Source organism: Isoptericola haloaureus (genome assembly GCF_036689775.1).
Lineage (GTDB): Bacteria > Actinomycetota > Actinomycetes > Actinomycetales > Cellulomonadaceae > Isoptericola > Isoptericola haloaureus.
This window is the reverse complement of the sequence record NZ_JBAGLP010000117.1, coordinates 224,874-280,401: the sequence shown is the minus strand read 5'-3', so window position 1 is coordinate 280,401 and position 55,528 is coordinate 224,874. Positions and strand designations below refer to the sequence as shown.

Genomic DNA, 55,528 nt, shown 5'->3' with positions numbered 1-55,528 from the left:
GCGGGCACGGGCGGGGAGGACACGTCGTGGTCGGCCACGTCGAGCAGCCAGTCGCCGTCGGTGCCGTGCATCAGCCGGACCACCGTCGGAGGCAGACCGTGCCGCACGGCATTGGTCGCCAGCTCCGAGACGATCAGCACGAGCTTCTCCGTCGTGGCAGCCAGGTCGCCCGAGCCGTCAGCACCCAGCCGCGCCTGGAGGTCGGCCCGCAGACCGGCGACCTCCTCGACCTCGCTCAGCGTCCAGCGGGCCACCTCGTCGAACTGGGCGGGCGGGGGCGTGTTCGGCAGCTCGTCGTCCTGTCGTACGGTCACGGCAGTCCCTTCTCGCGTGCTCCAGCATGGTGGGCCGTCCGCCGCGACGGCGGCGGGTCTAGCCGGCGATCGGAGGGATCGGCGCGGGTCCTGGCGCCGGTCCGCCCGACGGGTCGGGCGGCGGCAGCTCGTCGACGAGGTCGACCAGCTCCATCGCACCGCTCAGCTCGAGCAGGTCGCGGACGCCGTCCGGGGTCCCGACGAGCACGGGTCGCCTCTCGGGGGTGACCTCCATGAGGATCAGGTGCAGCCCCGAGGAGTCCATGAACGTCACGCGGGTCAGGTCCACCGTCTTGGGCCGGCCGTCGAGCGTGGCCGCGAGCTGATCCCGCACGGCATGCGTGACACTGAAGTCGATGTCGCCCCACATCACCCAGAGAGCGCCCTGGCGTGCGACGCGAACCCCTCCGGTCGTTCCTTCCGGCGCCATGCTGACCACTCCCCCCGTCTCCCGGCGGACGACCGCACCACCCCCGCATGCGCGAGGTACCGATGCGTACGGCACGCCCGACCCGGTGTCCGGAAGTCTCCCACGGAACGCGTCGGATCTCCGGACGAACGGAGAACCGGCCGGACGGCAGGGCGCCGCGTCGGCTCACCCGGCGGGCGTCAGCAGCAGGACCTCCGTCGCGCCGAACACCGCGGCCAGCCGACGCTCCCCCGCCGGGAGCAGCGCGGACGCCTCGGCGACGGGTACGACGCGAGGGTCTGTCACCTCCAGGGTCCGGCCCTGGACCGTGACCTGGGCGCCGCCGGCCGCGAGGACGTTGCGCACCCAGTCCGTCGTCGGGCCGTAGGGCAGCAGGGTGACCAGGACGCCGTCGCCGACCTCCACACCGATCGGCGTCGCGTAGGACCGCCCGGAGCGGCGGCCGACGTGCCGGATCACCGCCGCGGACCCCCCGGGACGACCGGCCGTGGCCAGCACGCGCGGGTTGGTGAACCGCTTGTTGACGCGCCGGACGAGGCGCAGACCCGGCTGCCACTTGGCGCGCATCGAGACGACGAGGCCGACGACGGCGGCCAGCGCCAGGGCCAGCAGGCCCCCGACGAGGCCGGCGATCCAGTGCCACATGGAGGTCCTCACCTTCCGGGGCACGCGCCCCTTACTGTGTAAGGTAGCGCCGTCGGACCCCGCGCACAACACCTCGGCAGCACTAGCCCGCAGCGTCGCGACCGCCGGCGGCACGGCGCTCGCGGGCGGCCTGACGGTCGGCGGGCAGGAACACCGCCAGCACCGCGATCAGGACGCCGGAGACCGCGACCACGACGAACACCAGGCGGATCGCGTCCATGAGGTCGGGCCCGGACGGGGTGCCGTCGGGACCCACCGTCGCGACGGAGTTGACGATCGCGCCGCAGACGGCGACGCCGAGCGCCGAGCCCAGGGACCGGGCGAAGATGTTCACCCCGGTGACCGCCCCGCGGATGCCGTGGTCCACCGACGACTGCGCGGCGATGAGCGTCGGCACCGCCGTCAGCCCCATGCCGGTACCGACGAGGAACGTCGTGCCCATCACCGCCACCAACGGCGAGTCGGCACCCAGCAGCAGCGTCGACGCCGTGCCGAGGACCACCAGCGCCGAGCCGATCATCGCGGTGAGCCGGAAGCCGAGACGCAGGTAGAGCCGCCCGGCGTTCGTCGCCGACAGCGGCCAGCCCACCATCATCGCCGCGAGCGCGAAGCCCGCCAGCAGCGGCCCGAACCCGAGCACCCCCTGGGCGTAGATCGGCACGTAGGTGACCAGCCCCAGGACCACCATGCCCACCACCAGCGAGATCGCCGTGGCCACACCGATCACCCGGCGCCGCAGCAGCCGCAGGTCCAGGATCGGGTGGGCGACGCGCCGCACGTGCCGGGCGAAGACCGCCAGCAGGACGACGGCGACCGTGAGCACCGCGATCGAGGGCGCCGACAGCCACGCCCAGGAGGTTCCCCCCTCGAGCAGCCCGAGGAGCAGCAGGGCGCTGCCCGCCGTCAGCAGCGCGGCGCCCACGTAGTCCACGGGCTCGCGCCGACCGCCGAGCGGGGACTCGTGGTAGCGGCGGATCAGCATCCAGGCCGCCAGGAGGCACAGCGGGACGTTGATCCAGAAGATCCACCGCCAGGAGAGGAACTCGGAGAACACCCCGCCGAGGGTCGGTCCGACGACGGAGGAGATCGCCCACACCGAGGCCAGGTAGCCCTGCGTCCTGGCGCGCTCCTCGAGCGTGTAGATGTCGGCGGCGATCGTCTGGGAGACCGGCATCACGGCGCCCGCCCCGAGGCCCTGCAGCACCCGCCCCGCCACGAGGGCCCCCATGGACCACGCGGCACCGCAGAGCACCGAGCCCAGGAAGAACAGCCCGACCCCCGCGAGGATCGCCCGCTTGCGTCCGACGATGTCCGACAGCCGGCCCGCCAACGGGGTGCTGACCGCCTGGGCCAGCAGGTAGGACGAGAAGAGCCACGGCACCTGCTCGAACGCCCCGAGCTCCCGGGCGATCGTGGCCGACGCCGTGGCGATGATCGTCGCGTCCAGGGCCACCAGGGCCGTGGACAGCATGAGGGACAGCAGGATGGGCCCGCGCTCGGAACGCAGGCCCACGGACGTCGACGTCGGAGGCACGTCAGGCACAAGCCCCGAGCGAGCGGCCGGTATTCCGGGGGCTCGTGACCGGCTCGTCGCCGCCGAGATACCGCAAGGTCGCCGAGGTACCGGCTGGTCGACGCATCAGACGTCGACCGGCCGGTACCTCGGCGACCGACCGGTACCCCGCGCGGTGCGCGGGGTACCGGGATGCTGCGAACGGGTCAGGCGATGGCAGCACGCAGCGCGGCGGCCGCGGCGGCGACGTCGTCCGCGCTGTAGATCGAGCTGCCCGCGACGGCGACCTGGGCACCGGAGTCCTGCACGGCCGCGATCGAGCTCTCCTTGACGCCACCGGCGACGGAGAACGGCACCCCGGCCTCGGCACCGGCGCGCAGCAGGGTCTCCAGGGAGTAGCCCTCCTCGGCCTGCTCGTCCAGACCGGCGTGCATCTCGACGAAGGTCGCACCGAGGGCGACGACCTCGCGGGCGCGGGCCGGCTTGTCGGCGACGCCGATGAGGTCGACGACAACGCCCTTGCCGTGGGTCTCGGCGGCCTGCACGGCACCGGCGATCGTGCTGTCACCGGCGGTGCCCAGCACGGTGACCAGGTCGGCGCCCGCCTTGAAGGCGATCTCGGCCTCGAGCGCACCGGCGTCCATCGTCTTGAGGTCGGCGAACACGGTCTTGTCCGGGTGCGCGTCCTTGACGGCGGTGATGGCGGCGAGACCCTCGCTCTTGATGAGCGGGGTGCCCAGCTCGAGGATGTCGACGTGCGGCGCGGCGGCGGCCGCCCACTCCAGGGCCTGGGAGGTGGTCAGGGTGTCCATGGCGAACTGCAGCTTCATGAGTCGTACCTTTCGACGGTTCGATGGGTGAGGTGTCGTCCCGAGGGCGCGATCAGCCCGCCGCTCACTCGAGGTTGGCGTGCCGCGGCCAGATGTCGGCCGCGCCGAGGCCGGAGCGCTGCCACAGGTCGTGGAACAGCGCGTCCCCGACCAGGGCCACGCCCTGCTCGAACAGGCTCCCGGCGTACTGGGCCGAGGCCGTCCCGGAGTGGTCGGTCTTGGACGCGGCGCCGACGGTCAGGGTGACCGTGGCGAGGCGGCCGAGCGGGGACGAGGCGTTGTTGGTGACGGCGGCCACCCGGGCGCCGGCCCCGCAGGCCGACTCCGCGGCCCGCAGGACACCGGGTGTGCTGCCCGAGCCGCTCACGGCCAGCAGCAGGTCGCCACGACCGATCGCCGGCGTCGTCGTCTCGCCCACGACGAAGGTGGGCTTGCCGAGGTGCATGAGGCGCATGGCCAGGCCGCGCACGGCGATGCCGGAGCGGCCGGCACCGTGCACGAAGACGCGATCCGCCGCGGAGACCGCCTCGGCCAGCTCCTGGAGCCGGTCGGACTGCTCCTGCCGGATGCGGGTGAGGAGCGACTCCACCTCGCCGAGGACGAGGTCGACGGCGGCGGCCGCCGTCGAACGGGTGTCGAGCATGGTTGCGGTGTCGGGCATGCCGCCATCCTGCGTCCGGGCGACGGGCCCTGACATCGCCCCGGGTGGGTGGCCGACCTACCCGTCCGGGCAGGTTCAGGGGTAGCGTGCCGGGGTGGACACCGCCCCGGCACCGACCGACTCCCTGGTGCACGAGTACCGCCGCGCCCTGGCCGAGCAGTCCGACCGGCACGCCGTGCAGCTCGAGTCGATCCTCGCCGTGCTGCGTTCCCGTCGGCTCGACGACGCCACGGCCCGGGCGACCGCCGTCGACGTCGCCTCCGGAGCCCTGGTCACGTTGCGCTCCACCGCCGAGGCCCGGGTCGGCAACCTGCTGGAACCCGTGGTCGGCGCGTTCGCGCTGCTGCGCGACGACCTGCGGCCGCTGATCCGGTTCGGTCAGCTCGACGTCGAGTTCGTCGAACCGCCGCCGACCGGGCGTGCGCTGCCGGAGGTCGTCGCGCACGAGGCCCGTGCCATCGTGCGCAACGCCGTCCTCGGCCTGCTGGACCGCGGGGACGCCCGGCGGGTGCGCATCCACTGGGACTGCGACGGGCGCAACCTGCTCATGGGGATCCGGGACGACGGCTCCGGCGACCGGGACGTCCACGACGACGGCCTGCGGCCCATCGCCGAGCGGGTGAGCGCCCTGCACGGCACGTTCCTCGTCGACGCGACCCGCGGGTGGGGGTCGAACCTGGCGATCACGCTGCCGCTGGACCCACCGACGCCGGAGCTCGGCCTGGACACCGACGTCGCCCTGACCCGCCGCGAGCGCGACGTGCTCGCGCTCGTCGCCGCCGGCCGCCGCAACGGCGAGATCGCCGAGCAGCTGTCGATCAGCGCGAACACCGTGAAGTTCCACGTCGCGAACCTGCTGCGCAAGGTGGGCGCGGCCAACCGGGCGGAGCTGGCGGCGCTGGCGGGCGGTGCGGCCGGGCGGTCCTGACGCACGCGGGGACGACGCCGGTGCCGGGCACCCCGGGGGCTGCGTCGTCGCCGGTGGGTCCCGGGGGGCCCTGGGAGGGCCTCCCGGATCCCGGCGACCGGTTCGTAGCCTCGTGACGAACCCACCACCGACGAGAGGAACGATCATGCGTGGCGTCGTCATGCACACCGCCGGGGACGTCCGGGTCGAGGACCGCGAGGACCCGCAGATCCTCGAGCCCACCGACGCGATCGTCCGGCTGACCGCGACCTGCATCTGCGGGTCGGACCTGTGGCCGTACCGCGGCGTCGAGCCGGCCGACCACCAGGTCATGGGCCACGAGTACGTGGGCGTCGTCGAGGAGACCGGTGCCGCCGTGAAGAACGTCCAGGTCGGCGACTTCGTCGTCGGCTCGTTCGTCATCTCCGACAACACCTGCGAGATCTGCCGGGCCGGCTTCCAGTCCAAGTGCGTGCACGCCGAGTTCGTCGCCCAGACGATCGGCACCCAGGCCGAGAAGGCGCGGATCCCGCACGCCGACGGCACGCTCGTGGCCACGCCCGGCCGGCCGGACGCCGACCTGGTCCCGTCCCTGCTCGCGGCCTCCGACGTGCTCGGCACGGGCTGGTTCGCCGCCGACGGCGCGCAGGCGGGCCCCGGCAAGACCGTCGCCGTGGTCGGCGACGGCGCGGTCGGGCTCATGGCCGTGCTCGCCGCGAAGGAGCTCGGCGCGGAGCGCATCATCGCCATGTCCCGGCACCCCGAGCGTCAGCGGCTCGCCCGCTCGTTCGGGGCCACCGACATCGTCGCCGAGCGCGGCGACGAGGGCGTGGCGCGGATCAAGGAGCTCACCGGTGGCCTCGGTGCCCACTCCGTGGTCGAGGCCGTCGGCACCCAGGAGTCGTTCATGCAGGCCGTCGGGGCCACCCGTGGCGGTGGTCACCTGGGGTACGTCGGCGTGAACTACGACGTGACGATCCCCGGTATCGAGCTCTTCTTCGCCGGCATCCACACGCTCGGCGGCCCGGCTCCCGTCCGCCGCTACCTGCCGGACCTGATCCGGCGCGTCTGGGACCGCGAGATCGACCCGGGCACGGTCTTCGACCTCACGCTCCCGCTGGAGGAGGCCGCCGAGGGCTACCGCGCGATGGACGAGCGGCGCGCCACGAAGGTGCTGCTGACCCTCTGACGGCACGGGGACGGGCGGACGACCCACCCCCCGTCCCCGCCGTCGTCGGCCTACCGTGGGAGGACCATGAGCATCAAGGACGACGTGCGGGAGTTCCTCGTCTCCCGCCGCGGCAACGTCACCCCGCGCCAGGCGGGCCTGCCCGACGGCGGCGGCGAACGTCGCGTCCCCGGGCTGCGGCGGGAGGAGGTGGCCGCCCTCGCCGGGGTGAGCCTGGAGTACTACACGCGGCTGGAGCGCGGGAACATCGGGGGCGCCTCGGAGAGCGTCCTGCGGGCGATCTCCGAGGCGCTGCGGCTCGACGACGTGGAGCGGGCGCACCTGCTCGACCTCGCACGCCGGGCCGGAGCGCCGCGGGCCCGCCGGCCGGAGCCACGGACCGAGCCCGAGGTCAGCACCTCCGTCCAGCGGGTGCTGGACTCCATGGCGGTGCCGGCCGTCGTCGTCGACCCGCGGCAGAACATCGTGGCGGCCAACCTCCTCGGGCGGGCGATGCACGCACCGCACCTCGAGGCCGACCGGCCGAACTTCGCGCGGTTCATCTTCCTGGACCCGCGTGCCCAGGACTTCTACGTCGACTGGGCGCTGGCCCGGAGCGTCAACGCGGCCATGCTGCGCCGCGCCGCCGGACGCGACCCGCTGGACGCCGAGCTGACGGCGCTCGTCGGCGAGCTGTCCACACGCAGCCCGCGGTTCCGGGAGGACTGGGCTCGGCAGGACGTGCACGAGCACCGCACCGGACGGAAGGTCTACCGCCACCCCGAGGTCGGCGAGCTCGACGTCACCTACGACGTCTTCGAGCTGCCCGGCAGCCCCGGGCTCTCCGTGACGAGCTACACGGCGGAGCCCGGGTCGCCGACGGCGGAGCGCTTCGCCCTGCTCGCGTCCCTGGCCGCGTCCCGGACGGACCGGCACCGCCCGGGACAGCCCCGGCCCGGCGTCACCGCGACGGAGTGACGGACGCCGGACCAGCCACGGCCGCGACGGCCGCCGTCCGGCTCGACACGTCCAGGCGGGCGTAGATCTGGTCCAGGTGGGTGCGTACCGTGCCCACCGAGATGCCGAGCGCACCGGCGATGTCCCGGTTGGACAGGCCGGCCGCCACGAGCTGGACGATCTCGGCCTGCCGCTCGGTGAGCACCGGGGTCTCCCGCCCGGAGCTCGCCCCGACGGTGAGCAGCACGTCGCGCAGCGAGGCGAGCAGCAGGCGGCAGATGGTCAGCTCGCGGTCGCCGAAGATCGGGCCGTCGAACCGGGGGCCCACGACCCGTGCGGACCGGCCGTTCCCCAGCGGATAGCCGAAGGAGAGGATGTCGGCGGCCTGGAAGAACTCGCGCTGCGCGGGGTGCTCGGCCCACCGGCGCTGCCCGTAGAAGGACCGGACGCTCTGCACCCCCGGCTGGTTGCGGCGCTCGACGAGGCTGCACGGAAGCCGCCACCACCACTCGTGCACGATCTCCTCGCCGTCCCAGTGGACGTTCTCCGGGCTCGGGGACACGGTGGCCCGGCCCGAGTCGACCTCCTGGACGTACCGGTAGGTGAAGTCGCGGGCGTCCATGACGTGGAACTCGAGGCCGTCGCAGCCCAACGTCCGCTCCAGCCGGCGCAGGATCTCGGACACGACCGTCGACGACGGGGCGTGCCGGTGCACGTCGGCCAGGTCGAGGACGTCGCGGAGCACCGCGAGATCGGTGCCGGAGGGACCGGAACGTGACATGAAGCCTCCCGGAGCGCTCCTTCGAGCGTACGCCGACTCGTCGCCCGAAGATACGGACAATGCCGTATGGCCAGGTCAGGCCGTCGGCGCGGATGCTGGAGGCAGCGGCCGGCGGGTGGGTCCGCCGGCCCCGAGACCTCAGGAGGAGCCGTGCGCACCTCGACATCACACCGCTGGACGGCCACCGCCGTGCCGACCGTCGCCCTCGCGGTCGTCGCGTCGTCCGTGGGGGTCCCGGGCGCCTGGGCCACGCCGGACGACGGCGGACCGACCGTGATCGACGTCGACGTCATCACCCCGCGACCGGGGTTCGGCGGCACGGGCCCGGGCGACGTCGTCGTGCGTCTCGAGGCCGACGACCCGTGGCACCCGGGCACCGAGGAGATCACTCTGACCCTCGTCGAGGGCCGGGACACGACGGCGCCCGTGATCTGGACCGACGGGGCGCCGGGGACCTGTGCAGCCGCCAGGCCCACCGGCTACCGCCCGCCGTGGGAGCACACGCTGGGCAACCCGTGGGGCCGGTTCCCGCAGGACTGACGGCGGAAGGCCCGTGGCCCCCTCCCGTGCGACGGGAGGGGGCCACGGGCTCCACGGCGGCCCGGCCGCCGCCGCTCGGGATCAGCGCAGGCCGTAGGCCCGGGTGATCTCCTGCTCCAGCACGTTGCCGGCCGTGTCGGTGACCTCCACCCGCACGGAGACGAACTCCGCGTCGTCGGACAGCTGGTTCACGACCGCACGCAGACCGTCCTTGCCGTGCCGGCGGACCGGGACCTCGCGCCACGTCCCTCCGTCGTCGGTCGAGACCCAGAAGCGGGTCTCGGCGATCGGGGCCGCCTCGGCGCCCGGCTGGTGGTCGACGGTCACGTCGACGTGGTGGGCGGAGGCGTTCGCCCGGTTGAGCAGGTCCACGTCGGGGTGCAGGCGCGCCCGCAGCAGCGGCAGGACCTCGGTCTCGCCGTCCTCCGGCGTGCTCTGCACGGTCCAGGCCGTCGACGTCGCGGTGGACATCGTCCACCAGTCGGCGTCACGGGCGACGTCGAGCTCGATCCGGTACTCGGCGGGCTCGGAGCCCACGGCGAAGGCGCCCTGGGCGCGCATGCCCTGGGCCACCGGCTCGCCGTCCTCGAAGAGACGGAACGACGACGAGTCGCTGCGGTAGTAGAACCCGCCCCAGTGGGCGTCGGAGTCGGTCCACTCCTGGACGTTCAGCATCATCCGGTCGCCCGAGCGCGTGGCGGTGTCCTGCCCGTACAGGCTGAACCCAGGAGCCATGACCTGGGTGAGGAAGTTCTCCTCGACCTTCGCGCCCGCCTCGTAGAGGTGCCGGGTGTCGGCCATGTACGCGCCGTAGGGGTTCGTCGGCGAGGAGTTGATGTAGTAGTTGTGGCCCCACATCGTGTCGTCGGCCGTGACCATCTCGGTGCGCACCATCGGCGCCTCGAGGATCCGGAGCAGGCCGAAGGCCGACGCCTCCCACGGACGCCAGCGGTGCCGGGTGTCGGCGATCCCGACACCCTCGACCTGGGCCCGGTAGCTCGCCGTGACCGTCGCCGAGTTCTCCGCCGTGACCGCGTAGTCGAGCTCGGCGGGGACCCCGCCCTGCTCGGGGAACATCGTCTCGTACAGGTAGGGGCTCGCCGCGATCGCGGTGACGCTCAGGTCGACGCTGCCGCCGTCCATCAGCGTGCGGACCGCGTCGCCCTCGGCCTGCGTCATGGTCAGGTGCGGGATCGCGCCGGGAACGCCGTTGATCATCACCAGCCCGGGCTCGTGGTTGTGGAAGAGCACGGCCTGCGCCCCGGCGTCCTCGGCGGCGGCGATCTGCGCGCCGAACGAGTTGCCGGTGCGCTCCACGAGCGCGATCTTGCCATCGACGTCGAGCGAGGCGTAGTCCTCGACGGCACCGAGGCCGGCGTCGACGAGCTCGGTGTCGATGTCGCCGTCGAGACGCTCGCTGAAGCGGGCGTACCGGGCGGTCAGGTCGAGGGTCCCGCCGGCCGTCACCTCGATCTCGGGGGCGCGCAGCGTCTGCGAGTTGTAGAACTCGAACGCGCCGACCTCGACGTCCGGCGTCGGGGTGACGGAGAGCGCCCCGATCGGGGCCGACATGCTCCAGGTGTGGGAGTACGGCGTGCCCTTCGCGTCCACCCGCTGGTAGGCGACCTGCGTGCCGTAGACCTCGGTCTCCCGCGGGGTGTCGACGTCCACGGACACCGCGTCCCGCGCGTCCAGCTCGACCGCGGTGTCCTCGGTGACGAGGACCTCGGGGGCGAGCACGGCCGTGGCCTCGAGCGCGTAGCGTCCCGACTCGTCGTAGGTGTAGGTGAGCCCACCGACGCTGTAGTGCCCCGCGGGGACGCGGAAGGTGGCCGTGCCGTCCGCCTCGTAGCGCACGTTCGGCTCGTCGTAGGTGGCCCGGTCGTCGACGTTGATGACGTCGATGCTGCTGAGCCCGCCGGCCGGCAGACCCTTGCGGTCGGTCGACTCGACGACGAGGTCGTAGCGCTCGGCCTCCTTCGTGAACGCCACGCCGGACCGGAGCACCTGGCCGGCGGCGTCGGTCGCCGTGAGGTAGCCGGAGTACAGGCCCGGCTCCCCGAGGGTCGGGTCGACCGTGACGGAGACCTCGACGGACCCGGCGACCGGGACGGTCAGGGTGCCCTCGTCCGCGACGACCATGCCCGTCGCGGGTGCGGTGCCGTCCGCGTCGGCGATCTCGAGGTCCACGTCGAGGGTCACCTCGGCCTCACCGACGTTGCGGTAGGTGACCGTCCGCGTGACGGGAGCCGTGTCGTCCTGCGGGTAGTCGAAGAAGCCCATGCTCAGCGAACCGGTGTCCGCGAGGACCGGCGTCGACATCGCGCGCGGGAGGTCGATCCGACCCGTGCCCTGCTCGAAGACGCTCTCGTCGCCGAGCAGCGCGGTCGTGGCGAGCAGCCCCTTCAGCTCCGGCGCGCTGAGGTCCGGACGCTGCTGGAGCAGCAGCGCCGCGGCACCGGCGACGTGCGGGGTGGCCATGGAGGTGCCGCTGACGGAGGTGTAGTGCTCGCCGACGACCGACCCGCGGTTCGTGCCGGCGGCGCGTCCCGCGACGATCCCCACACCCGGTGCGGTGACCTCCGGCTTGAGGGCGTTGTCGCCGGCGCGCGGTCCCCGGCTGGAGAACCGGGCCACGACGTCCGCGTCGTTCACCGCGCCGACCGTGAGGGCCGCGCTCGCCGCCCCCGGCGACGTCACGGTGCCCGAGCCGGCCCCGTCGTTGCCCGCCGCGACGACGAAGAGCGTGTCGAACTCCTCGCTCAGCTCGTCGACCGCCTGGCTGCCCGGGTCGGTGCCGTCGGTGTAGAGACGGCGGGTGCCGACGCTCATGTTGACGACGTCGGCGCCGCTCTCGGCGGCCCACTCCATGCCGGCGATGATCTCGGAGAGGTTGCCCACCCCGTAGTCGTTGAGGATCTTGCCGTTGATGACGTCGGCCTCGTAGGCGACACCGCGATAGGTGCCGTCGGAGGCCGCGCCCGTGCCGGCGATCGTCGTGGCGACGTGCGTGCCGTGACCGTGCCGGTCCGTCGCGCTGACGGCGTTGCTGAAGTTCGCCTCGGCGACCACCTTGCCGACCAGGTCGGGGTGGGAGGCGTCGATGCCGGAGTCCAGCACGGCGACGGTCATGCCCTCGCCGGTGTACCCGGCGTCCCACAGCTCGGGCGCGCCGATCTGCGGGGTGCTGACGTCGAGCAGGGCCTCGACACGGTGGTCGAGCCAGATCTTCTCGATGCCGCCGGTCCGGGCACGGGAGCGCTCTGCGGCCGCGGCCTGCCGGTCCAGCGCCGCGAGGAACGCCCCGGCGTCGTCCTTGTCGATGTCCGCGCTCACGGCACCGATCGACGCGAGCGTGCGCTCGACCTCGATGCCGGGCAGGGTGCTGCGGCTGCGGGCGGTGGGGACGGTGTCGCCGTAGTCGACGATCACCGGGATGTCCTCGCTGGCGGCGTCGTCGAAGCCGTCCTCCACGAGCTGCTTCACGTCGAACAGCGCCGGGTCGAGCAGGCTGGGCACGTGCTGCGCGACGTCGGACGGGACGACGTACACGTGCCCGTCGACCTCGCGCTTGCTGAACACCGGGACGGCGCCGTCGGGGCGCTCGGCCGCCTCGACGTCGATCGCGATCGCGTCGTCCGGGTAGGACGTGACGTGCACCCGGTCACCGGTGAGCAGCGTGACGACGGCGCTCTCCGTCCCGGGCTCGGGCGGCGCGGCGGTGGTCGACGGGTCGGCGTCGTCCGCCTGGGCGGACAGTGCGACCAGGGGGGCCAGCAGCACCCCGGCGCACGCGCCCGCCAGATATCGCCTGAACTTGTTCACTGAGCAGCTCCTCGTGCCTCGTGGGCCAGAGATGACGTCGACGTGGTGACGTCATGACTTTTTTGCTGGGGATCACGAGGGATACTCCAGGAGCGACGGTGTCGCGGGCAAGGAAATCCATGGCGGGGTCATGCCAGTGACGCAAAGCCGCCACGACGACTCCGGCCGCCACTTCTGATGAATCGGATGCCGAAGAGGGGTATTGCCAAGTCGGCTTCTGCTGTTATCTTTCATAAGTACGGGGCGAGCGCCGAACGGGAACCGCCGGCGCTCGCCCCGGTTCCAGGTGTCCGACGGTGGACACCCCCCTTTCGAGAGGATTCCCGACGATGCGACGCTCTCTCCTGACCCGAGCTGCCACGACCGCAGCGGCCGCAGGACTCGCCCTTCCCCTCGTGGCGGCCGCGCCGGCCGTCGCCGACGCACAGCACGGCACGGCTGCCGGCGCCTCGGACCAGTGCTCCGGCCGCTCCGTGCCGGCCAGCAAGATCTCGTTCCAGCTCTACAGCTACAGCGGCTGGCAGCAGGAGATCGGGATCGACGCCGTCCTCGGCGAGCTCGCCGACATCGGCTACAAGAACGTGGAGCCGTTCGGCGGCAGCTACGAGGGCCGCACCGCCGAGGAGTTCCGCGCGCTGCTCAAGGAGCACGGGCTCAAGGCGCCGAGCTCCCACGGCAGCACCGACCCCGAGGCCTTCGAGGAGACCTTCGACTTCGCGAAGACCATCGGCCAGAAGTACACCGGCTCGGGCGGCTTCGCCGGACCCGGCGTCCCGTTCTTCGGCGGCAGCACGTCGTGGGAGAGCGCCATGGAGACCGCCGAGGCGATGAACGCCGCCGGCGAGGCCTCCGTCAAGGCCGGCACCGGCAAGCACTTCGGCCACAACCACTGGAACGAGTTCGCGCTCGACGTCACCGACCCGGCCACCGGCGAGACGATGAGCTGGTGGGAGGCCGTGGCCCAGAACACCGACCCGCGGTACGTCGCGTTCCAGGTGGACGTCTACTGGGCGACCGACGGCGGCGCCGACGTCGTCGAGCTGCTCGACGAGTACGGCGACCGCATCGACCTGCTGCACATCAAGGACGGCGACCTGTCGGGCCCCACCCCGGCGTTCGGCACCCAGACCGTCGTCGGCGAGGGTGACATCGACTGGCCGTCGGTCCTGGAGGCGGCCCAGGGCAAGGTCAAGTACTACGTCATCGAGATGGACGGCGCACCGACCGACGCGAGCTTCGCGCGGGAGAGCTTCGAGTACCTGACCTGCGCGGACTTCTGACAGATCCGGTCCCGGCACGACGACGGCGCGTGGCCTAACCCGCTCGGGGAGAGGCCACGCGCCGTCGTCGTGCCCGTCGCGTCCGTCGCGCTCAGGGACGCAGCAGGGCCTTGACGGCGCGGCGCTCGTCCATCGCCGCGAAACCCTCGGCCGCCTCCTCCAGCGGCAGGGTGAGGTCGAAGACCTTGCCCGGGTCGATCTCGCGACGCCAGATGAGGTCGATGAGCTCGGGCAGGTACTGACGCACCGGGGCCGGTCCGCCGTGCAGGTGGACCGCGGAGAAGAACAGCAGCTCGCCGGGCAGCGAGACGTCGTGCGTGACGCCGACGAACCCGACGTGCCCGCCGGCCCGGGTCGACTGGATCGCCTGCAGCATCGACTCCTGGGTCCCGACGGCCTCGACCACGCTGTGCGCGCCCAGCCCGTCGGTCATCTCCTTGATCCTCGCCACGCCCTCGTCACCGCGCTCGGTGACGATGTCGGTCGCGCCGAACTCCCGGGCGAGCCGCTGCCGCGACTCGTGCCGGGACATGGCGATGATGCGCTCCGCCCCGAGCTGCTGGGCGGCGAGGACCGCGCTCAGCCCGACCGCGCCGTCACCGACCACCACGACGGTCTTGCCCGGGCCCGCCTCGGCCGCCACGGCCCCGAACCAGCCGGTCCCCAGCACGTCCGAGGCCGCCAGCAGCGACGGGATCAGGTCCTCGTCGGGCTGACCCGGCGTCGCCACCAGGGTTCCGTCGGCCTGCGGGACCCGCAGGTACTCGGCCTGCGCGCCGTTCATGCCCACGTACTCCGCGTGCACGCACCGGCTCTGGTAACCGGCCCGGCAGATCGGGCAGGTGTTGTCCGAGGCCCAGAAGGACCCGACGACGAAGTCGCCGACCTCCACGTTCCTCACGTCGGCGCCGATCTCCTCGACGACACCGACGTACTCGTGCCCCATGGGCATGGGGCCCGGAGCGGTCTCGATGCCGCGGTACGGCCACATGTCCGACCCGCAGACGCAGGCGGCCGTGACCTTGATGATGGCGTCGGTCGGCGCCAGCAGCGTCGGCTTCTCCCGCTCCTCCACCCGGACGTCCCCGGGTCCGTGCAGTACTGCTCCACGCATGATCGAGCTCCTCGTTCGGACGATGGCCGCCGGGCGGCCGGGGGTCGGGTCCTCGGGACCCGGGTCAGGACTCCCCGCGGAAGACCTGCTTCGCGACGGCCATGGCGGCCATGGCCTGCGGCCAGCCGGCGTAGAACGCGAGGTGGGTGAGGGCCTCGACGACCTCCTCCTCGGAGTTGCCGTTCTCCTTGGCCAGCCAGATGTGGAAGGTGAGCTGCTCGGTGTTCCCGTTCGTGGCCAGCACGGAGACGGTCACCAGGCTGCGCTCCTTGGGCGACAGCCCGGGTCGCTTCCACACGTCTCCGAACAGCACGTCGTCGGTGTAGTGCACGAGGCCCGGGGCGAAGTCGCCGAACATGCGCTCGGCGCCGGAGGGTTCGCGGTCCGTCATGAGATCTCCTTCAGGTGCGTGGGTGGGGGTTGCGTGAGGTGCGGTTCAGCGGGGCTCGAGCCGCAGGGTCGCGGCGACGGCCGGGGGCGCGATCATCGGTGCGACGTAGCTGCTGTACCGCCCGTACTTGGTGCGGTAGGCGTCGTCGATCGAGGCGTCGACGTCGTCGGTCGGCTCGATGAGCGAGACCTCGCGCTCGACGCCGCCGGCGTCGATCCGGGCTCGACCGCTGCGCAGCGCCTGGCGGTACCAGCCGCCGTCGGGCCCGCGGTAGGACCGGACGTACAGCTCGTCGCCGACCCGCACCACCCAGATGGGGGTCGGGCGGCGGAAGCTGCCGTCGGTCCGCGCGGGCGCGATGTGCAGCTCGCCGGCGTCGCCGACCGCGCTGAGCTCTTCGGGTGTCCAGGTGGTCATGGTGCTCCTCTCGACTGCCTCCAGGAAACGACGGATCCGTCGTTCCCGCGAGGCACTGACGAGAGGTGTACTGGCAGTACCTCGCGCGTCACCCCGACCGCTCGTACCGTCGAAGCATGGACAACCGCCAGGACGTACGTGAGTTCCTCACTTCGCGTCGCGCCAAGGTGACGCCTCAGGACGCCGGCCTCCCCCCGGGCAGCAACCGCCGCGTGCCCGGGCTGCGGCGCAGCGAGGTCGCGATGCTCGCCGACATGAGCGTCGAGTACTACGCGCGCCTCGAGCGCGGGAACCTCTCCGGCGTCTCGGACCCTGTGCTGGACTCCCTCGCTCGCGCCCTGCAGCTCGACGAGGCCGAACGGTCGCACCTGTTCGACCTCGCCCGCACGGCGAACCGTGCCGTGCAGGTGCGGCCCCGTCGGCGCGGCACCCGGCGCTGGGTCGCCCGTCCCGCGCTGCAGCTCACCCTCGACGCCGTCACCGAGGGCCCGGCGTTCGTCCGCAACGGACGCATGGACATCCTCGCGGCCAACCGGCTCGGCTGGGCCTTCTACGCGGACGTCCTCGCGGCGGGTGACGAGACGCCGAACCTCGCGCGGTTCACGTTCCTGGACCCCGAGCGGTCCGAGAGCTTCTACCCGGACTGGGAGGCCGCGGCGGACGTCGTGGTGGCGATCCTGCGCACCGAGGCCGGCCGCGACCCGCACGACAAGGGGTTGCACGACCTCGTCGGCGAGCTGTCCACCCGGTCCCCCGCGTTCCGCACCCGCTGGGGCGCCCACGACGTGCGGCACCACGGCACCGGCAGCAAGGGGTTCCACCACGACGTCGTCGGCGACCTCGACCTCTACTTCGAGAGCATGGACCTGACCGCGGAGCCCGGGCTGTCGTTCCTCGTCTACACGGCGGAGGTCGGCAGCGCCTCCGAGGAACGCCTGCGGCTGCTGGCGAGCTGGGCCGCGTCGCACGACTGGCCCGGCCACCCCGCTCTCGTCCCGACCACCTCCACCCAGGACGCTCCGACCGACGAGCACGCCTGACCCACGACAGGAAGGACGACCCCATGAAGGTCCTCACCGCTCCCCCGACCACCAAGAACCCGCCGGAGCAGTTCACCGGCGACGTGTGGCTCGACCCCATCGCCTACCCGCAGGACGCCGGCCAGACCATGGTCGTCGCCAAGGTCAAGTTCGCCCCGGGAGCCCGCACGGCGTGGCACTCGCACGCTCGTGGCCAGACGCTCCACGTCACCAACGGGTTCGCGCTCGTCGGCACCCGCGACGGCACGGTCGTCAAGGCCGGGCAGGGCCAGACGATCTACTGCCCGCCGGACGAGGAGCACTGGCACGGCGCGACGCCGGACAGCTTCATGGAGCACCTCGCGATGCTCGAGAACACCGACGACCCCGCCACGTCCACCACCTGGCTGGAGCACGTCACCGACGAGGAGTACGCCCGGCCCGCCACCGCGGCCTGAATCCCGGGCCGGTCCTTCGCACACACGACGTCGAGCGTCTCTGTTCCTCAGGAATCAGCTCGTGATTCCTGAGGAACAGAGACGCTCGACGTCGTGCGGGGTGCGTCAGGCGAGAAGGCCTGCGGTCTGGGTGCGGGCGCGCTCGAGGCGGGCGGCGACGTCCTGCCAGTTGGCGAGGTTCCAGAACGCCTTGACGTACTCGGCCTTGACGTTGAGGTAGTCCAGGTAGAAGGCGTGCTCCCACATGTCGAGCATGAGCAGCGGGGTGATGCCGACCGGGACGTTGGCCTGCTGGTCGAAGAGCTGGAAGATCAGCATCCGCTGGCCGACGGAGTCCCAGCCGAGCACGGCCCAGCCGGAGCCCTGGATGCCGGTGGCGGTGGCGGCGAAGTGCGCCTGGAACGCGGCGAAGGAGCCGAACTGGTCCTTGATGGCCTCGGCCAGCTCGCCGGTGGGCTCGCCGCCGCCCTCGGGGGACAGGTTGTGCCAGAAGATCGTGTGGTTGGTGTGCCCGCCGAGGTTGAACGCGAGGTTCTTCTCGTGCAGGTTGACCGCCGCGAGGTCGCCCGACTCGCGCGCCTCGGCCAGCTTGTCCAGCGCGGTGTTCGCGCCGGCGACGTAGGCGGCGTGGTGCTTGTCGTGGTGCAGCTCCATGATCTTGCCGCTGATGTGCGGCTCAAGGGCGCTGTAGTCGTAGGGCAGGTCAGGCAGCGTGTAGACGGCCATGCTGGTGTACCTCCGGTGTCGGGCCGCACCACGTCGAACGTGTGCGGCGTGTGTCTCGTCGTCCCGGTGGGTCAGCCGTACCGACCCCCGGTGCAGGATAGACAGAGACCCGCGTGCCGTGCCCGCCGGAGCGGGTCATCGGGCACGCGGGCCTCTGTCGGAACCTGGCAGGAGTCTCAGCGCTCCTGCTCGACGTTCGTCGCCCCCGAGGTCACCTCGGGGGAGGTCTGGGCGGCAGCGATCTCGTCGTGCTCGCCGTGCGAGTGTGCGGCGGCGAGCTCGGCGGGCGTCACCGGCTCGACGCGGTCCTCGTAGAAGAACCGCGACAGGCGCTGCCAGCGCTTCTCCGCCTTGTAGCCCGGACGCTTGACGCCGCGGGCGTCCGTGGCGGGCTCGATCTCGAGGGGCTTGTGCGCCGTGTAGTTGACGCGCAGCCACCGCTCCTGCTCGTCCAGCGGACGGTGGACCTCGATGTACTCGCCGTTGGCGAACCGCACGATCCGACCGGTCTCGTGCCCGTGGAGGACGAGCTCGCGGTCCTTGCGCTGCAGGCCGAGGCAGATCCGCTTGGTGATCCAGAACGCGATGACCGGTCCGGCGAAGAACAGGATGCGGAAGGCCCAGGTGATCTGGTTGAGCGACATCCCGAAGTGCGTCGCGATGAGGTCGTTCGACCCGGCGAGCGCCAGGATGATGAACGCCGTCAGGAACCCGACACCCAGGCCCGTGCGGACCGGGACGTTGCGGGGGCGGTCCAGGACGTGGTGCTCGCGCTTGTCACCGGTCACCTTGGCCTCGACGAACGGGTAGGCGAACAGGAACAGGAACAGCAGACCCGGGATCACCACGGCGGGGATCAGCACGTTGAGCGACAACGTGTAGCCGAAGATGACCCACTCCGTGCCCGCACCTGGCATCAGTCGCAACGATCCCTCGAGGAACAGCATGTACCAGTCGGGCTGCGCACCGGCGCCGACGGGCGAGGGGTCGTACGGCCCGTAGTTCCAGACGTTGTTGATGCTCATCGTGGCACCCATCAGGGCGAGGATGCCGAAGACGATGAAGAAGTTGCCGCCCATCTTGGCGATGTAGACGGGGAAGAGCGGGTAGCCGACGACGTTCTTGTCGGTGCGGCCGCCACCCGGGAACTGGGTGTGCTTGTGCAGCACCATGAGGAACAGGTGCACACCGATCAGGGCGAGGATGAGCGCCGGCACCAGCAGGATGTGCACGGTGAACAGGCGCGGGATGATGTGCTCGCCCGGGAACTCGCCGCCGAAGACGAAGTACGACATGTACGAGCCGATCACGGGGATCGACTTGATGACGCCGTCGGTGATGCGCAGGCCGTTGCCGGAGAGCACGTCGTCCGGCAGGGAGTAGCCGGAGAAGCCGGCGGCCAGGCCCAGGATCAGCAGGACGGTGCCGACGAGCCAGTTGATCTCGCGCGGCTTGCGGAACGCGCCGGTGAAGAACACGCGCATCATGTGCACCACGATCGCGGCCATGAAGATCAGGGCCGCCCAGTGGTGGATCTGCCGCATGAGCAGACCGCCGCGCACCTCGAACGAGAGGTCCAGCGTCGAGGCGAAGGCCACGGACATGAGCTGGCCCTGCATCGTCTCCGGGCCGGCGCCGTGGTACTCCTCGAGCGCCATCGACGGGTCGAAGAACATCGTCAGGAACACGCCCGTCAGCAGCAGCACGACGAACGAGAACAGGGCGATCTCGCCCAGCATGAACGACCAGTGGTCCGGGAAGACCTTGCGCGCGAACTCCTTGACGGCGCCACCGACACTGGTGCGCTGGTCGAGGTAGTCGGCGCTCTTGCCTGCCACGGTCTTCGGGGCGTCGTTGGTCGACGCGGTGGTCTCGGTGCTCACTTCAGTCGCTCCCAGAAACTCGGTCCGACGGGCTCGGCGAAGTCGTCCTGCGCGATGAGGTAGCCCTCGTCGTCGACCGTGATCGGCAGCTGGGGCAGCGGCCGGTTCGCCGGTCCGAAGACGACCTTCGCGCCATCGGCCATGTCGAATGTGGACTGGTGGCACGGGCAGAGCAGGTGGTGAGTCTGCTGCTCGTACAGTGCCACCGGGCATCCGACGTGGGTGCAGATCTTCGAGTATGCCACGATTCCGTCGTACGACCAGGTCTCGCCCTCGGGGGACTGGTCGGAACGCAGGTCCTCCGGGTTGAGCCGGACGAGCAGCACGACGGCCTTGGCCTTCTCGGTGATCCAGTCGTGCGACTGCATGTACTCCTCGGACTCCTCCGGGATGACATGCGCCGCGGAGCCGACGGTGAGGTCGGCGGCTCTGATCGGCCGACCCGTGGGGTCGTAGGCGAGGCGCTTGCCCCGCTCCCACAGGGTGTGCCGGAACTTGGAGATGTCCCAGTCACCGCCGACGCTGGAGATCAGCGGCACGGCGAAGGTGAGCGGGAAGAGCGCGAGCGCGGAGACCGCGGCCCCCTTGAGCACGCCGCGGCGGGCGATGCCGGAGTCCTCGACACCGTCGGTGAGGTGCTGGACGGCGACCTCACGGACCTCCGGCGAGCTCGCGAGCTCGTGGCGCTCGTCCACGTGCTCGTGGTCGCTCATGAGCGACTTGGCCCAGTGGATCGCGGCGATGCCGATGCCGAGCAGCGACACGGCCATCGTGGTGCCCAGCATGATCGTGGACAGCCGGGTGCCCTCGGTGGTGCCGTCGGGCCGGAACGCGAAGTAGGCCACGATGCTGGCGATCGCACCGACGCAGGAGATCGCGAACAGGATCACGACGATCCGCTCGTTGCGCTTGCGCGCCGCCGGGTCGGTGTCGGTCAGCCGCGGCTTGTGCTCGGGCACGCCCGGGTCGGTGAACCGCTCGGGGTGCTGGGCCCCCGACGTCGTGCTGACGTCGCGGCCGGGGGTGGGGTTCTGGTTCTCGCTCACGAGGACTTCGCTCCGATCCACACAGCGGCACCGATCATCAGCCCGAGGCCGACGACCCATGCCCACACGCCTTCGCTGACGGGCCCGAGAGAGCCGAGGGACAGCCCACCGGCCGACCCGTCGCGCTGCTCGATCAGGTACGCGATGATGTCGCGCTTCTCGTCGGGCGTGATGTTGGCGTCGTTGAAGACCGGCATCGACTGCGGGCCGGTCAGCATGGCCTGGTAGATGTTCCGCTCCGAGACCTCGTACAGGGGCGGTGCCCACTTGCCCTCGGAGAGCGCGCCGCCGGCGCCGACGGCGTTGTGGCACATCGCGCAGTTGGTGCGGAACAGCAGGGCGCCGTTCGACGGGTCGCCCTCGGCGCCGTCCACCTGCTCGTCGGTCGGGATCGCCGGACCGGCCCCGAGCGAGGCGACGTAGGCAGCCAGCTGCGCCGTCTGCTCCTCGTCCATCTGCCGGGGCTTGGCCGCGGCCTGGGGGCCGTTCATCTGCATCGGCATCCGACCGGTCGAGACCTGGAAGTCGACCGACGCCGCACCCACGCCCACCAGCGAGGGCGCCTCGGAGGTGCCCTCGGCGTTCGGGCCGTGGCACGTGGCGCAGTTGGCCTGGAAGAGGCGTTCGCCCTCTTCCACGTCGTTCGCTGTGCTGGCGGTGTCGGCCGTGGCCGAGCTCGGTGCCAGGACGGCGTACACGCCGCCCGTGAGCAGCAGCGCCAGCAGCATCAGCACGACCGGGGCGGCCCGGTGATGCCGGCGGGCGGCGAGTGCCTTCACGAAATTGTCCTCGTCTCGAAGGTGAATGGTGCAGGGACGTGGGGTCGGCGACCGCGCCGAGCCGGTGTGATCACTTCAGCAGGTAGATCACCGCGAAGAGGGCGATCCACACGACGTCGACGAAGTGCCAGTAGTAGGAGACCACGAGACCCGTGGTCACCTCGTGGTGGGTGAACCGCTTGGCGCGGAAGGACCGGCCGAGCAGGAACAGGAAGGCGATCAGGCCGCCGACCACGTGCAGACCGTGGAACCCGGTGGCGAGGTAGAAGACGGACCCGTAGGCGCTGGAGGAGATCGTCAGGCCGTGCTCGACGAGCTCGGCGTACTCGAAGATCTGCCCGGCGATGAAGAACGAGCCCATGAGGTAGGTGAGCGTCATCCACTCGTTCATGCCCCACCGGTTCACCTGCAGCAGCGAGCCGGTCCGCACCGGCTGGAACCGCTCGGCGGCCCACACGCCCAGCTGGCACGTCACCGAGGACAGGACCAGGACCGTGGTGTTGATCGCCGGGAACACGAGCGAGACGTTGTCGGCCTGGGCGGCCCACTCCTCCTCGGGCATCACGGAGCGCACCGTGAAGTACATCGCGAAGAGGCCCGCGAAGAACATGAGCTCGCTGGCGAGCCACACGATCGTCCCGACCGAGACGGTGTTCGGTCGGTTCACGGTCACGTGCTGGTGGGCGTGGGGGGCAGCAGCCGTTGCGGTCGACACGCGACCCATTATGGCCGACGTGCGGAAGGTTCGAGGACCAGAACCGCGCTTTCCGTGGAGACGACCACCACCGAATCTGCAGAAATGAGCGGCTGCGGGGGTCTATCGTGACGGATGCCAGGACAGTGCCACGAAAACGCCACCCGATCGGGCTGACCGAGGTGACGGACCTGTGCCACGATGCCACCAAACGACTGCGAAGGGATGCTCGATGACGAACGGCCCCCGGGTACTGCTGTACAGCGACGACCGCACGGTGCGTGAGCAGGTGCGACTCGCCGTCGGACCCCGGTTGGGTGCCGACGCTCCGTCGATCGAGTGGTTCGAGGCGGCGACCGCCCCGGCCGTGACGTCCGCGGTGTCCGCCCGCCGTTTCGACCTGCTCGTGCTCGACGGCGAGGCGGACAAGGCCGGCGGCATGGGCCTGTGCCGGCAGCTCAAGAACGAGGTCTACGACTGCCCGCCGATCGTCGTGCTGACCGGCCGCCCCGACGACGCCTGGCTGGCATCATGGTCGCTCGCGGACGCCGTGGTGCCGCGCCCGCTCGAGCCCTTCGCCGTGCAGCGCACCGTCGCGGACGCGCTGGCGCCGGTGGCCTGAGCGGGCGGTGGCGACCGCTGCCCCGTCCGCCCTGCCCGTCGACCGCGATCCCCAGGAGAACACCGCCGTGCCCACCAGCGACCCGACCGCACCCACCTGGCCCGGCGTGCTCTCCGAGCTCGTCGCCGGTCACGACCTCACCGCCGGGCAGACGGCCTGGGCGATGGACGAGGTGATGGCGGGCGAGGTCCCCCCGGCCCGGCTCGCGGGCTTCCTGGTCGGTCTGCGGGCCAAGGGGGAGACGGCCGCCGAGCTGACGGGGCTGGCCGACGCGATGCTCTCGCACGCGACCCGCATCGCCGTCCCCGGCCCGGCGGTCGACCTCGTCGGCACCGGCGGGGACCGCCACCACACCGTCAACATCTCGACCATGGCCGCGGTCGTGGTGGCCGGGACCGGCACGCGGGTCGTCAAGCACGGCAACCGGGCGGCGTCGTCGTCGTCCGGCTCGGCGGACGTCCTCGAGGCGCTCGGCGTCCGGCTCGACCAGCCGGCCGAACGGGTCGCCGAGATCGCCACCGAGGTCGGCATCACCTTCTGCTTCGCCGGGCTGTTCCACCCCTCGATGCGGCACGCCGGCACGGCGCGCCGCGACCTCGGCATCGCCACCGCGTTCAACTTCCTGGGGCCGCTGACCAACCCCGCCCAGCCGGGCGCCACGGCCGTGGGCTGCGCGGACGCGCGGATGGCTCCGTTGATGGCCGGGGTCCTCGCCTCCCGCGGCACCCGCGCCCTGGTGTTCCGCGGCGACGACGGGCTGGACGAGCTCGCGGCCACCGGCGGCACCGACGTGTGGGAGGTGCGCGAGGGCACCGTGGCCGAGGAGCGGTTCGACGCCGCCGCCGACCTCGGCCTGCAGCGCATCGAGGTCGCCGACCTGCGCGGCGGCGACGCCGCGCACAACGCGGAGGTGGCGCGCGGGGTGTTCGCCGGCACGGACCGCGGTCCCGTGCGCGAGACGGTGCTGCTCAACGCGGCGGCGGCGCTGGTGGCCGACGGGTCGCTGGCCGGCACGGCGCAGGGCACGCTCTCCCAGCGGTTGGCCGCGGGGGTCGAGCACGCCGCCCGCAGCATCGACGACGGGCGCACGAGCGACGTGCTGGAGCGCTGGGTCGCCGCGACGCAGCGCTGAGGCCCGGCCGCTGGCGGCGAGCCGACGCCGCGCGGGCGGTCAGTCGTCCAGGCCGAGGGCGAACGCCTGCTCGAGGTCCACGTGCGAGTAGGCGCGGAACGCGATGAGCGTCTCCGTGCGCAGCACGCCCGGCACCTTGCTGATGCCGTCGGCGATGACCTCGGACAGCTCGTCGTGCTCGCGCACGCGCACCATCGCGACCAGGTCCGCCTTGCCGGTGACCGAGTAGACCTCGCTCACCCCGGGCAGGTCGGTGACCCGGGACGCGACCTCGGGGATCTGGTCGGCGGCGGTGTCGATCAGCACGATGGCGGTCAGCATGCCGCCATCGTATCGACGGCGCCGCCCACCGCCAGCGCCACGGTGGCGGCCACGTCGTCGAGGTCGGCGTGGGCCACGGCCGAGCGCACCGGGCACGTCCACGGGTCCGAGACGTCGACGAGCCGCACCTCGGGCTGCTCGAGCCAGTCCAGCAGCAGCGCCGCCTCCTCGGGGTGCCCCGCCGGGGCGGGCGGTGCGGGCGCCTCGACCACCTCGGCGGTCGCCCGCAGCGCGTGCACGACCGGCCACGGGTCCTCGCCGGGCGGGCTGACCGCGGTGGCGGCCAGCCGTGCGTACCGCACGACGACCAGCTCCCAGCCTCCGTCCGCCGTCGGGCGCGCCGCCACCAGCTCCGCGCAGCGGCTCAGGGGGTCCAGCCGCTGCGCGCGCGCCGCGGCGCCGACGAAGGCGCGCAGCCGGGCCGTGACCTGGCCCGCCTCCTCGTACCGCTCCTCGGCGGCGAGCCGTGCCACCCGGTCGCCCAGGGCGCGCAGCACGACCTGGGGGTCGCCGGTCAGCGCCCGGGTCGCCTCGGCCACGACGTCGGCGTAGCCGGCGTCGGGCGTCCCGACGGCGGTGCACGGCGCCGAGCACCGGTCCAGGCCGGCGAGCGCGCACGGGCTGCGCCGCTCCCGCGCCACCAGCGGCAGTCGCTGGGTGCACTGCCGCAGCCCGAGCGCGTCGTGCAGGGCGTCGACGGCGGCCGTCGCCGTGCGGCGCGAGGTGAACGGTCCGATGTGCGGCGTGTCGCCGCGGACCTCGGTCACGACCGAGAGCCGGGGGTAGGCCTCGTCGGTCAGGCGCACCCACGTGCGTCGCTCGGGATGCTTGGAGCGCCGGTTGTAGCGCGGGGAGTGCTCGGCGATGAGCCGCAGCTCGCGCACACGGGCCTCGAGCGGCGTCGCGCACACCACGGGGGTCACGGCGTGCGCGATACGCACCATCTCCGTCATGCGACGGCGCTTCTCGGCCGCGGTGAAGTACGACCGGACCCGTTGGCGGATGTTGGTCGAGGTGCCCACGTACAGCACCTCCTCGTCCGGCCCCCGGAAGAGGTAGACGCCGGGGGAGGACGGCAGGCCGTCGGCGAGCGTCGCCTTGCGCCGCACGTCGGCGGGCACCGGGTCCGACGCCGTGGCCAGGTCCTCCAGGTGCGTCACGCCCAGCGGGGCGAGCCGTTCCAGCAGCCCGTGCAGCACGTCCACCGTCGCGCGGGCGTCGGCCAGCGCGCGGTGGTCGGGCGAGGTGCCGGCGCGGAACAGCGCCGCGAGGGTGGACAGCTTGTGGTTGCGGGCCTCGTCGCGCGTCACGACGCGCCGGGCCAGCGGCAGGGTGTCGACGACGGCGAACCCCGGCCACGCGTAGCCCAGCTCGGCGCACGCGGCGCGCAGGAAGCCGACGTCGAACGGGGCGTTGTGCGCCACGAGCACGGCGTCGTGGGCGAACTCCAGGAAGCTCGGCAGGACCAGGTCCGGGTCGGGGGCCGTGGCGACCATCTGCGTGGTGATGCCCGTCAGGCGGGCCACGAACGCCGGGACGGGGCGGCCGGGGTTGACCAGCGACTGGAACTCGCCGAGCACCTCGCCGCCGCGGACCTTGACCGCGCCGATCTCGGTGATGCCGGCGTCGTCGGCGCGGCTGCCGGTGGTCTCCAGGTCCACGACGACGAACGTGACGTCCTGCAGCGGGGTCCCCAGGTCGGCGAACGACGGCTGGACGCTCGTCCCCGGCTCCGCCCGGGCGGACGTGATCGACATGGCCGCGACGCTAGCGGGCGCCACCGACAGGCGGCGGCCGGGCCGGCACGCGCCGGCCCGGCCGTCCGGTCAGCTGGGGGACTGCTCCCGGGTGTCCTCGTAGAGCGCGTCGACGTCGGCGGCGAAGTCGTCGAGCACGACGGAGCGACGGACCTTCATCGAGGGCGTGAGGTAGCTGTTCTCCACCGTCAGGTCCTCCGGCAGGATGGCGAACTTGCGGATCGACTCCGCGCGCGAGACGGCCTCGTTGGCCCGGGTGACGGCGTGGTCCAGGGCGGCCAGCACGTCCGGGTCCTCCTTGGCCTGGGCCACGCTCAGCTCCGGCTTGTCGTGCATCTTGCACCAGCCGGGCAGGCCGTCCGGGTCGAGGGTGATCAGGGCGCCGATGAACGGGCGGTTGTCCCCGACGACGACGCACTGGCTGACCAGCGCGTGGGCGCGGATGCGGTCCTCGAGCACCGCGGGGGCGACGTTCTTGCCGCCCGCGGTCACGATGATCTCCTTCTTGCGGCCGGTGATCCGCAGGAAGCCGTCGTCGTCCAGCGAGCCGAGGTCGCCGGTGCGGAACCAGTCGCCGTCGAAGGACTCCGCCGTCGCCTCGGGGTTGCCGTGGTAGCCGCGGAAGACCTGCACGCCGCGCAGCAGGATCTCGCCGTCCTCGGCGATCTTGACCCCGCAGCCCGGCAGCTGCTCGCCGACGCTGCCGATGCGGTTGTTGCCCGGACGGTTGACGGAGGTCGGCGCCGTCGTCTCGGTCAGGCCGTAGCCCTCGATGATCGTCAGGCCGATGCCCCGGAAGAAGTGGCCGAGCCGCTCGCCCAGCGGGCCGCCGCCGGAGACGGCGTGGCGTGCCTCGCCGCCGAGCGCCCCGCGCAGCTTGCTGTAGACGAGCCGGTCCGCGACCTTGTGCTGAACGTTCAGCCAGAACGAGGGGCCGCCGGTGTCCTGGGCGCGCGACCAGGCGATCGCCGTGGCGGACGCCCAGTGGAAGATCTTCAGCTTGCCGCCCGCGGCGGCCTTCTGCTCCGCCGAGTTGTAGACCTTCTCGAACACGCGCGGGACGGCGAGCACGTAGGTGGGCTTGAACTCGGCCAGGCCCTCGGTGACCGTCTTGGTGTCGCCCCAGTGGCCGAGCACCGTGCCGCCGGCGACGGCGAGCACCTCGACGAACCGGGCGAAGACGTGCGCCAGCGGCAGGAACAGCAGCGTCCGACCGCCGGAGGCGAAGACCTCCGGCACGGCCGCGACGGCGTTCTTCGTCAGCAGCGCGAAGTTGCCGTGCGTGAGCTCCGCACCCTTGGGGCGTCCGGTCGTGCCCGAGGTGTAGATGATGGTGGCGACGTCGTCGAGGTTCGCCAGGCCGCGTCGACGCTCGATCTCGGCGTCCTCGACCTCGGCGCCGGCGGCGGTGAGGTCCGCGATCGCGCCGTCCTCGAGCGAGAACACCTCGCGCAGCGTGGGCGCGGTCTGCTGGACCTGCTTGACGATGCCGGCCATCTCGGCGTCCTCGGCCACGACGAGCGTCGTGCCGGAGTCCGTGACGATCCACTCGACCTGGTCGCGCGAGGAGGTCTCGTAGATCGGCACCGGCACGGCGCCGGCCGCCCAGGCGGCGAAGTCCAGGAGGGTCCACTCGTAGCGGGTGTGCGACATGATCCCGACGGCCTCGCCGGGCTGCACGCCCCGTGCGACGAGTCCCTTGGCCACCGCCACGACCTGCGCGTCGAAGTCGGTCCCGCTGATCGCCTCCCACCCGGAGGGCCCGGGGCGCTCGACCACCGTCGCCGACGGGTCCGGCGCGATGCGTTCGGCGAGGAGGTCGTTGAGGTTCGACGTGGCGGGGAGCTCAACGAGCTGCGGGGTGGTGATCTCGTCCATGCTGACTCCAGTGGCAGGGCTGTCCGACGGCGGTCACGATACCGCGTCGCAGCGCCCGCGCCGACCAGTCTCGTCCACGTCGTAGGTCGCCAGGTGGACGGTGCGTGCAGGCCACGTGGAGGTCGGTAGGCTGTCCCCGGCGCGTCGGCGCGCGCCGATCCCTCAGGCGCCGGTGCGAGACACGTGTCCGCGCCACGCCCCCGACGAGCGAACGTGAGGTCGTACGCATGCACGCCATCGGAGTCGACATCGGCGGAACCAAGATCGCCGTCGGCGTCGTGGACGAGGCCGGGCGCATCCTGGCCAAGGTCCGGCGGGACACCGCCGCCGACGACGTCGCGAGCATCGACCGTGCGATCGCCGACGCCTGCACGGAGCTGGCCCGGGAGCACGAGGTCGGCGCGATCGGCCTGGCCGCGGCCGGTTTCGTGAGCCCGGACCGCTCCTCGGTGCTGTTCGCCCCCAACATCGCCTGGCGCGAGTACCCGCTGGCGCAGCGGGTCGGCGACCTGCTCGACGTGGACGTCCCGGTGGTGGTGGAGAACGACGCGAACGCCGCCGGCTGGGCCGAGTTCCGGTTCGGCGCCGCGCACGACGCCACCGACATGATCATGCTGACCGTCGGCACGGGTCTCGGCGGCGCCGTCGTCGTCGACCGCGAGCTGGTGCGCGGCAAGTGGGGCGTGGCCGCCGAGGTCGGGCACATGCGGGTCGTCCCGGGCGGCCACTACTGCGGGTGCGGCCACGAGGGCTGCTGGGAGCAGTACGCCTCCGGCTCCGCGCTGGTGCGCGACGCCCGGCAGGCCGCCGTGGCGAACCCCGACGCGGCCCGGCGCCTGGTGGAGCTGGCGGGCGGCGACCGGGAGGACATCCAGGGGCCGCACGTCACGCAGGCCGCCCAGGAGGGCGACCCGCTGGCGATCGAGCTCCTGGCCACGCTCGGGCGCTGGATCGGCGAGGGTGCCGCGTCGGTGGCCGCGCTGCTCGACCCGGAGCTGTTCGTCATCGGCGGCGGCGTCGGAGCGGCCGGGGACCTGCTGCTCCTGCCGGTCCGCAAGGCCTACGAGGCGCAGCTGTCCGCGCTCGGTCACCGGCCGGTGGCGCAGATCGAGCTCGCCAAGCACGGCAACGAGGCGGGCATCGTGGGCGCCGCGGACCTGGCCCGACGCTGAGCCGCTCGGCCCGGTGACGTCTCAGACGACCGCCCCGGGGTCGTCGTCCTCGGGGTCGCGACGGTTCGGCATCCGCCAGACCAGGACGGCGACGGCGGCGACGAACGCGGCGCCGGCGGCCGGTCCGAGCCAGCCGGGCACGGACAGCTCGGCCAGCGCGGCGCGCAGCACGACGCTCAGCACGGTCAGCACGGGCACCGCGACGACGACGGTCCAGGCCAGGGTGAGCAGCGGGTCGCGCTGCCCGATGGGCGCGGGGTCCGGGGGGACGAAGTGCGACTCAGTCTCTTCCCGCCTCTCGACCTCCGGCGAGGCGGGCCAGTCGCGGGGTCCCGGCGCACGCGGCGCGGGGGAGGGGGCGGCGACCTCGGGCGTCGCGGTCGTGTCCGCGGCGTCGCCCGCGTCGGCGTCGCCCGCGTCGGCGTTCCCCTCGGCGTCCTCGCCCCGGGGCCCGGTCGGCGTGGACCGCGCGACGTCGCGGCCGGACTGCTCCACGTCGCTCAGTCGTGCGACGATGTCGGTCCAACGGGCGTCGACGTCGGCGTCCGGGAGGTCGTCCGGATCCGCGTCCCGGTTCGATGAAGCCATGGGAACACTCTATTGTCGTCGGTGACGCCGCGAGGAGGACCGTTGTTCTACTGGGTGATGAAGCACGTGCTGGTGGGGCCGTGGCTCCGGCTGGCCTTCCGCCCGTGGACCCGTGGCGTGGACCACCTGCCCGCGACGGGCGGCGCGATCCTCGCGAGCAACCACCTGGCAGTCATCGACTCCTTCGTGCTGCCGCTCGTGCTCGACCGGCAGGTGAAGTTCCTCGGCAAGTCCGACTACTTCACCGGCAGGGGGCTGCGCGGCCGCCTGGTGGCCGGGTTCATGCGCGGCGTCGGCACCATCCCCGTCGACCGCTCGGGGGGCAAGGCCAGCGAGGCCGCCCTGCGCACCGGTCTGCGGGTGCTGGACGAGGGCGACCTGTTCGGCATCTACCCCGAGGGCACGCGCAGCCCCGACGGGCGGCTGTACCGCGGCAAGACCGGGGTGGCCCGGCTCGCCCTGGAGTCCGGCGCCCCGGTGGTGCCCGTGGCCATGGTCGGCACGGACGTCGCCCAGCCGCTGGGGACGGTGCTGCCCAAGCCGATGCCGATCGGCGTCGTCATCGGCGAGCCCCTGGACTTCAGCCGCTACCGCGGCATGGAGAACGACCGGTTCGTGCTGCGCGCGGTGACCGACGAGATCGTCTACGCGATCATGCGGCTGAGCGAGCAGGAGTACGTCGACGTCTACGCGGCCACCGCCAAGGCGCGCCTCGCCCAGGGGCTGCCCGTCGACCCGACGCCGGGCGGCGGGACGCCGGAGCGCCGGCCCGTCCCGGAGCCGTCGCCGCGACCGGAGACGGAGCGACCCGAGCGCTGAGACGGTGCCGCGCGGGGGGCGCGGTCCTCGTAGGATGGGGACCGCTGTTCATCCCCCAACGAGAGGTTGCACCCTCATGTCGGTCCGTCGTGTGGCCCTGCTGACCGCCGGTGGCTTCGCCCCGTGCCTGTCGTCCGCGGTCGGTGGCCTCATCGAGCGTTACACCGAGCTCGACCCGTCGATCGAGATCATCGCCTACCAGTACGGCTACCACGGCCTGCTGACCGGCACGAAGATCGAGATCGACGCCGAGGGCCGCCGTCAGGCCGGCATCCTCCACCGCTTCGGCGGCTCGCCGATCGGCAACTCGCGCGTCAAGCTCACCAACGCCGCCGACTGCGTCAAGCGCGGCCTGGTCGCCGAGGGCCAGGACCCGCTGCACGTCGCCGCGGAGCAGCTCAAGGCCGACGGCGTGGACGTGCTGCACACGATCGGTGGCGACGACACCAACACCACCGCCGCCGACCTCGCGGCCTACCTGCACGAGAACGACTACGAGCTCACCGTGGTCGGTCTGCCCAAGACGATCGACAACGACGTGGTGCCGATCAAGCAGTCGCTCGGCGCCTGGACCGCGGCCGAGGAGGCCGCCGGGTTCGCCGCGAACGTCATCGGCGAGCACCGGTCGGGTCCGCGCATGCTCATCGTGCACGAGGTCATGGGCCGCCACTGCGGCTGGCTGACCGCCGCCGCGGCCGCGGAGTACCGCACGTGGCTCGACGCCCAGGAGTTCGCCCCCGCGCTGGGCCTCACGCGCGAGCGCTGGGACGTGCACGCGGTGTTCCTGCCCGAGCTGGCCCTCGACATCGACGGCGAGGCCGAGCGCCTCAAGGCGATCATGGACACGCACGGCAACGTCAACATCTTCCTGTCCGAGGGTGCGGGCATGCACGAGATCGTCGCCCAGCTCGAGGCGGCCGGCGAGGAGGTCCAGCGCGACCCGTTCGGCCACGTCAAGCTCGACACGATCAACCCGGGCCAGTGGTTCGCGAAGCAGTTCGCCGAGAAGCTGGGCGCCGAGAAGGTCATGGTCCAGAAGTCCGGGTACTACTCGCGCGCCGCCGCGGCGAACGCCGAGGACCTGCGGCTCATCAAGTCGATGACCGACCTGGCGGTCGAGTGCGCCCTGCGCGGCGAGCCCGGCGTCATCGGCCACGACGAGGAGGACGAGGACAAGCTCAAGGCGATCGCCTTCCCGCGGATCGCCGGCGGCAAGGCCTTCGACGTCCACCAGGAGTGGTTCGGCGCGCTGCTGGCCGACCTCGGTCAGCCGCTCGTGCCGGCGCAGCCCTCCGAGCACTGAGGCGGTCGGGCACCATGAGCACCGCCGTCGACGTCGTCGCGCCCGGGACGGACCCGCAGGGGCTGGACCGGTTCCGCGACTTCGAGGCACGTCAGCAGCCGGTCTGGCCGGACGCCGACGCCCTGGACGCCGTCGCCGCCCGGCTGGCGGTCGCGGCGCCGCTCGTGGTGCCCGCCGAGGCGGACACGCTCACCGAACGCCTCGCCGCGGCCGGCCGCGGCGAGGCGTTCCTCCTGCAGGGCGGGGACTGCGCGGAGACGTTCGCCGACGCGAACGCGACGCGCATCCGCAACAAGGTCCGCACCATCCTGCAGATGGCCGTGATCCTCACCCACGGGGCGAGCACCCCCGTGGTGAAGATGGGCCGGCTCGCCGGGCAGTACGCCAAGCCGCGCTCGGCGGACACCGAGACCCGTGACGGGGTCACGCTGCCCTGCTACCGCGGCGACATGGTCAACGGTCACCCGTTCACCCCCGCGTCGCGGATCCCGGACCCCGACCGGCTGGAGCAGGCCTACCGGATCTCCGCCGCGACGGCGAACGTGGTGCGCGCCTTCACGCAGGGCGGCTACGCCGACCTGCGTCGCGTGCACGAGTGGAACCGCGGCTTCATGGAGAACCCGGCCTACGCCCGCTACGAGCGCACGGCCACGGAGATCGACCGGGCGATCCGGTTCATGGACGCCTGCGGGGCCGACTTCGACGCCCTGCGCACGGTCGAGTTCTTCCTCAGCCACGAGGCGCTCATCCTCGACTACGAGCGGGCGCTGACCCGCGTCGACCCGCGGTCCGGGCTGGCCTACGACACCAGCGCCCACTTCCTGTGGATCGGGGAGCGCACGCGCCAGCTCGACGGGGCGCACGTGGAGTTCCTGTCGCACGTGGCCAACCCCGTGGGCGTCAAGCTCGGGCCGACGACGACGCCGGACGACGCGATCGCGCTGGCCCGGCGGCTCAACCCGGACAACGTCCCCGGGCGCCTGACGTTCATCACGCGCATGGGCGCCGGTCGCGTGCGCGAGGTGCTGCCCGACGTCGTGCACCGGGTGACGGCGGCGGACATCGCGGTGACCTGGGTGACCGACCCGATGCACGGCAACACGATCACCTCGGACAGCGGCTTCAAGACCCGCCGGTTCACCGACGTGCTCGACGAGGTCACCGGCTTCTTCGAGGTGCACCGCGACCTGGGCACGGTGCCCGGCGGCCTGCACATGGAGCTCACCGGCGACGACGTCACCGAGGTCCTCGGCGGCAGCGAGGAGATCTCCGACGCCGGGCTGGCCGAGCGCTACGAGACGCTCGTGGACCCGCGCCTGAACCACCAGCAGTCCCTCGAGACCGCCTTCCAGGTCGCGGAGATGCTCACCAGACGGTGATCGTCACGGTCGAGCCCACCGGCGCGCTGCCGGTGGGCTCCTGCTCGCGCACCTCGTCGCGGAACGCGGGCAGCCACCCGCCGAGCAGCCCGGTCACCTCGACCTCGAAACCCGCCTCCTCGAGCGCCGCCGTGGCCTCGTCACCGGTCATGCCCGTGACGTCGGGCACCTCGGCCTGCGGCGGCCCCGCGGACAGCGTCAGCGTGACCGTGTCGGTGCGGCGCGCCGTCGTGCCCTGCTCCGGATCCTGGGCGAGCACGCGCCCCTCGGCCACCTCCGTCGAGGTCTCCGGGTCGGCGTAGGCGACCTCGAGGCCGGCCGCGGCCAGGTCCTCCTCGGCCTCGTCGGCGGAGCGCCCGACCACCTGGGGCACGCTGACCGGCGCCGGTCCGTCGGACACCGTCAGGGTCACCACCGTGTCGTGCCGCTGCCGGGACCCCCCGGGGACCGAGGTGCCCAGGACCTCGCCCTCGGGCGCGGCGTCGTCGTGGACGGTGTCGACCTCGACGGCGAACCCTTCCGCGTCCAGGGCGGCCTCGGCGTCCTGCCGGGGCGAGCCCACGAGGTCTGCGGGCACCGTGAGCATCCGCACCCCGAGCGAGACGACCAGCTCCACGCTGCCGTCGCGACGCACCCGCTCGCCCGAGGCCGGGTCGGTGGCGACGACGTCGCCCGCCGGGACGTCGTCGTGGTGCCGCTCCCGGGTCTCGGCGTCCAGGCCCTGCGCGGCGAGCGCGGCGTCGGCGTCCTCGGCCGGTGCACCCACCAGGCCCGCCGGCACGGTCGTCCAGGCCCCGGGACCGGCGGCGAACCACCACCAGGTGCCCGCGCCGCCCCCGCCCAGCAGCAGCACCAGCAGCACCGCCCACACCACGGCGCCGCGCCGGTGGGTCCGCTCCGGGGCCGGCGGACCGGCTCCGACCGGTCCCGCCAGGGCGTGGGTCGGCTCGGTGACCAGGTGCTCGGTCCGGTGCTCGCCGGCGGGCACCTCGGTGAAGAACGCGGTGGGGATCTCGTCGACGGCGTCGGCGGACCCCGGACGCGGGGCGTCCGGGTCGTCGTCAGGACCCGTGCCCGGGTCGTCGTCGCCGTCGTCCTCGGCCGGCAGCACCGGCCGGTCCGCGCGGCGGTCGAGCACGTCCGGGTCCAGCAGCGCCCGGGCCCCGGCGACGGCCGCGCCCGCGGCGCCGGCGTGCGCGGGGCGGCGGTGCGGGTCCCGGGCCGTGAACGACGCCACCAGGCGGTCGAGCTCCGCGGGCAGCCAGTCCACCCGCTGCGAGGGTGCCGGGAGGTCCTCGTGGACGTGGTGGAAGGCCACGCCGATCGGCGGCTCGCCCGGGTAGGGCACGGTGCCCGTCAGCATCTCCGAGAGCAGCACGCCGACGGCGAAGACGTCCGTGGCGGGGCTCGTCCCGCCGGACGTGATCACCTCGGGCGCCAGGTAGGCGACCGTGCCGAGGATCGTCCCGCTGGCCGTCGAGGTCACCTCGGTCACGGCGCGGGCCAGGCCGAAGTCGGCGACCTTGACGGTGCCGTCCGAACCCAGCAGGACGTTCTCCGGCTTGATGTCGCGGTGCACCAGACCGACGCGGTGCGCGGCGGCGAGCGCCTCCAGCACCTGGGCGGCCACATCGAGGGCCCGCCCGACGGGCAGCGGCCCCTGCTGCAGCTCGGCGCGCAGGTTGCTGCCCTCGACGTACTCCATCGTCAGGTAGGAGGTGTCGCCGTCGAGACCCTGGTCGAACACCGCGACGACGCCGGGGTGCGACAGGCGTGCCGCGGCCCGCGCCTCGCGCCGGAAGCGGGAGACGAAGCTGGCGCCGTCCACGCCGTCGGCGAGGTGCGGGTGCATCACCTTGACCGCGACCTCGCGGCCCAGGCGCCGGTCCCGGGCGCGGTAGACGGTGGCCATGCCTCCGCGGGCCACGCGCGCGACGATCTCGTACCGCCCGTCGACCAGGCGGCCGAGCAGAGGATCGGTCGTCGTGGAGGCCACGCAGCGATCCTACGGGGACCTGGGTCCGGCGGCCCGGAGGCTAGGCTGGCGCCGTGAGCGATGCATCCGCGCGGGCCCCCCTGGACGACCTCGTCGGCGAGTGGCTGACCCTGCCCGACCTGGCCGAGGCCCTCGGCACCGACGTCAGCAGGGCCCGGGGGCTGGTCGCCTCCCGCCACGTCGTCGGCGTCAAGCGGGGCGAGCGCACCACCTTCCAGGTGCCGGCCGCCTTCGTGGTGGAGACCGACGACGGCCCGGCGGTGCTGGAGACGCTGCGCGGCACGCTGATCCTGCTGGGTGACGCCGGCTTCAGCGACCCCGAGGCGCTGCGGTGGCTGTTCACCGCGGACGAGTCGCTCGGACGCAGCCCCGTGGAGGCCCTGCGTGCCGGCCAGCGCGCGCAGGTGCGCCGGCTCGCCCAGGCGATGGGCTGAGCGGGCGCCGGGCCCTCAGGCCCGGCGGTTGACGGCGACCCGGGCCAGGTCGGCGAGCACCTCGCGACCGGGGGAGCGCAGGTCGGAGGCCTCCAGACGCCCGAGCGCTCCGGTGGCGAGCTCGTCGATCAGTGCCTCGACGTCCTCGACGGCCCCGGAGGCCGTGATCGTCTCGCGCAGCGCGGTGACGTCCGCGTCGGACAGGTCGGGGTCGCCGAGGTGCTTGGCCAGCAGCGCGCGCGCCTCGTCGTCGCCGTCGGCCAGGGTCCGCGCGACGAGCACCGTGTGCTTGCCCTCGCGCAGGTCGTCCCCGGCGGGCTTGCCGGTCACGGCGGGGTCGCCGAACACCCCGAGCAGGTCGTCGCGCAGCTGGAAGGCCTCGCCGACGGGCAGCCCGACGGCGCTGATCGCGGCGACCTGCTCCGGGTCGGCGCCGGCCAGGACGGCGCCCAGGGTGAGCGGGCGCTCGACCGAGTAGCGCGCCGACTTCGAGCGCAGCACGGTGCGGGCGCGCTCCTCGTCGCCGGCGGGGTCGAGCCCCCAGGGCTCGGCCTGCACCAGCACGTCGAGGTACTGGCCGACGACCACCTCGCTCGTCATGGTGTCGAACAGGTCGCGCGCCGTGCGGGCGACGGCCGGCTCCACGGCGTCCAGGGCGGCGGCCGCCTCGCGCTGGCAGGCGACCAGGCACAGGTCGCCGAGCAGGATCGCCGCCGCGGTGCCGAACCGCTCGCCGTCACCGGTCCAGGCGTTGTCCTCGTGCCGCGCGGCGAAGACGCGGTGGGCCGTCGGCATGCCCCGGCGGGTGTCCGAGGCGTCCATGACGTCGTCGTGCAGCAGCGCGGCCGCCTGGAACAGCTCCAGGGCGGCGCCGATGCGGACGACGGCGTCGCGCTCGGGCCCCGTCGCGGCGCCGCCGTGCGCACGGAACGACCAGTAGCAGAACGCGGCCCGCAGGCGCTTGCCCCCGGCAAGCAGCGTGGACACGTGCTCGGTGAGGGCGGTGGTGCCGGCGCCGATGCCCACGGCCTCGTCCCGGAGCCGGTCGAGGTGGGCTCGCAGCGCCGCGTCGACGTCGGTGCGGAGGTTCTCGAGGTCGACCAACGGGGTCGCAGCAGCAGGCATGGGCACAGCCTAAGCGTGCTGAGCGTCTCGGGGCGCGTTCGTGACACGACTGTGCCCCGGCCACCGTGACGGTGACCGGGGCACGGCCGGGAGGGCGCCGGGGGGTCAGTCGGCGAGTGCCGCCTGGACGTCCTCCAGAGTCCAGGAACCCTTGCGGTCGCGCGGGTCCGGGACGGTCTCGGCGGACGGGTTGCGCATCAGCCAGTTGCGCTCGACGAGCGTCAGGTCCTGGCCGTCGACCACGCCGTCCGCGTTCACGTCCGCGGCACGGTCGGCAGTGCCTGCCGCGTCCTTGATGGCGAGCGCGTCGAGGATGTCGACGACGTCGTCACCGGTCACGTCGCCGCCGTAGAGCTGGACCACGCCCTGGGCCGGGGTGCCGAGCACCCGGCCGTCGGCGAGCTCGTGCCCGACCGTGACCTCGGTGCGGTAGTCGAGGTGGCCCGGCAGGGTCGCGGAGAGGACGTACGGCTCGAGGGTCACCGGCACGCCCGGGACCGAGATGCTGCCGTCGGCGGCGATCTCGGGGCGGTGCACCGTGCCGTCGGGCGCCGTCAGCACGACCTCGCCGCCGACGGCGGAGTGGTCACGCTCCGGGTCGAAGACGAGCTCCGGGGTGAACAGGCCCTGGGCCAGGAACGTGCCCGTGACGTCGACGTGCGACGGCAGGTTCTGTGTCACGTCGAAGCGGCGCCAGGTGCGGACGAACCCGCCCTCGGCGTCGTGGACGTACACCGAGACCGTGATCATGCCGGCGTTCTGCGCCCAGGGGCCGTCCTCGACGGTACGGGTGACGACGTCGAGCAGCGGGAGCTCCTCGGCGGTCACCGGGGTCTCCCCGTCGAACGTGATGGTCACCGAGGCCTGCAGCATGCCGGTGTCGCCCTCGGGGATCACGACGTCGAGCGTCGGGTCGCCGTACGCGGCCAGCTCCTCGGCCGGCCGGACGTCGACGACCTCGGTGCGCGCGGCGTCGTAGCGGAAGGTGAGACGCACGGTGCCGAGGTCCTCGGCGTGGTGGTGGGTGAACGTCGTCGTGAGCTCCTCGCCGGGGGCGACGTACTCCAGGTCGTTCTGCCCGTCGACGTACGCGTCGCCCTCGGTGATGACGGTGTACTCGAGCTGGTCGGCGACGTTCCCGGCCGCGTCGATGCCGCGGTACCGGTGCGTGGCCATGGGCGAGGGGCCGAAGCGGGACGTGTACGAGAACGTGCCGTCCGCCGCGGGCCGCACCTGGTCCGAGGGCATGAAGGCCGAGTAGCCGTAGACGAGGAACCGGTTGGCGCTCTCGTCCACGTCGAGACCGGCCGCACGCATGGCCGCCGTCTCGCCGTCGACGAGCGTGCCGCCGATGGCGTAGGAGGACTCGCCGGACGGCACCTCGATGACGTCGCCCTCGCGGTCGACGACCATCTCCGGGGCCGTGTTGTCCACGAAGAAGGTGCCCGACTCCGAGAAGGTGCGTCCGGCGTCGTCGGTGCCGACGACCTTGAGGACGTGCGCCCCGGGCTCGATCGTGCTCAGCGTGTGGCTGACGGGGAAGTCACGGTCACCGGTGAGCTCGTAGTAGCCGCCGATCCAGCCGAACGGGCCGTACATGACGCCCTCGGCCGCGGCGACCGTGTCCAGGGACCCGATGTAGCCGACGTCGCGGCCCTCGGTGTCGGCGACGAAGAAGTCGACCGTGCGCAGGTGGTTCTCCAGCGCGAAGCCCCACTCGAGCTGCGGGGCGAGCACGTCGGTGACGTTCGTGGTCATGACCTGCTTGACGAACGTGAAGTCGGCGAAGCCGGTCTCGGTGAGCCGGAACCCGAACGGCACGCGATAGCCCTCGCCGTCGTCCCCCTCGCGGGTGACCTCGACGTAGCCGCCGTAGGTGCCGGCCTCGGCCGTCGCGGGGACGTCGAGGTCGACGGGGACGGTGCCGGAGCCGCCGGCCGCCACCTGCACCTGGTGCTTGGTCGACACGGTCACGCCCTGCGCGGCCGCGTCCTGGGTGCCGACACCCTGGTCGAGCACGACGTCGACGGTGTAGCGGGCCCGCTCGGCGGACTCGTTGACGATCTCCAGACGGCGGGAGTCGGAGATCTCCGCGCCCGGGGCGTGCACGCCGAAGCTCAGGTCGCTGCCGATCTCGGCGTCCTCGGCGGACGCCGCCGACCACGGGGTGCTGCCGGTCGCGGTCGTGACCTCGCGCTGGGCGAGGGTGCTGTTGTCCTCGGCGGTCAGCAGGAACGTGTCCGCGTGCACCGCCTGGTACGGGTCCACCTCGCCGGCGCCGATCTCGAAGACGCTGTGGTCCTCGTCCAGCGGGTCCGCGGTGTTCATCAGGCGGGCCTTGAGCTCGATCGGGTCCAGGTCGCCGTCGTGCTGGAGCATCAGCGCGGCGCTGCCGGCGACGTACGGCGTCGCCATGGACGTGCCCGACAGGCGGGCGTAGGCCGTCGAGTGGTCGTCGAGGTTCTCGGGGTCGACCATGTGCGCCGGGATCGAGGACAGCACGCTGACACCGGGGGCGGTGACCTCGGGCTTGATGTCGCCGTTGCCCTTGGCGGGGCCGCGGGAGCTGAAGTCGGCGAGGTTGCCGCCGCCGGACGTCGTGGTGCCGTAGTCGGTGAAGGCGATCTCCGCACCGGAGGCGACGGCCGCGGTCAGGGCGGCGCCCTGGGCGGTCGTGACCGAGAAGGTCGGCACGTACTTGTCCGACTCGCCGAAGTAGTACGGCGGGTGCTCCTGGTCGGGGTCGTTGTTGACGATCAGGAGCGCGGCGGCCCCCTTCTCGGCGGCGCGCTCGATCTTCTCCTGGAAGGAGATCTCGCCGCGCTGGACCAGCACGACGTTGCCCTCGGCGGCGACGTCCTGCCAGCCGCTGTCGTAGTAGCGGTAGTCGGACGCCTTGCCGAGTCCGGCGTCCACGATCGTGGCCGTGGTGCCGTCGAGCTCGGCGATCGTGTCCTGGATCGGACGGGCGAGGAGCTGCAGGTCGGCCCCGGCGGTCCCGACGGTGGCGCCGAGCGTGGCGACCTCGATCGCGAAGTCGTTCGCGCCGACCGTCAGGGCGAGCCGGGCGGCCGCGGGAGAGCCGAGCGAGAACGCGCCGGCAGCACCGGAGTTGCCGGCGGCCAGCACGGTGGTCACCCCGGCGAGGGTCAGGTGGTTCGCGGCGATCGACAGCGGGCTCTGCGTGTCGTTGACGTTGCCGCCCAGGGACATGTTCACCACGTCCATGCCGTCGGCGAGCGCGCGCTCCATGCCGGCGAGGATGTCCTCGGTGGTGCCGCCGCCGAACGGGCCGAGCACGCGGTAGGCGTAGATGTCGGCCTCGGGGGCGACGCCGGCCGCTCCCCAGGAGCCCCGCTCGTCGGTACCGGCGATGATGCCGGCCACGTGGGTGCCGTGCTGGGTGTAGTAGGTGTTGCCGTTGCGGTCCTTCTCGGCCCCGCCGGCCTCCTGCCAGTCGGCGTAGGTGGTCTCCATCGGGTCGTCGTCGTCGTCGACCAGGTCGTAGCCGCCCTGGTAGACGTCGGCGAGCGCCGGGTGGGTGTAGTCGATGCCGGTGTCCAGGACGCCGACCTTGACGCCGGCGCCGGTCAGGCCCTCGCCGTGCAGCGTGGCGACGTCGTCGGTCCCCGCGGAGGCGCCGACGGCGGTCGCGGCGGTCTCGGGCAGGTCGACGGTCCAGGTGTCGTTGGCCCACACGGCGGCGACCTCGTCGGAGGCGGCGAGCGCCTCGACGTCGGTGGCGGGCAGCTCGACGGCGGCGCCGTTGAAGGCCTCCGTGTACTGCTGGCGCACCGAGGGGCGCTGCGCAGCCCGGCGCTCGTCCTCGGATGCGGTGTCCTTCAGCAGGACGGTGAGCGCCTGCTGGGAGGCCTTCACGGCGGCGCGCGCCTGCTTGCCGGTGAGGTCGCGGCCCTCGGCCTCGGCCAGGGCGAGCGCGGTGGTCGCCGGCGGGGTGGCGAGCTGGACGATCACCTCGACGGGCTCGCTCGACGTGGTGTCGATGTCCGCGTCGACGACGGTGCTCGGGACGCTGAGGTCGCCGGCCTGGGTGAGGGTCTGGCGCTGGGCGTCGGTGAGCCGCTGCGCGACGTCGGCGGCGTCGGGGGACGGGGCGCCGCTCGCGGGGGCGACGAGCGTCGTCCCGGCCAGGGCGAGACCGAGCGTGATGCCTGCGGGTCGCAGCATCCTTCGGTGAAGGGACATGGGGTGCTCCTCGAAAACGGGGTTGCAGAATCATGACACGGCAAACCCTGAGATATGCTGGCGCAAATATGACATGGCAGGTTCTCGACACCACGGGAGAGGGCATGACGCTCGACGTCCTCGGGATCACCGACGCCCAGCTGCGCGTCTACCAGGAGCTCCTCGGGCGCAGCTCGGCCGACGCCGCCGAGCTGGCCGCGCGCACGGGTGTCGCACGTCACGCGATCCAGGAGCAGCTCGACCGGCTCGAGGCGCTGGGTCTCGTCGCCCGGTCGGGTGCCCGGTACGACCGCTACGTGGCGGCGCCGCCGGACGTGGCCCTGGCCTCGCTGCTCCTCGACCACGAGGAGCGCACGCGCCGTGCCCGCACCGAGCTGAGCCGGCTGGAGGCCGTCTACCGGGAGGCCGCGCCGCGGCAGACCGAGGACGCCGTCGACGTGGTCCGCGGCAGCGAGGCCGTGCGGCAGCGGTTCAACCAGCTGCAGCGCTCCGCCCGGGCCGAGGTGCTGGAGTTCGTGCGCGGCGACGTCGCCGTCGTCGAACCCTCGCAGAACGTCGAGGAGGAGGCCGCGCTCGCGCGCGGGGTCGCCTACCGGTTCGTCATCGAGCGCCCGGCGGTCGAGCGCGAAGGCGTGATCGAGGCCGTGCGCTCCACCGTCGAGCGCGGCGCGCAGGTCCGGCTGGTGCGCTCGCTGCCGACCCGCCTGCTCGTCGTGGACCGACGGATCGCGATGGTGCCGTTCTCGGCCAGCAGCCGGGACCAGTCCGGCGGTGCCCTGCTGCTCCAGGCCGGGGGGCTGCTCGACATGGCGACGGCCCTGTTCGAGCAGACGTGGCGCAGCGCGTCCCCGCTCGGCGAGGACGACGACGAGCCGTCGCCCGCCGTCGCCCGCGACACCGACCTCGACCCCGCCGACCGGTACCTGCTGCAGCTGCTCAACGCCGGCCTGACCGACCGCACGGTGGCCGCCCGGCTCGGGGTGTCGATGCGGACCGTCCAGCGCCAGGTCCGCACCCTGATGGAGCGGGCCGACGTCGACACCCGGCTCCAGCTCGGCGTCGTGGCCGCGCGGCAGGGCTGGTTGTAGCCGTCAGTCCTCGGCGGCGGTGTCGTCCTCGGGGTCGGCCGCGACCGTGCCGGACAGCGAGACCAGCCGTCGCTCGCCGTCGTCGAGCACCCCGATCAGCACCGTCTCCACGGCGTCCTCGCCCTGGCGGGTGCGGGTGAACACCGACCGGGCGGCCAGGCCCGAGGCCTCGACCTCGTCGGCCTCGGCGAACCCGGCCTCGTCCAGCCGGCGGGCGTAGCGCTTGACGATCTTGCGCGGCGGCTGGGTGGTCGCCAGGTTCAGGGAGACCTCGACGAGGCCGTTCTCGGCGGGCAGCGCCGAGCTGGCGAGCACGGTCGCCTGCTGCGGTGCGCCGAGCAGCGCGGTGGGGAACCCGCGGGCGTAGTCGCCGACGGCGGAGGACGGGTCGAACGACGGCAGCGCGGTGGGGGTGTCGGCGGGGGTCGGCGTCGGTGCCTGGCTCGCGGCGGTCGCCGGACTCGGTCCGTCGCTGCCGAACGCGTCGCAGCCGCCGGTGAGCGCGGCCAGGGCGGCGGCCATCAGGGCGGCGGACACACGCCGGCCCACCGAACGGGCGGTGCGCTGGCGCGAGGTCGTGGGCACGGGGACACCGTAGTCGGCGCTCACCCCCAGAACGCGCGCGTCCCCACCGTGGCCCCACCGGGGACGCCGGGCCGTGCGGGACGACGACCTCGCACGGTCTGCTCGAGCCATGACCACCACCTGCGAACCCACCCCCGAGACCATCCGGCTGCGCGACGCTCACGACCTGCTCGCCGCCGTCCCGTACCGGCTCGGCTTCCGGCCCGCCGAGTCCGTCGTCCTGGCCTGCGTGACGGCGTCCGGACGCCTCGGGCTCGTCGCCCGCGTCGGCCTGGCCGACCTCGCCGGGGTCGCGGGCCCCGGAGGTGCGGCGGGCCCGGGCGCGGCCGGCCCCGAGGCGCTGGAGCCGCTGGCCCGGGCCGTGGCCGAGGTCGACCCGGCCTTCTGCCTGCTGGTGCTCTACACCGCGGGGGAGGCCACCGCGGTGTCCGACCGTGTCGAGGCCGTCCGGCGCGTCGTGGACCCGGCCGTCCGGGTGGAGAGCTGGCACGTGGCGCCCGAGTCCTACCGCGGGCTCGACTGCGACGACCCCGCCTGCTGCCCGCCGGGCGGGTTCCCGACGTCGGCGCTCGAGCACGGGGAGGTCGGGGCCGCGCACGTGCTCGCCGGCCGGGCGCTCGCGGGCTCGGCCGAGGAGGCGTTCCGGATCCCGCCCGCCCCGACCGCAGCACGCGGGCTGTCCGCACGGGCCGCGCGGCGGCGCGAGGCGTCCCGCCCGACGACCGGGGACGACGACGGCGCCCGGGGCTGGCGGGACGAGGCGTGGGCGGCGTGGCGGGCGGCGCTGCGGCAGGTCGACGACCCGGCGGACCCCGCGCCGACGCCCCTGGGGCCCGCGCTGCTGGGCCGGGTGGGAGCGGGGCTCGCCGACCGGCGGGTCCGCGACGCGGCGCTGCTGAGCCTGGTGCCGCACGGCGACGACGCCGCCGGGGCGGCCCTGAAGGGCCTCGAGGACGAGGCGCGCACGGCCCGCGCGATCTCCGCCGTCGTCGACGCCGACCGGGCCGTCGCGCCCGACCCGGCGCCGGTGCGCCGCGGCTGCGCCGTGCTCGAGCAGGTGGTGGCGCACGTGCCGCGACGCCTGCAGGTCGCGCCGCTGACCCTGCTCGCCTTCCTGGCCTGGTGGCAGGGCGACGGTCCGCGCGCCGCCCGCCGGGTCGAGGACGCCCTGGACGCCGATGCCGACTACCGGCTCGCGCGACTCGTGCAGGGTGTCGTGGTGGCCGGGCTGCCGCCGGGGTGGGTGCGCGCGGAGCAGGCGGCCGACGGCTCGCGGGGGAGGCCCGCGGGCGGTCACGTCCGGTAGCGTGCAGCCATGGCGATCGTCGTGGGACACCTGAGCACTCCCGAGGGCGCGAAGGCGCTGGCGGCTGCCGAGGCGGAGGCGGCGCAGCGCGGGACGCGACTCGTGGTCATCGGATCCGGCAACGGGGTCGAGGAGGTCGTGCAGCGGCTCGAGGCGGCCGGCGTCGAGCACGCCGTCGTCCCGGGGACCGGCGACCTCGCCGAGGACCTGGTCCGTGAGGCCGTCGAGGCCCGGGCCGAGCTCATCGTGATCGGGCTGCGACGTCGCAGCCCTGTGGGCAAGCTCATCCTGGGCTCCGGTGCGCAGCGGATCCTGCTCGAGGCTCCCTGCCCCGTGCTGGCCGTCAAACCGTGACGACGCGCCGCTGACCTCGCGGGGAATACACGGCACGACATCCGGTGTTCACCAGCGTGACCACCGATGACGTACCAGGGAGGTGGGCCGCGGCGAGGCGGCGACGGTCCTGAGCGACCGTCCTCCCAGGTGTCGCCAGTACAATAGAGGTATTCCGCCGAGTCGAGAGGCCCTCGCCCCAGGCTCCGACGGCGGTCCACCGTCTTCCTCGAACGCCGAAAGGTCGGTTTGTGGCGTCCACTGCGCAGAACCCCCCGCTGCCCCGAGAGTTCGACCACCCTGCCCTGCAGGAGCTGCTCGACCGCGGCACCGCGAACGGTCGTGTCGACGCGGAGAGCTTCCGCTCTGCCTGCGAGCACGCGTCCGTGGGTGACCCCAAGCGCCTGAAGGCGGTGCTGCGCGCCTTCGCGGGCGCCGGTGTCGAGGTCGGCGTGCCCATGGCGGCGAAGGTCGCCGCGGCGGCCAGCTCCTCCACCAAGACCCAGACGCGGGCCAAGGCCCCGGCGTCGACGTCGGCTGCCAAGAAGTCGACGTCGTCGGCGGACGCGCCCGCGGACGACGCGTCCGACGCCGACAGCGGCTCGACGACGTCGACGACGAAGAAGCCGGCGGCCAAGAAGCCCGCCGCGAAGAAGACGGCGGCCAAGAAGCCGGCCGCGAAGAAGGCTGCCGGGACGGGCACGACCCGCAAGGCGGCCGCCAAGGCGCACAAGCCGGCCCCGGAGCCCGACGGCGTCCCCGTCGAGGACGAGGAGTCCGGCGACCAGCAGCGCGAGATCCACGTCACCGGCATCAAGCTCGGCCGGGGCAAGAAGGACGAGGAGGGCGGCGGCTTCGTCGTCTCCGACACCGACGACGAGGACCAGCCCGCGCAGCAGGTCGTCACCGCCGGCGCCACGGCCGACCCGGTCAAGGACTACCTCAAGCAGATCGGCAAAGTCGCCCTGCTGAACGCCGAGCAGGAGGTCGAGCTCGCCAAGCGCATCGAGGCCGGTCTGTTCGCCGAGGAGCGCCTCGCCCAGGACTACGCCGACTTCGACCGCACCAAGGCCACGGCCGACGAGCGCAAGATGTGGCGCGACCTGCGCTGGATCGCGCACGACGGCCGCCGTGCCAAGAACCACCTGCTCGAGGCGAACCTGCGACTCGTCGTCTCGCTCGCCAAGCGGTACACCGGCCGCGGGATGCTGTTCCTGGACCTCATCCAGGAGGGCAACCTCGGTCTGATCCGCGCGGTCGAGAAGTTCGACTACACCAAGGGCTACAAGTTCTCGACGTACGCCACCTGGTGGATCCGGCAGGCGATCACCCGCGCGATGGCCGACCAGGCCCGCACCATCCGTATCCCGGTGCACATGGTCGAGGTCATCAACAAGCTCGCCCGCGTGCAGCGCCAGATGCTCCAGGACCTGGGCCGCGAGCCCACGCCGGAGGAGCTGGCCAAGGAGCTCGACATGACGCCCGAGAAGGTCGTCGAGGTCCAGAAGTACGGTCGCGAGCCCATCTCGCTGCACACCCCGCTCGGCGAGGACGGCGACAGCGAGTTCGGTGACCTCATCGAGGACTCCGAGGCGATCGTGCCCTCGGACGCGGTGTCGTTCACGCTGCTGCAGGAGCAGCTGCACCAGGTGCTCGACACGCTCTCCGAGCGCGAGGCCGGCGTCGTCTCCATGCGGTTCGGCCTGCAGGACGGCCAGCCCAAGACGCTGGACGAGATCGGCAAGGTCTACGGGGTCACCCGTGAGCGGATCCGCCAGATCGAGTCCAAGACGATGTCGAAGCTGCGCCACCCGTCGCGCTCGCAGGTCCTGCGCGACTACCTCGACTGAGTCGTCGGCGCGCTCGCCGGCCCCACCGACCCGTTGTGGGCATGAAATATGCCGCTCTCCCGCTGGGAGGGCGGCATATTTCATGCCCACAACGAGGGCGGCAACCTCTTGCAGCTCAGCGTCACGTCGACCGGGCGCCGACCTGCCGGCCCACGGTGTACCCGACGATGGCCGCCAGGACCGAGACGAGTCCGTCGGAGCCGATCTTGTCCGTGACTCCCAGCAGGATGACCGCGAGCACCACCATCACCAGGACCATGCCCTCGATCTGGGAGCGGTAGGTGCCGTCCCCCTTGTCCTCCGGCGTCGACCCGCCGCCGGAGGACGTGCCGCGTCGCCAGAAGCTGGCCTTCATCAGCACCATGACGACCAGCAGCAGGGTCGCCGGGATGACGGTGCTCAGCACGACGACGCGCAGGTCCGTCCCCTGCAGGGGAGAGCTGGAGATCACCGCGACCTCGGGCGTGGTGCTCGGCTGGATCCCGAGGGACACCAGCTCCGTGGCCGAGAGCTGGAAGTCGACGGTGGTCGTGAACCGCTGGTCCTCGGTGATCTCGACGACGGTGTCGGACTGGGTCCCGGTGTCGACACGGAACACGGCGGTCGCGCCCGGGCCGCACTCGGCGGGAAGGATGAGCTCGAACGTGGCCCCCTCGCCGGTGACGAAGTCGCCGCACCGCGTCTCCTGGTCGCCGTCGAGGGCGACGACCGCGACGCGCAGGCCCGGCTGCGCCACGTCGCCGTTCACCGTCACGAAGCCGTCGACCCTCGGCTGGCCGGGGCCGGGCGACACGTCCGCACCGGCGGCCGGTGCGGACGCCGCGGCGGCGAGGAACGCCGCGGCGACGATCGCGAACGCGAGCCTGACGACCCTTCCGAGCAGACGCATCGGTCCCACCCCCGGGAGTGCTCGTCGAGCAGCTCGGCGAGATCCGGGATCGGACCGCGGGTGAGCCGGTCGACGTCGTCTTCACGCTAGGCAGGGTCCGGATCACCCGCACGACCAGGACGAAGACAGGGAACCGGTGGCGGCACGACGAGGGCCCCGCACCGATCGGTGCGGGGCCCTCGTGGTCTCGGGGCGTCCCCGGCGGGGACGGCGCGTGGTCAGCCGGCGCCGTGCTCGGCGTGCAGACGATCGGTCTCGTCCTGGATGTGCGTGGCCACGGACTGGTAGGCGTCGGCGTGGGCACGGGCGTGGTGGCCGCAGAACAGCAGCTCCCCGCTGGGAAGCTCGACACGCACGTAGGCCTGGGCCCCGCAGCGGTCACAGCGGTCGGCGGCGGTCATCTGGGTCGTGTCTTCGGTCGTAGTGCTCACGCCACCATCAAACCATCTCGCCCGTGAATTCTTCCCGGGCGGGGGCCCGGTTCGCTCCCGGCGAATCACGGTTCGGGTCACGATCGCGGGCTCCTGCGGGGCGCCTGGGCGGCGCTGTCAGCGGGCTCGGCTACCCTCGTGCGCGTGACAGCCACGTCCGAGTCCGGTTACACCGCACGCCATCTCTCCGTCCTCGAGGGCCTCGAGGCGGTCCGCAAGCGACCCGGCATGTACATCGGGTCGACCGACTCCCGCGGCCTGATGCACTGCCTGTGGGAGATCATCGACAACTCCGTCGACGAGGCGCTCGGCGGCCACGCCACCGCGATCCGCGTCGTCCTGCACGCCGACTCCTCGGTGACCGTCGAGGACGACGGCCGCGGCATCCCCGTGGACGCCGAGCCCAAGACGGGCCTGTCCGGCGTCGAGGTGGTCTTCACCAAGCTGCACGCCGGCGGCAAGTTCGGCGGCGGCTCGTACACGGCCTCCGGCGGCCTGCACGGCGTGGGCGCCTCGGTCGTCAACGCCCTGTCCTCGCGCCTCGACGTCGAGGTCGACCGCGGCGGCAAGACCTACGGCATGCGGTTCCACCGCGGTGAGCCCGGCACGTTCGCGGACCCGGCCACCGGTCCGACGCCGGAGGCCCCGTTCGAGCCGTTCGTCGACCACTCCGAGCTCGAGGTCGTGGGCAAGGCGCCGCGCAAGCGCACCGGCACCCGCGTGCGCTACTGGGCCGACCGGCAGATCTTCCCGAAGTCGGCGGTGTTCTCCTACGACGAGCTGGTCACGCGGGCGCGCCAGACGACGTTCCTCGTGCCGGGCCTGCAGATCACCGTGCGCGACGAGCGCGGCCTGCCGGGCACGCCGGGGGAGTCCGGCCCGCACGAGGAGGTCTTCCAGCACTCCGGCGGCGCCGTGGACTTCGTGGAGTTCCTCGCGCCCGACACCCCCGTCACCTCGACCTGGCGGCTGCAGGGCTCGGGCTCCTTCACCGAGACGGTGCCCGTCCTGGACTCCCAGGGCCACATGACCTCCCAGGAGGTCAAGCGCGACTGCGAGGTCGACGTCGCGCTGCGGTGGGGCGTCGGCTACGAGACCGAGCTGCGCACCTTCGTCAACATCATCGCCACGCCCAAGGGCGGCTCGCACCGCACCGGGTTCGAGCAGGGGCTGCTCAAGACCATCCGCAAGCAGGTCGAGGCGAACGCCCGCCGGCTGAAGGTCTCCACGAAGGACTCCGCCGAGCGCATCGAGAAGGACGACGCGATGGCCGGCATGACGGCCGTGGTCACCGTGCGCCTGGCCGAGCCGCAGTTCGAGGGCCAGACCAAGGAGGTCCTCGGCACCGCGCCGGTGCGCCAGATCGTCTCGCGCGTGGTGGAGAACGAGCTCAAGGCGCTGCTGACGTCGACCAAGCGCGACGACAAGGCGCAGTCCGCGCTGCTGCTGGACAAGGTCGTCGCCGAGATGCGCGCGCGGGTCACCGCCCGCAAGCAGAAGGAGATCTCGCGGCGCAAGAACGCCCTGGAGTCCTCCTCGCTGCCGGCCAAGCTCGCCGACTGCCGCAGCGACGACGTCGAGCGCTCCGAGCTGTTCATCGTCGAGGGCGACAGCGCCCTCGGCACGGCCAAGCTGGCCCGCTCGTCGGACTTCCAGGCGCTGCTGCCGATCCGCGGCAAGATCCTCAACGTCCAGAAGGCGTCGATCAGCGACATGCTGCGCAACGTCGAGTGCGCCGCGATCATCCAGGTGCTCGGCGCCGGGTCGGGTCGCTCGTTCGACCTGGACGCCGCACGCTACGGCAAGGTCGTGCTGATGACCGACGCCGACGTCGACGGCGCGCACATCCGCACGCTGCTGCTGACGCTGTTCTACCGGTACATGCGCCCGCTGCTCACCGAGGGCCGCGTCTTCGCCGCCGTGCCGCCGCTGCACCGGATCGAGGTGCTCGGCTCGGGCCGCCGCAAGGGCGAGTACCTGTACACCTACTCCGAGGCCGAGCTCAACGCGACGCTGAAGAAGCTCGACAAGGCCGGCCGCCGCTACAAGGACGACATCCAGCGGTACAAGGGTCTGGGCGAGATGGACGCCGACCAGCTCGCCGAGACGACGATGGACCCGCGCCGCCGCACGCTGCGCCGGGTGACCGTGGAGCACGCCGAGGCCGCCGAGCGCGTCTTCGACCTGCTCATGGGGTCCGACGTCGCGCCGCGCAAGGAGTTCATCGTCGCCGGGGCGAACGCCCTGGACCGCGCCCAGATCGACGCCTAAGGGGTCGGTGCGGCCAGGCTCTCGACGACGGCCTCGCGGGAGAAGGCGATGCCGGCGGCCAGCACGTCGTCGTTGAACGCGTAGTCGGCGCTGTGCAGCGGCACCCCGCCCGCCCCGGGCGCGGTGCCGTTGCCGAGGAAGACCAGGCACGCCGGCACGTGGCGGGCCAGCACACCGAAGTCCTCGCTGCCCATGATCGGCGCGGCGGCCACGTCGACCTGCGCGGCGCCGAGAGCCCGCCGCGCCGCGCGCCCGGCCAGCGTGACGGCGCCGGCGTCGTTCACGGTCGGCTCGAACTCGTGGGTGTACTCGACGTCGACCGCGGCGCCGTGCGCGGCGGCGACGCCCTGGCTGATCTGCAGGATGCGGCGCTCCAGCAGCGCGCTGACGTCCGGGTCGAAGCTGCGGGTGTCGCCGGTGATCGTGGCGTGCGTCGGGATGGCGTTGCGCGCCCCGTCGGTGCGCAGGTCGGTGCAGGACAGCACGGCGGTGTGCACGGGGTCGACGCTGCGTGCCACGACGTGCTGCAGCGCGATGACGATCTCGGCGGCCACCACGAGCGCGTCGACCACCAGGTGCGGTGCCGAGGCGTGGCCCCCGCGTCCGCGGACCGCGATGGTGAAGTTGTCCTCGCCGGCCATGATCGGTCCGGGGCGGGTGTGCAGGGTCCCGGCGGGCAGGCCCGGGATGTTGTGGATCCCGAACAGCCTGTCGACGCCGAACCGCGCGAACAGCCCGTCCTCGAGCATCGCGCGCGCCCCGCGCCCGGGTTCCTCCGCCGGCTGCAGGATCACCCGGACGGTGCCGTCGAACCCGCCGTCCTCGGCGAGCAGCGCGGCAGCACCCAGCAGCATCGCCAGGTGCCCGTCGTGGCCGCAGGCGTGCATCGCGCCCGGATGGGTCGAGGCGTACTCGACGCCGCTCGCCTCGGTGATCGGCAACCCGTCGAGCTCGGAGCGCAGTCCCACGGTCCGCGTCGCCGACCCGCGCGTCAGCGAGGCGACGACCCCGGTGCCGCCCACGCCGGTGACGACGTCGTACCCGAGCCCGTCGAGCACGCGGGCGGCGTAGTCGGCGGTGGCGTGCTCGTCGAAGGCCGTCTCGGGGATGCGGTGCAGGTCGTGGCGCCAGGCACGGGCCCGGTCGACGAGCGCCGCGGGCACGTCGGGAGTCCCGGGGGTGGCCGGGTCGGTGGCGCTCGCGGTCATGCCGGGGCTCCCTCGGTGCTGAGCAGGACGACGACGGGGTGCGTCGGCAGGTCGAGCGCGTCGCGGCGCTCCGGCTCGGACAGCGCGGCGCGGACCCCGGCGAGGGTGGCGGCACCGCTGGGTCCTGAGGAGATGCCGAGCCTGCCCAGGTCGGCCACGGCCCGCTCGGCCTCGTCGTCGCCGACGGAGACGGCGGCGTCGCAGCCGTCGCGCAGCACGGGCCAGGCGGTGCTGGAGACGGTGCCGCAGTTCAGGCCCGCCATGACCGTGGCACCGGTGGGGACCGTGACGGGCTCGTGGGCGGCGAGGCTCTCCAGCGTGCAGGCCGCGGTATCGGGCTCGACCGACAGCACGGTCGGGTGCGGGGCGTCCGGACGGCGGTAGTGACGCACCACGGCCTCGGCGAGCGAGCCGACGCCCACCGGCACGGCGACGAGGTCCGGTGCGCGGCCCAGCTGCTCGTCGACCTCCTCCAGCAGGGTGCCGTAGCCGTCGACGATCCAGGCGGGGACGTCGGTGTAGCCCTCCCAGGCGGTGTCCTGCACCAGCGCCCGGGTGTCGGCGGCGTCCGCGTAGTCCGCTGCGGCCCGGACCGCGTCGTCGTACCCGACGTCGAGCCGCACGACGCTTGCCCCCTCGGCCTCGATGGCTGCCTGGGTCGCCTGCTCCATGACGTCGGGCACGAAGACCGTCGCGGGGACGCCGAGCTGGTGGGCCGTGCGGGCCACGGCCCGGCCGTGGTTGCCGTCGGTCGCCGTGACGAGCTCCGCGCCCGGCTGCCGTTCCAGCACCTGCCGGCAGGCCCAGGAGGCGCCGAGGATCTTGAAGGCGGGCAGTCCGAGCCGGGACGACTCGTCCTTGACGAACAAGCGACCCACCCCGAGCTCGGTAGCGAGCTCGGGGAGCTCGACCAGCGGCGTGGGGGAGTAGCCGGGCAGCGTGCGGTGGAAGTCGCGCGGGCTGTCGTGCGTCGTCGGCGCGTTCCATGTGCGGGCGTCGGGTGCGCTGAACCATCGGGTCACCTGCCCATCATGGCGTGAACGCCCTGGTCCAGCGCGAGAGCGACGTCACGCGTCCGGATGGCGGCGCGGGGCACGGCCGCGCGGGGGCGCGGGCTAGGCTCGTGGACGTGAAGATCGTGATGCGTACGACGTCGACCCGCCTGCTCTCCGCCGCTGCTGCCGGTGCTCTGTCGGTCGGCCTGCTGGCCGCCTGCGGGCAGGACGACACTCCCGCCGCCGACCCCGCGGACACCTCGGCCTCCGTCACCGCCACGCAGGAGACGTCCGACGCCGACGCGGAGGACGCCGAGGAGTCGGCCGAGGACGTCACCGAGCTCACCTACGCCGGCCAGGACGGGGAGACCGCCCTGGACCTGCTGCTCGAGGCCGACCCCGAGGCCGAGGTGACCGGCGAGGGCGACATGGCCTACGTGACCGGGATCCAGGGCCACTCGGCGGACGAGGACGAGTTCTGGGGCCTGTACGTCGACGGCGAGATGGCCCAGGTCGGCGCCGGCTCGCTGGAGACCGAGGACGGCCAGGAGATCCGGTGGACGCTGGAGGAGATCACCGAATGAGCCACGCACCCGCGACGGGCACGACGCCGGACCTGAGCCTGCGCGAGCTCGGCGAGCGCTGGTGGCGGCCCGCCGTCGCCGTGCTGCTCGTCGTGGCGGCGATCGTGTGGCGGGTCGTCAAGGACGACCTGGGCGCTCCGCCGAACCTGGAGCTGTCCACGGCGGCCGCGTTCGCGGCGGCCGCTCTGCTGCGGCACCGCCTGGCGATGCTCGCCCCGCTGGTCGTGGTCGCGATCAGCGACGTGCTGCTGACCAACTCCGCGATCCTGCTGTTCACGTGGACGGCGTGGGCCGCGATCGGCGTCGGCGCCTGGTGGACCCGCCGGGCGAGCGGCGGACGCCGGGTGGTCGCCGCGCTCGGCTTCGGCGTCGGCTCCTCGCTGGTGTTCTACCTCTGGACGAACTTCGGTGTCTGGCTGCAGGGCCGCGGCACCTTCTACCCGGCGGGCCTGGACGGGCTGCTCGCCAGCTACGTGGCGGGGCTGCCGTTCCTGCGGCCCATGCTGCTCGGCAACCTCGTGCTCGTGCCGGTCGCGGCCGCTGTCGTCGCGCTGGTGGAGCGGCTGGAGCGGGCTCACGCCGTCGGCGCGGTGGCGTCCTTCTCGCGGTAGCGCTGGAGGCGGGGTAGGACGAGGCGGCCGACGATACCGACCAGGACCGCTGCGACGGCGTACGGCAGGCTCCAGACCAGGCCGTCCAGAGCGACGCCGGCGTACTGCGCGGGGCTCGAGGAACCCATCGACCGCGCGGTGACGAACCAGTACGTCGCCGCATCCAGGACGGCTTGACCGACCCAGAAGATCAGCAGGGCGACCGTCCAGGCCCAGATCCGACGTCGGGGCGTCCAGCCGCACCACGCCAGGGCGGCTCCGAGGAGGATGGCGGGGATGATCTGCGTGATCAGGGCGAGCGTGACGATGACTTCGTCCGGTAGCTGAAGCCCCCAGCCCCACGGGATGCGCAGGACGCTCTCGAGCCAGTACCCGGCAGCCGCGGCACCAGCGGCGGCGGCGACGGTGGCGGCCGGCACGGTACGGCGGGCCAGCACCCGGGAGACGAGGACGGAGATCGCGAGCGCGACCGCGACGGCTGTCAGGCCGACGGCGACGTCGAGCAGACCGGACGTCTCCGGGCGGAGCCTCGGGGCCGTCACCGCGACGCTCTGCAGCGCTGCGCCGGCGATGACCAGGACCAGTCCGGCGGTCGCGGCGGCGTCTACACGCCCCGGGATCGCTGCGGTGCGAGGGCGGAGGGCGACGCCGACGATCGCGCCGGGCAGGACGACGACCCCGAGCATGAGCGCGAGGAGGTCCGGCGAGAACGGCAGGAACGTGTGGACGAAGAGGTCGGGCTTGTTCGGGTAGGTCGGCCACGACGGCTGCCATCCGGCCATGATCCAGGGGAGCAGGCCGACGACGGCCGCACCGGCGCCCAGGAGGAATCCTCGGGTGGGGGAGAGCGGCTGGGGCGGCGCTGATCCAGTCATGACCAGGCATGATGCCAGATCGCTCGCCGCCGCCGCCGTCGGGCCACGGGGGCGGAGACGGCGACGCGCCCCTGCCGGACCTCCGACGCCGTCCGGCAGGGGCGCGACCCGTGTCGTCAGTAGGTGGCGATGAGCCGTCCGACGACGCCGCCCTCGCGCAGCCGGTCGATGGCGCCGGGGATCTCGTCGTGGGTGATGTGGTTGACCGGCGGGTTGAGGTCGCCGGACCGCATGAGGTCGTAGAGCTCGACGAGGTCCTGCTTGGTGCCGGACTTCGAGCCCTTGATCGTGAGCTGCTTGATGATGATCGGGTAGGTGCTGATCTCGAACTCCAGCTTGCCCATGCCGACCTGGACGAAGGTGCCGAACTCGGCCAGCGTGTTCAGCGCACCGGTCGTGGTGGTGCCGAACCCGGCGTAGTCGACGATGAGGTCGAGCTTCTTGTCCGCGAACTCCTCGATGGACTCGGCGACCCCGGCCAGGCCGATCTCGTCGGCGAGCTCGCGGGCACCGGCGCTGATGTCCGCGCCATACACCTCGGCCCCCTTGAGGACGCCGACGCGGGCGCCGATGTAGCCCAGGCCGCCGAGGCCGATGACGCCGACCCGCATCCCGGGCTCGAGCCCACCGGCGGTGACGATCGCGTGGTACGAGGTCAGGCCGGCGTCGGTGGCCATGGCGCCCATCTCGAAGCTGACCTCGTCCGGGAGCCGGACCAGGTTCTCGTCGGTGGCGCGCAGCTTCTCGCCGAACCCGCCGTCCCACGTGCCGTACCCGAGGGCGAACCCGTCGCCCGTGAGCGGCGAGAGGCCGACGCGGTCGCCCACCGTCCAGTGCTCCATGCCGGGGCCGACCTGGCTGATGACGCCGGCGTTCTCGTGACCGGGCGTCACCGGGAGCTGGGGGAACAGGGGCATCCACGTCTCGTCGTCCAGGGCGCTGACGTCGGAGTGGCAGACCCCGGCGGCCTTGATGTCGACGACCACCTCGCCGGGCCCGGCCTCGGGCTCCGGCACCTCCTCGAGGGTGAGCGGCTCGTGGGTGCCGTGGAATCGCCAGGCGCGCATGGCAGTCTCCTTTTGTTCAGCGGGGTTTCCTTATTGGCCACGCTATGCCTGGGTCTGCCGACCGCCACCGGAATCGGGGTGATGAGACGCGCCTCACACCCGGGCGCGAACTCGTCGGTCCAGCCGCTCGATCGCGGAATGAATCGATGCGACACGAGTTGTACGGACCGTGACTGCTACCGACGCTACCGACACCCGCCTCGAGATCGAGGTCTGGTCCGACGTCCTGTGCCCGTGGTGCTACATCGGCGACGCGCGCCTCGAGGCCGCGATCCAGGACTCGCCCCAGGCCGACCGCATCGACGTGAAGATCCGTACCTTCCAG

At 72.8% G+C, this 55,528-nt stretch carries 52 protein-coding genes (2 of these 52 only partly in view); 22 read left to right on the top strand and 30 right to left on the bottom strand.

The genetic code is table 11. The annotated features are described in order from the left end of the window. From V5O49_RS09475 to hxlB, 6 genes are all read right to left on the bottom strand, one after another. Nucleotides 1–314 carry the 5' portion of an ATP-binding protein gene (locus V5O49_RS09475; RefSeq protein ID WP_332902007.1) on the bottom strand. It extends 148 nt beyond the left edge of the window, so 314 of the gene's 462 nt are visible here — the first part of the coding sequence; its start codon is at nucleotides 312–314; its stop codon lies off the left edge, out of view. Between the two features lie 58 nt (nucleotides 315–372). After that, entirely contained in the window at nucleotides 373–684 is a 312-nt protein-coding gene (locus V5O49_RS09470; RefSeq protein ID WP_278235786.1) for an STAS domain-containing protein, read from the bottom strand. Nucleotides 685–909: 225 nt separating this feature from the next. Continuing rightward, nucleotides 910–1,389, bottom strand: coding sequence for a nitroreductase family deazaflavin-dependent oxidoreductase (locus tag V5O49_RS09465; RefSeq protein WP_332902006.1), 480 nt, complete (start codon nucleotides 1,387–1,389; stop codon nucleotides 910–912). An 82-nt stretch (nucleotides 1,390–1,471) separates the two neighbouring features. Then, complete coding sequence (locus V5O49_RS09460) at nucleotides 1,472–2,860, bottom strand: MDR family MFS transporter (protein WP_405001163.1); 1,389 nt, start codon at nucleotides 2,858–2,860, stop codon at nucleotides 1,472–1,474. 248 nt (nucleotides 2,861–3,108) lie between these two features. After that, complete coding sequence (gene hxlA, locus V5O49_RS09455; RefSeq protein ID WP_332902004.1) at nucleotides 3,109–3,732, bottom strand: 3-hexulose-6-phosphate synthase; 624 nt, start codon at nucleotides 3,730–3,732, stop codon at nucleotides 3,109–3,111. Between the two features lie 64 nt (nucleotides 3,733–3,796). After that, nucleotides 3,797–4,393 carry a 6-phospho-3-hexuloisomerase gene (hxlB, locus tag V5O49_RS09450; RefSeq protein WP_332902003.1) on the bottom strand — a complete coding sequence of 199 codons (597 nt, stop codon included), beginning with the start codon at nucleotides 4,391–4,393 and terminating at the stop codon, nucleotides 3,797–3,799. Nucleotides 4,394–4,487: 94 nt separating this feature from the next. Here hxlB and V5O49_RS09445 point away from each other — a divergent pair, with 94 nt between their 5' ends. The 3 genes from V5O49_RS09445 (at nucleotide 4,488) to V5O49_RS09435 (ending at nucleotide 7,446) form a co-directional block, all read left to right on the top strand. After that, entirely contained in the window at nucleotides 4,488–5,321 is an 834-nt protein-coding gene (locus tag V5O49_RS09445; protein ID WP_332902002.1) for a helix-turn-helix transcriptional regulator, read from the top strand. Between the two features lie 145 nt (nucleotides 5,322–5,466). After that, complete coding sequence (locus V5O49_RS09440; RefSeq protein ID WP_332902001.1) at nucleotides 5,467–6,489, top strand: zinc-dependent alcohol dehydrogenase family protein; 1,023 nt, start codon at nucleotides 5,467–5,469, stop codon at nucleotides 6,487–6,489. A gap of 66 nt (nucleotides 6,490–6,555) precedes the next feature. Further along, nucleotides 6,556–7,446 carry a helix-turn-helix transcriptional regulator gene (locus V5O49_RS09435; RefSeq protein WP_332902000.1) on the top strand — a complete coding sequence of 297 codons (891 nt, stop codon included), beginning with the start codon at nucleotides 6,556–6,558 and terminating at the stop codon, nucleotides 7,444–7,446. On the opposite strand, the gene V5O49_RS09430 is transcribed toward V5O49_RS09435, so the two are convergent. Beyond that, entirely contained in the window at nucleotides 7,430–8,206 is a 777-nt protein-coding gene (locus tag V5O49_RS09430; RefSeq protein ID WP_332901999.1) for a helix-turn-helix transcriptional regulator, read from the bottom strand. The two genes, V5O49_RS09435 and V5O49_RS09430, sit on opposite strands and share 17 nt — an antisense overlap. A gap of 150 nt (nucleotides 8,207–8,356) precedes the next feature. Here V5O49_RS09430 and V5O49_RS09425 point away from each other — a divergent pair, with 150 nt between their 5' ends. Then, nucleotides 8,357–8,746 (top strand): hypothetical protein, encoded by a 390-nt coding sequence (locus V5O49_RS09425; protein ID WP_332901998.1) that lies wholly within the window; start codon nucleotides 8,357–8,359, stop codon nucleotides 8,744–8,746. 81 nt (nucleotides 8,747–8,827) lie between these two features. On the opposite strand, the gene V5O49_RS09420 is transcribed toward V5O49_RS09425, so the two are convergent. Beyond that, entirely contained in the window at nucleotides 8,828–12,571 is a 3,744-nt protein-coding gene (locus V5O49_RS09420) for a S8 family serine peptidase (protein WP_332901997.1), read from the bottom strand. A gap of 329 nt (nucleotides 12,572–12,900) precedes the next feature. Here V5O49_RS09420 and V5O49_RS09415 point away from each other — a divergent pair, with 329 nt between their 5' ends. Next, nucleotides 12,901–13,851 (top strand): sugar phosphate isomerase/epimerase family protein, encoded by a 951-nt coding sequence (locus tag V5O49_RS09415; RefSeq protein ID WP_332901996.1) that lies wholly within the window; start codon nucleotides 12,901–12,903, stop codon nucleotides 13,849–13,851. A gap of 91 nt (nucleotides 13,852–13,942) precedes the next feature. On the opposite strand, the gene V5O49_RS09410 is transcribed toward V5O49_RS09415, so the two are convergent. The 3 genes from V5O49_RS09410 to V5O49_RS09400 form a co-directional block, all read right to left on the bottom strand. Then, nucleotides 13,943–14,965, bottom strand: coding sequence for a zinc-dependent alcohol dehydrogenase family protein (locus V5O49_RS09410; RefSeq protein WP_332901995.1), 1,023 nt, complete (start codon nucleotides 14,963–14,965; stop codon nucleotides 13,943–13,945). A gap of 64 nt (nucleotides 14,966–15,029) precedes the next feature. After that, nucleotides 15,030–15,356, bottom strand: a complete 327-nt coding sequence (locus V5O49_RS09405; RefSeq protein ID WP_278235800.1) for a carboxymuconolactone decarboxylase family protein — start codon at nucleotides 15,354–15,356, stop codon at nucleotides 15,030–15,032. A gap of 45 nt (nucleotides 15,357–15,401) precedes the next feature. Next, nucleotides 15,402–15,773: a DUF2255 family protein gene (locus V5O49_RS09400; RefSeq protein ID WP_332901994.1), complete on the bottom strand. Its 372-nt coding sequence runs from the start codon at nucleotides 15,771–15,773 to the stop codon at nucleotides 15,402–15,404. A 116-nt stretch (nucleotides 15,774–15,889) separates the two neighbouring features. On the opposite strand from V5O49_RS09400, the gene V5O49_RS09395 reads away from it, so the two are divergent. Next, the gene (locus V5O49_RS09395) at nucleotides 15,890–16,813 is read left to right on the top strand and encodes a helix-turn-helix transcriptional regulator (RefSeq protein WP_278235802.1); all 924 of its coding nucleotides are present in this window, start codon (nucleotides 15,890–15,892) and stop codon (nucleotides 16,811–16,813) included. Between the two features lie 23 nt (nucleotides 16,814–16,836). After that, nucleotides 16,837–17,250, top strand: a complete 414-nt coding sequence (locus V5O49_RS09390; RefSeq protein WP_332901993.1) for a (R)-mandelonitrile lyase — start codon at nucleotides 16,837–16,839, stop codon at nucleotides 17,248–17,250. A gap of 105 nt (nucleotides 17,251–17,355) precedes the next feature. On the opposite strand, the gene V5O49_RS09385 is transcribed toward V5O49_RS09390, so the two are convergent. The 5 genes from V5O49_RS09385 to ctaE form a co-directional block, all read right to left on the bottom strand. After that, complete coding sequence (locus V5O49_RS09385; RefSeq protein WP_332901992.1) at nucleotides 17,356–17,976, bottom strand: superoxide dismutase; 621 nt, start codon at nucleotides 17,974–17,976, stop codon at nucleotides 17,356–17,358. Nucleotides 17,977–18,152: 176 nt separating this feature from the next. Next, entirely contained in the window at nucleotides 18,153–19,859 is a 1,707-nt protein-coding gene (gene qcrB / locus V5O49_RS09380) for a cytochrome bc1 complex cytochrome b subunit (RefSeq protein WP_332901991.1), read from the bottom strand. Further along, nucleotides 19,856–20,905 (bottom strand): cytochrome bc1 complex Rieske iron-sulfur subunit, encoded by a 1,050-nt coding sequence (gene qcrA / locus V5O49_RS09375; RefSeq protein WP_332901990.1) that lies wholly within the window; start codon nucleotides 20,903–20,905, stop codon nucleotides 19,856–19,858. Before qcrA ends, qcrB begins: the two co-directional genes overlap by 4 nt. Then, complete coding sequence (gene qcrC / locus V5O49_RS09370; RefSeq protein WP_332901989.1) at nucleotides 20,902–21,684, bottom strand: cytochrome bc1 complex diheme cytochrome c subunit; 783 nt, start codon at nucleotides 21,682–21,684, stop codon at nucleotides 20,902–20,904. Before qcrC ends, qcrA begins: the two co-directional genes overlap by 4 nt. A gap of 70 nt (nucleotides 21,685–21,754) precedes the next feature. Next, on the bottom strand, nucleotides 21,755–22,408 hold the full coding sequence (ctaE, locus tag V5O49_RS09365; protein WP_332901988.1) for an aa3-type cytochrome oxidase subunit III: 654 nt from the start codon (nucleotides 22,406–22,408) through the stop codon (nucleotides 21,755–21,757). Nucleotides 22,409–22,610: 202 nt separating this feature from the next. On the opposite strand from ctaE, the gene V5O49_RS09360 reads away from it, so the two are divergent. After that, nucleotides 22,611–23,000, top strand: a complete 390-nt coding sequence (locus tag V5O49_RS09360) for a DNA-binding transcriptional response regulator (RefSeq protein ID WP_278234660.1) — start codon at nucleotides 22,611–22,613, stop codon at nucleotides 22,998–23,000. Nucleotides 23,001–23,067: 67 nt separating this feature from the next. Next, a complete protein-coding gene (gene trpD, locus V5O49_RS09355) occupies nucleotides 23,068–24,132 on the top strand; it encodes an anthranilate phosphoribosyltransferase (RefSeq protein ID WP_332902147.1) in 1,065 nt (354 codons plus the stop codon). Between the two features lie 39 nt (nucleotides 24,133–24,171). Here trpD and V5O49_RS09350 read toward each other — a convergent pair whose 3' ends face one another. The 3 genes from V5O49_RS09350 to V5O49_RS09340 all read right to left on the bottom strand — a co-directional run bounded on the left by V5O49_RS09350 (nucleotide 24,172) and on the right by V5O49_RS09340 (nucleotide 28,088). After that, nucleotides 24,172–24,453: an Lrp/AsnC family transcriptional regulator gene (locus V5O49_RS09350; protein ID WP_332901987.1), complete on the bottom strand. Its 282-nt coding sequence runs from the start codon at nucleotides 24,451–24,453 to the stop codon at nucleotides 24,172–24,174. Further along, nucleotides 24,447–26,210: a DEDD exonuclease domain-containing protein gene (locus tag V5O49_RS09345; RefSeq protein ID WP_332901986.1), complete on the bottom strand. Its 1,764-nt coding sequence runs from the start codon at nucleotides 26,208–26,210 to the stop codon at nucleotides 24,447–24,449. The genes V5O49_RS09350 and V5O49_RS09345 overlap by 7 nt, the downstream gene beginning before the upstream one ends. A 69-nt stretch (nucleotides 26,211–26,279) precedes the next feature. Next, entirely contained in the window at nucleotides 26,280–28,088 is a 1,809-nt protein-coding gene (locus V5O49_RS09340) for an AMP-dependent synthetase/ligase (RefSeq protein WP_278234657.1), read from the bottom strand. A gap of 227 nt (nucleotides 28,089–28,315) precedes the next feature. On the opposite strand from V5O49_RS09340, the gene V5O49_RS09335 reads away from it, so the two are divergent. After that, nucleotides 28,316–29,260: an ROK family glucokinase gene (locus tag V5O49_RS09335; protein WP_332901985.1), complete on the top strand. Its 945-nt coding sequence runs from the start codon at nucleotides 28,316–28,318 to the stop codon at nucleotides 29,258–29,260. A gap of 21 nt (nucleotides 29,261–29,281) precedes the next feature. Here the strand turns inward: V5O49_RS09335 and V5O49_RS09330 are convergent, their stop codons facing one another. Next, nucleotides 29,282–29,848 (bottom strand): hypothetical protein, encoded by a 567-nt coding sequence (locus tag V5O49_RS09330; RefSeq protein ID WP_332901984.1) that lies wholly within the window; start codon nucleotides 29,846–29,848, stop codon nucleotides 29,282–29,284. Between the two features lie 42 nt (nucleotides 29,849–29,890). On the opposite strand from V5O49_RS09330, the gene V5O49_RS09325 reads away from it, so the two are divergent. The 3 genes from V5O49_RS09325 (at nucleotide 29,891) to V5O49_RS09315 (ending at nucleotide 33,349) form a co-directional block, all read left to right on the top strand. Then, nucleotides 29,891–30,667, top strand: coding sequence for a lysophospholipid acyltransferase family protein (locus V5O49_RS09325; protein WP_332901983.1), 777 nt, complete (start codon nucleotides 29,891–29,893; stop codon nucleotides 30,665–30,667). Between the two features lie 76 nt (nucleotides 30,668–30,743). Continuing rightward, on the top strand, nucleotides 30,744–31,970 hold the full coding sequence (locus V5O49_RS09320; protein ID WP_278234653.1) for a pyrophosphate--fructose-6-phosphate 1-phosphotransferase: 1,227 nt from the start codon (nucleotides 30,744–30,746) through the stop codon (nucleotides 31,968–31,970). Nucleotides 31,971–31,984: 14 nt separating this feature from the next. Continuing rightward, nucleotides 31,985–33,349: a class II 3-deoxy-7-phosphoheptulonate synthase gene (locus V5O49_RS09315; protein WP_332901982.1), complete on the top strand. Its 1,365-nt coding sequence runs from the start codon at nucleotides 31,985–31,987 to the stop codon at nucleotides 33,347–33,349. On the opposite strand, the gene pknB is transcribed toward V5O49_RS09315, so the two are convergent. Next, nucleotides 33,336–35,345, bottom strand: coding sequence for a Stk1 family PASTA domain-containing Ser/Thr kinase (gene pknB, locus V5O49_RS09310; RefSeq protein ID WP_332901981.1), 2,010 nt, complete (start codon nucleotides 35,343–35,345; stop codon nucleotides 33,336–33,338). The genes V5O49_RS09315 and pknB overlap by 14 nt on opposite strands. A 53-nt stretch (nucleotides 35,346–35,398) precedes the next feature. On the opposite strand from pknB, the gene V5O49_RS09305 reads away from it, so the two are divergent. After that, complete coding sequence (locus V5O49_RS09305; RefSeq protein ID WP_332901980.1) at nucleotides 35,399–35,779, top strand: Rv2175c family DNA-binding protein; 381 nt, start codon at nucleotides 35,399–35,401, stop codon at nucleotides 35,777–35,779. A gap of 15 nt (nucleotides 35,780–35,794) precedes the next feature. Here the strand turns inward: V5O49_RS09305 and V5O49_RS09300 are convergent, their stop codons facing one another. Together V5O49_RS09300 and V5O49_RS09295 are read right to left on the bottom strand one after the other, a co-directional pair. Further along, nucleotides 35,795–36,904 carry a polyprenyl synthetase family protein gene (locus V5O49_RS09300; RefSeq protein WP_332901979.1) on the bottom strand — a complete coding sequence of 370 codons (1,110 nt, stop codon included), beginning with the start codon at nucleotides 36,902–36,904 and terminating at the stop codon, nucleotides 35,795–35,797. A gap of 105 nt (nucleotides 36,905–37,009) precedes the next feature. Continuing rightward, a complete protein-coding gene (locus tag V5O49_RS09295; RefSeq protein ID WP_332901978.1) occupies nucleotides 37,010–41,092 on the bottom strand; it encodes a S8 family serine peptidase in 4,083 nt (1,360 codons plus the stop codon). A gap of 86 nt (nucleotides 41,093–41,178) precedes the next feature. Between V5O49_RS09295 and V5O49_RS09290 the strand changes: the two genes are divergently transcribed. Beyond that, on the top strand, nucleotides 41,179–42,198 hold the full coding sequence (locus V5O49_RS09290; RefSeq protein ID WP_332901977.1) for a helix-turn-helix domain-containing protein: 1,020 nt from the start codon (nucleotides 41,179–41,181) through the stop codon (nucleotides 42,196–42,198). Between the two features lie 3 nt (nucleotides 42,199–42,201). Here V5O49_RS09290 and V5O49_RS09285 read toward each other — a convergent pair whose 3' ends face one another. Then, nucleotides 42,202–42,783, bottom strand: a complete 582-nt coding sequence (locus V5O49_RS09285; RefSeq protein ID WP_332901976.1) for a hypothetical protein — start codon at nucleotides 42,781–42,783, stop codon at nucleotides 42,202–42,204. 109 nt (nucleotides 42,784–42,892) lie between these two features. Between V5O49_RS09285 and V5O49_RS09280 the strand changes: the two genes are divergently transcribed. The 3 genes from V5O49_RS09280 (at nucleotide 42,893) to V5O49_RS09270 (ending at nucleotide 46,272) form a co-directional block, all read left to right on the top strand. Beyond that, a complete protein-coding gene (locus V5O49_RS09280) occupies nucleotides 42,893–44,089 on the top strand; it encodes a DUF4192 domain-containing protein (protein ID WP_332901975.1) in 1,197 nt (398 codons plus the stop codon). 9 nt (nucleotides 44,090–44,098) lie between these two features. Continuing rightward, nucleotides 44,099–44,443 (top strand): universal stress protein, encoded by a 345-nt coding sequence (locus tag V5O49_RS09275; RefSeq protein ID WP_278234644.1) that lies wholly within the window; start codon nucleotides 44,099–44,101, stop codon nucleotides 44,441–44,443. Between the two features lie 230 nt (nucleotides 44,444–44,673). Continuing rightward, nucleotides 44,674–46,272 (top strand): RNA polymerase sigma factor, encoded by a 1,599-nt coding sequence (locus V5O49_RS09270; protein WP_332901974.1) that lies wholly within the window; start codon nucleotides 44,674–44,676, stop codon nucleotides 46,270–46,272. 121 nt (nucleotides 46,273–46,393) lie between these two features. On the opposite strand, the gene V5O49_RS09265 is transcribed toward V5O49_RS09270, so the two are convergent. Then, entirely contained in the window at nucleotides 46,394–47,161 is a 768-nt protein-coding gene (locus tag V5O49_RS09265) for a hypothetical protein (RefSeq protein ID WP_332901973.1), read from the bottom strand. Between the two features lie 218 nt (nucleotides 47,162–47,379). Next, complete coding sequence (locus tag V5O49_RS09260) at nucleotides 47,380–47,562, bottom strand: DUF7455 domain-containing protein (protein ID WP_332902146.1); 183 nt, start codon at nucleotides 47,560–47,562, stop codon at nucleotides 47,380–47,382. A gap of 174 nt (nucleotides 47,563–47,736) precedes the next feature. Between V5O49_RS09260 and V5O49_RS09255 the strand changes: the two genes are divergently transcribed. Further along, complete coding sequence (locus V5O49_RS09255) at nucleotides 47,737–49,863, top strand: DNA gyrase/topoisomerase IV subunit B (protein WP_332901972.1); 2,127 nt, start codon at nucleotides 47,737–47,739, stop codon at nucleotides 49,861–49,863. Here the strand turns inward: V5O49_RS09255 and V5O49_RS09250 are convergent. Continuing rightward, nucleotides 49,860–51,071, bottom strand: a complete 1,212-nt coding sequence (locus V5O49_RS09250) for an amidohydrolase (RefSeq protein WP_332901971.1) — start codon at nucleotides 51,069–51,071, stop codon at nucleotides 49,860–49,862. The two genes, V5O49_RS09255 and V5O49_RS09250, sit on opposite strands and share 4 nt — an antisense overlap. After that, nucleotides 51,068–52,093, bottom strand: coding sequence for a pyridoxal-phosphate dependent enzyme (locus V5O49_RS09245; protein WP_332901970.1), 1,026 nt, complete (start codon nucleotides 52,091–52,093; stop codon nucleotides 51,068–51,070). Before V5O49_RS09245 ends, V5O49_RS09250 begins: the two co-directional genes overlap by 4 nt. A 107-nt stretch (nucleotides 52,094–52,200) precedes the next feature. Here V5O49_RS09245 and V5O49_RS09240 point away from each other — a divergent pair, with 107 nt between their 5' ends. Next, nucleotides 52,201–52,650 (top strand): DUF4430 domain-containing protein, encoded by a 450-nt coding sequence (locus V5O49_RS09240; RefSeq protein ID WP_332901969.1) that lies wholly within the window; start codon nucleotides 52,201–52,203, stop codon nucleotides 52,648–52,650. Then, nucleotides 52,647–53,261 (top strand): DUF6580 family putative transport protein, encoded by a 615-nt coding sequence (locus V5O49_RS09235; protein WP_332901968.1) that lies wholly within the window; start codon nucleotides 52,647–52,649, stop codon nucleotides 53,259–53,261. Before V5O49_RS09240 ends, V5O49_RS09235 begins: the two co-directional genes overlap by 4 nt. Here V5O49_RS09235 and V5O49_RS09230 read toward each other — a convergent pair. Both V5O49_RS09230 and V5O49_RS09225 read right to left on the bottom strand, forming a co-directional pair. Beyond that, nucleotides 53,225–54,136 carry a hypothetical protein gene (locus tag V5O49_RS09230; RefSeq protein WP_332901967.1) on the bottom strand — a complete coding sequence of 304 codons (912 nt, stop codon included), beginning with the start codon at nucleotides 54,134–54,136 and terminating at the stop codon, nucleotides 53,225–53,227. The genes V5O49_RS09235 and V5O49_RS09230 overlap by 37 nt on opposite strands. Nucleotides 54,137–54,252: 116 nt before the next feature. After that, a complete protein-coding gene (locus V5O49_RS09225) occupies nucleotides 54,253–55,203 on the bottom strand; it encodes a zinc-binding dehydrogenase (RefSeq protein WP_332901966.1) in 951 nt (316 codons plus the stop codon). Between the two features lie 169 nt (nucleotides 55,204–55,372). Here V5O49_RS09225 and V5O49_RS09220 point away from each other — a divergent pair, with 169 nt between their 5' ends. Further along, a protein-coding gene (locus V5O49_RS09220; RefSeq protein WP_332901965.1) for a DsbA family oxidoreductase crosses the window boundary here: on the top strand, nucleotides 55,373–55,528 show its beginning. Its footprint extends 510 nt past the window's final position; 156 of the gene's 666 nt are visible here — the first part of the coding sequence; the start codon lies at nucleotides 55,373–55,375; its stop codon lies beyond the right edge, outside the window.

Excerpts from the sequence above, each read along its gene's own strand:
- V5O49_RS09460 (WP_405001163.1), bottom strand. The coding sequence starts at position 2,860 with ATGCTGTCCACGGCCCTGGTGGCCCTGGACGCGACGATCATCGCCACG.
- V5O49_RS09430 (WP_332901999.1), bottom strand. The coding sequence starts at position 8,206 with ATGTCACGTTCCGGTCCCTCCGGCACCGATCTCGCGGTGCTCCGCGAC.
- V5O49_RS09435 (WP_332902000.1), top strand. The coding sequence starts at position 6,556 with ATGAGCATCAAGGACGACGTGCGGGAGTTCCTCGTCTCCCGCCGCGGC.
- V5O49_RS09280 (WP_332901975.1), top strand. The coding sequence starts at position 42,893 with ATGACCACCACCTGCGAACCCACCCCCGAGACCATCCGGCTGCGCGAC.
- V5O49_RS09290 (WP_332901977.1), top strand. The coding sequence starts at position 41,179 with ATGACATGGCAGGTTCTCGACACCACGGGAGAGGGCATGACGCTCGAC.
- V5O49_RS09300 (WP_332901979.1), bottom strand. The coding sequence starts at position 36,904 with ATGCCTGCTGCTGCGACCCCGTTGGTCGACCTCGAGAACCTCCGCACC.
- V5O49_RS09360 (WP_278234660.1), top strand. The coding sequence starts at position 22,611 with ATGACGAACGGCCCCCGGGTACTGCTGTACAGCGACGACCGCACGGTG.
- V5O49_RS09400 (WP_332901994.1), bottom strand. The coding sequence starts at position 15,773 with ATGACCACCTGGACACCCGAAGAGCTCAGCGCGGTCGGCGACGCCGGC.
- V5O49_RS09440 (WP_332902001.1), top strand. The coding sequence starts at position 5,467 with ATGCGTGGCGTCGTCATGCACACCGCCGGGGACGTCCGGGTCGAGGAC.
- hxlA (WP_332902004.1), bottom strand. The coding sequence starts at position 3,732 with ATGAAGCTGCAGTTCGCCATGGACACCCTGACCACCTCCCAGGCCCTG.
- ctaE (WP_332901988.1), bottom strand. The coding sequence starts at position 22,408 with ATGGGTCGCGTGTCGACCGCAACGGCTGCTGCCCCCCACGCCCACCAG.
- V5O49_RS09340 (WP_278234657.1), bottom strand. The coding sequence starts at position 28,088 with ATGGACGAGATCACCACCCCGCAGCTCGTTGAGCTCCCCGCCACGTCG.
- V5O49_RS09465 (WP_332902006.1), bottom strand. The coding sequence starts at position 1,389 with ATGTGGCACTGGATCGCCGGCCTCGTCGGGGGCCTGCTGGCCCTGGCG.
- V5O49_RS09250 (WP_332901971.1), bottom strand. The coding sequence starts at position 51,071 with ATGACCGCGAGCGCCACCGACCCGGCCACCCCCGGGACTCCCGACGTG.
- V5O49_RS09470 (WP_278235786.1), bottom strand. The coding sequence starts at position 684 with ATGTGGGGCGACATCGACTTCAGTGTCACGCATGCCGTGCGGGATCAG.
- V5O49_RS09410 (WP_332901995.1), bottom strand. The coding sequence starts at position 14,965 with ATGCGTGGAGCAGTACTGCACGGACCCGGGGACGTCCGGGTGGAGGAG.
- hxlB (WP_332902003.1), bottom strand. The coding sequence starts at position 4,393 with ATGCCCGACACCGCAACCATGCTCGACACCCGTTCGACGGCGGCCGCC.
- V5O49_RS09315 (WP_332901982.1), top strand. The coding sequence starts at position 31,985 with ATGAGCACCGCCGTCGACGTCGTCGCGCCCGGGACGGACCCGCAGGGG.
- V5O49_RS09260 (WP_332902146.1), bottom strand. The coding sequence starts at position 47,562 with ATGACCGCCGCCGACCGCTGTGACCGCTGCGGGGCCCAGGCCTACGTG.
- V5O49_RS09395 (WP_278235802.1), top strand. The coding sequence starts at position 15,890 with ATGGACAACCGCCAGGACGTACGTGAGTTCCTCACTTCGCGTCGCGCC.
- V5O49_RS09335 (WP_332901985.1), top strand. The coding sequence starts at position 28,316 with ATGCACGCCATCGGAGTCGACATCGGCGGAACCAAGATCGCCGTCGGC.
- V5O49_RS09330 (WP_332901984.1), bottom strand. The coding sequence starts at position 29,848 with ATGGCTTCATCGAACCGGGACGCGGATCCGGACGACCTCCCGGACGCC.
- V5O49_RS09265 (WP_332901973.1), bottom strand. The coding sequence starts at position 47,161 with ATGCGTCTGCTCGGAAGGGTCGTCAGGCTCGCGTTCGCGATCGTCGCC.
- V5O49_RS09405 (WP_278235800.1), bottom strand. The coding sequence starts at position 15,356 with ATGACGGACCGCGAACCCTCCGGCGCCGAGCGCATGTTCGGCGACTTC.
- V5O49_RS09385 (WP_332901992.1), bottom strand. The coding sequence starts at position 17,976 with ATGGCCGTCTACACGCTGCCTGACCTGCCCTACGACTACAGCGCCCTT.
- V5O49_RS09275 (WP_278234644.1), top strand. The coding sequence starts at position 44,099 with ATGGCGATCGTCGTGGGACACCTGAGCACTCCCGAGGGCGCGAAGGCG.
- V5O49_RS09415 (WP_332901996.1), top strand. The coding sequence starts at position 12,901 with ATGCGACGCTCTCTCCTGACCCGAGCTGCCACGACCGCAGCGGCCGCA.
- V5O49_RS09295 (WP_332901978.1), bottom strand. The coding sequence starts at position 41,092 with ATGCTGCGACCCGCAGGCATCACGCTCGGTCTCGCCCTGGCCGGGACG.
- V5O49_RS09350 (WP_332901987.1), bottom strand. The coding sequence starts at position 24,453 with ATGCTGACCGCCATCGTGCTGATCGACACCGCCGCCGACCAGATCCCC.
- V5O49_RS09230 (WP_332901967.1), bottom strand. The coding sequence starts at position 54,136 with ATGACTGGATCAGCGCCGCCCCAGCCGCTCTCCCCCACCCGAGGATTC.
- V5O49_RS09225 (WP_332901966.1), bottom strand. The coding sequence starts at position 55,203 with ATGCGCGCCTGGCGATTCCACGGCACCCACGAGCCGCTCACCCTCGAG.
- V5O49_RS09320 (WP_278234653.1), top strand. The coding sequence starts at position 30,744 with ATGTCGGTCCGTCGTGTGGCCCTGCTGACCGCCGGTGGCTTCGCCCCG.
- V5O49_RS09235 (WP_332901968.1), top strand. The coding sequence starts at position 52,647 with ATGAGCCACGCACCCGCGACGGGCACGACGCCGGACCTGAGCCTGCGC.
- V5O49_RS09390 (WP_332901993.1), top strand. The coding sequence starts at position 16,837 with ATGAAGGTCCTCACCGCTCCCCCGACCACCAAGAACCCGCCGGAGCAG.
- V5O49_RS09345 (WP_332901986.1), bottom strand. The coding sequence starts at position 26,210 with ATGTCGATCACGTCCGCCCGGGCGGAGCCGGGGACGAGCGTCCAGCCG.